The organism is Gaiella sp. (genome assembly GCF_039915195.1).
In the GTDB taxonomy this organism is placed as follows: domain Bacteria; phylum Actinomycetota; class Thermoleophilia; order Gaiellales; family Gaiellaceae; genus Gaiella.
The window spans coordinates 1-55,618 of record NZ_JBDSNT010000066.1 but is presented as its reverse complement, the minus strand read 5'-3'; the positions used below and the strand labels follow the sequence as shown (position 1 = coordinate 55,618).

Genomic DNA, 55,618 nt, shown 5'->3' with positions numbered 1-55,618 from the left:
AGGGGAACGTGCAAGACCTGACCCCGCTATGCTGAGACTCCGGCGCGAGGAGACCGCCCGGCGAACCGAGAACCGCGCCGATGAACCACCTCGTCTCCGAGATACTCGCCGCACCCCTCGACGACCTCATGGCAGAGGCGCGGGCGCTCCGTCGTTCGCCCCTCGTCACGTACTCGCCGAAGGTCTTCATCCCCTTGACGACCCTGTGCCGTGACGTCTGTGGCTACTGCACGTTTGCTCGGCCGCCCCGGCGTGGGGAGCGGGCGTACATGCCGGTCGACGAGGTGCTCGAGATCGCGCGATCTGGCGCGGCGGCAGGGTGCACCGAGGCGCTTTTCACGCTCGGCGACAAGCCCGAGCTGCGCTACCGGGCCGCAAGTGAGGAGCTTGCTGCACTTGGCTTTGGCAGCACGATCGAGTATCTCGCGTACTGCGCAGGTCGCGTCCTCGACGAGACGGGCCTCCTCCCTCACCTGAACCCGGGAGTGATGAGCAGGCAAGAACTGGAGCTTCTGAGGCCAGTGTCCGCGTCGATGGGGATCATGCTCGAGTCGGTTTCCGACCGTCTCTCGGAGAAGGGAGGCCCACACTGGGCGTCGCCCGACAAGGTCCCCGCCGTTCGCCTCGAGACCATGCGCCTCGCTGGCGAGCTCGCGATCCCGTTCACGAGCGGCATCCTGATCGGTATCGGGGAGACACGGCTCGAGCGGCTCGAGGCGATTTCCGCTCTCAGGGATCTCGGTGAGGAGTACGGGCACGTAGGCGAGGTAATCGTGCAGAACTTCCGCGCGAAGCCCGCCACGAGAATGGCCGATCATCCGGATGCGGCCCTTGGCGAGCAACTCTGGACGATCGCCGCTGCACGCGTTCTGCTCGGCTCCGGCTGCCACCTTCAGGCACCGCCGAATCTCGCCTATGACGACTTCCCGCTCCTGCTCGACGCGGGAATCGACGACTGGGGGGGCGTCTCGCCCGTCACGATCGATCACGTGAATCCGGAGGCACCGTGGCCCGCAGTGGAGCGACTGCGCGAAGCGGTCGCCTCGCGTGGCCTCGCACTTGCTCCGCGCCTGCCGCTCTATCCGGAATACGTCGCCGATCTCGATCGCTGGGTCGACCCGAAGGTTCGTCCTGGCGTTCGTCGAGCGTCAGATGCGCTCGGGCTCGCGCGCGAGGATCGTTGGGCTCCGGGTGAGCCTGTGACCGTGCCGTTTCTCGTCGGTCGGAATGCGCTTCCGCTCGAGCTGTCGGGTGAGGAGCTCGGCCCTGCGGAGCTCGAGCGGCTCTTCGCGGCGCGAGGAGCCGAGCGGGAGCGCGTGTTCGCTGCGGCCGACCGACTTCGGCGCGAGGTTTGCGGCGACGAGGTCACCTACGTCGTGACGCGAAACATCCAGTACACGAACGTCTGTTACTTCAAATGCGGCTTCTGCGCCTTCTCGAAGGGCAAGCTCGCCGAGAACCTGCGCGGCCCCGCCTTCCTCGTACCCCTGGACGAGATCGTGCGTCGCTCCGAGGAGGCGTGGGAGAGGGGCGCTACTGAGGTCTGCCTCCAGGGCGGGATCCATCCGGCGTTCACGGGCGAGTACTACGCGGAGGTCGTCACGGCGATCAGGGCTGCGTTGCCGGACATCCACATCCACGCCTTCTCTGCGCTCGAGGTTTGGCAAGGTGCTGCGACTCTCGGCCTCTCCCTCGACGAGTACCTCGCGCGCCTCCGCGACTGCGGGCTGGGCTCGTTGCCCGGCACCGCGGCCGAGATCCTTGATGACGACGTGCGCGCCCTCATCTGCCCGGACAAGGTCTCGACGGATCAGTGGCTCGAGGTGCATGACGCGGCCCATCGCGTCGGTTTGCGCTCGAACGTGACGATGATGATGGGCCACGTCGAGCGCCCGCGGCACTGGGCACGTCACATCATGCGAACGCGCGAGCAGCAGGTGCGCAGCCGCGGGTTCACGGAGTTCGTGCCCCTTCCCTTCGTGCCCATGGAGGCCCCGATGTACCTCAAGGGGCTCGCGCGCCGTGGGCCGACCTTTGGTGAGGCGCTGCTCGCCCACGCAGTCGCCCGACTCGCGTTGCATCCGCTGATCACGAACATCCAGGTCTCATGGGTCAAGATCGGCCCGGAGGGGGTCAGGCAGGCCCTCGCTGCCGGTGTGAACGACCTCGGTGGAACGCTGATGAACGAGTCGATCTCCCGCGCTGCCGGGTCGGAGTGGGGGCAGGAGCTCCCGCCCGAGCAGATGGAGGAGTTGATCCGGTCCGCGGGGAGGGTGCCGCGCCAACGGACAACGACCTACGGGGTGCCTCCGGCAGAGCAGGTGGCGAGGTCGTTCGGCGCTACTCCGCTCAGTGAGCCTCTCAACCCGCCCGTCCGTGAAGCCGGCCTCGAGCGTCCTACGCGTCTCGTTCGCCCCGGGCTCGTCACGACCGCGTAGGCGACAGTGTCCGGCGCGCGTGGCCGGTCTTCGAACGCTTCGCGGCTCGCGGGATCGCGTCTCGGCGCGCCGCACGTCCGTTCCATGCGTCATGCTTGCCCGATGCGGAGCCTCTTCCGACTCTTTCTTCTTCTCGTCTTTGTCGTCCTCGTCATCCAGTTCGTGCCCTCTGGTCGCGACCACCGGAATCCGAAGACGGTCCGGGAGATCAAGTGGAACGAGCCCGACACGCGGACGCTTGCAGGCGGTGGCTGCATGGATTGTCACTCGAATCTCACGAACTGGCCGTGGTACACGAGCATCGCTCCGATCTCCTGGCTGACGAGCCGTGACGTCGAGGAGGGACGCGCGAAGCTGAACTTCTCGGAATGGCAGCGGCCCCAGGAGGCCGACCTGCAGGACGTCATCGATGTGATCCGCGCGAAGGAGATGCCGCCTCTCTACTACCGCGCGCTTCATGCCGAGGCACGCCTCACGGACACGGAGCGGCAGCAACTCGAGGCCGGTGTCGTCGCGAGCTGGAAGGCCGACCCGCCTGGCCGGTAGCGAGAGAGCCTCCGGGGACGCTGATCGCGTTTCCGGCGGCGACCACGCTGAGCACCCTCCGTTCGTGCCCGGCGAGTCTGTGCTCAGACGCAGCGTCTTTCGCGGTCGCGTTCGTTGGGCCGTCCCGCACCGCTACGTCGACGCGCCGGACGGCCGAGTCGTCCTCTATCGCGCTCCTCGTGCCCGTGGCAAGGCCGAGGGATGTGCTGCTCCGAGTTGCGGGCACGAGGGCGCGTCCGAGGTGGCGCTGGTTCTGCTGCTGCGGGATCGGTAACTGCACAGGCATCAGCCACGGGATCGGGCTCTACCGAGGGCGTTCGTGCTCGTCGGACTGCGCGAGCCGTGCCCGCGCCTCGACGAGCGTGAAGCGCCCCGCGAGGAGGGCGCTCCCGGCGATTGCCGACTCGCAGCCGAGCCCGCGTACTGCGAGCAGATCCTCGAGCGAAGAGATGCCGCCCGCCGCGATCACGGGGAGTGACGCGGTGAGGACGTCGGCGAGCAGTTCGACATCGGGCCCTGCGAGCGAACCGTCGCGCGCCGTGCTCGTCACGAGGAGTCGCGCGACGCCGGCCCTTGCACAATCGCGTGCGAAGTCCGCCGGCGTTGCCTCGGCAGTGCGCGTCCACCCGTCTACCGCAACCTTGCCGTCACGGGAGTCGATCGCGACGACGAGGCGAGCGCCGAACCGGTCGGTGGCGTTCGCGAGGAAACAGGGGGAAAGCGCAGCCGTTCCGACCATGACGCGATCGGCGCCCGCATCGAGTGCGGAGGCGATTACTTCCGGTGTCCGATAGCCACCGCCGACCTGGAGGGGTAGGCCTCCTGCCCGCGCGACCCGTTCGACGAGATCGAGCGTCGGCGTGCCGCTGAACGCACCGTCGAGGTCGACGAGGTGGAGACGGCGGGCTCCCTCGTCGCGAAACCGGCGAGCGAGCTCGACCGGGTCTCCGCCCTCGATCGTGACGGCCTCGCGCCGCCCCTGCGCGAGCCGGACGACGCGCCCCTCGAGGACGTCGATCGCGGGAATCACGTCGAACTCTTGTGTTAGCACGTTATCATGCTACCATGTAGGAGATGGCCCGCACGAACACATCCTCGCAGACCCCTGCCGACCGCTCGCGGCCCGTGGATCCCGAGAAGATGGCCGATGGGATCTCCGAGCTCGCGGCGGCGCTTCGCACGCTTCGAACCGACGGCGAGGTGACGGCGTTCCTGCGCGATCTCTGTACGCGGTCCGAGCTCGAGGCCCTAGCGCATCGGTGGCAGACGGCCCGTCTCGTCGATAAGGGCGTTCCCTACGTGGAGATCGCAGAGCGGGTTCCGACGTCCACGGCAACGGTGACGCGTGTGGCTCAGTGGGTGCGTCACGGCGCTGGTGGCTACCGCATTGCGCTCGACCGGGTGAAGCGATGAGTGCCTTCACGCGCGCAGGCCAGAACGGGAGGCTCACTCTGGCCGTGCCGGCGAAGGGGCGCATGGCGGAGACGACCCTTCGGCTCTGCGCCGACGCCGGTCTTTCCTTCGAGGCGACGGAGCGCTCCCTGGTAGTCCCGTGCGCCAACGCGCCGGTCGACCTGCTGCTCGTCCGGCCGAGCGATATCCCGGAGTACGTCCAGGACGGCGTCGTGGATCTGGGCGTCACGGGTGCCAACCTCGTTGTCGAGGCCGAGGCAGACGTCGTCACGCTCGCAGAACTGGGATTCGCTCGGTGCACGCTTCAGGCTGCCGTTCCGAACGATGCGCCGCAGACCGCAATCGAGAGTCTCGGAGGACTCAGGATCGCCACTGCCTACCCCGTTTCGACGCGAATGCTCCTTGCAGAGCGTGGAGTGGAAGCGGAGATCATCACCGTCTCGGGCTCGGTCGAAGCGACTCCGAGGCTCGGCCTCGCCGATGCCATCGTCGATCTCGTCTCGACGGGTTCGACCGCAAGCGCGAATGGACTGCGTCTGATCGGAACGCTCCTCTCGTCGGAGGCCGTCCTGATCGGCGGTCGATTGGCGGTGCGCGAGCAGGCGGATCTCGTCGAACGGCTCGAGCTGATGCTCTCCGGCGTCGTCGCAGCCCGGCGGCGGCGCTACGTGATGATGAACGCGACGAGCGAGACGCTGCCTGCGATTCGCGCCGTGCTCCCGAGCATGGGCGCGCCCACGGTGCTCACCCTGGCGAGCGAGGGCGACATCGCGGTGCATGCTGCGGTGGCGGCAGACGACGTCTGGTCGTTACTGCCCGCGCTGCGCGATGCTGGGGCGACCTCGATCCTCGTACTGCCGATCGAGCGGCTCGTTCCGTGAGGGGGGCAGGACTCGATGACGCGATCGGCGTCGTCTCACCGATCGTCGCGGACGTTCGGGCGCGAGGCGACGAGGCCGTGCTCGAGTGGACAGAGCGCTTCGACGGCCCTCGCCCGGATGGGTTCAGGGTTTCGGCGGCTGCGATCGCAGAGGCTTCGGTCGACGACGATGTGCTCCGCGCGCTCAGGGCCATGATTCTCGCTGTTCGGACGTTCAGTGAGGCGCAGAGGCCGATCGATACATCCGTCGAGGCGGCACCGGGCATCGTATCGGAGAGACGCTGGCTTCCTCTCGATTCGGTCGGCATCTGCGTTCCGAGCGGTACGTTCCCGCTGCCCTCGTCGCTCGTCATGGCGGCCGTTCCGGCGCTCGTTGCCGGAGTGCGACGCATCGCAGTCGTCACGCCAACACCCGTCCCGGCCACGCTCGTCGTCGCACGCGAGCTCGGCCTCGACGAGGTGTATGCGATCGGCGGGGCGCAGGCTGTGGCAGCACTCGCCTACGGGACGGCCACGATCGAGGCGGTAGACCGGATCGTCGGCCCGGGCAACGCCTACGTCACGGCCGCGAAGCTTCTGGTCTCGACTCGTGTCGGCATCGACATCCCGGCAGGCCCGAGCGAGGTGATCGTGATCGCCGACGGGTCGGCCGACCCGCACGCGTGCGCCGCTGATCTCCTCGCCCAGGCCGAGCACGGCAGCGACAGTGAGGCGCTGCTGCTCAGCACGGATGCCATGCTGTCCGACAGGGTCTCTAAGCTTGTTGCTCAATATGACAACGTCAGCGTCGAGACGGTTGCTTCTCTGGCTCAGGCGCTGGCGCGGTCCGAGGCGTTCGCGCCCGAGCACCTCGAGCTTCACGTTGCCGATCCCGAGGCTCTCCTCACCGGTGTTCGGAATGCTGGCTCGGTGTTCATCGGTGGCTCGGCTGTCATCGGGGACTACGCAGCGGGAGCGACGCACGTGCTTCCCACGGGCGGGCTCGCGCGCTCCTCCGGTGGCCTCGGCCTCGAGACGTTCATGAAGCCCCTGCAGGTCGTTCGGACGACGGCTGCCGGCGCCGAGGCCGCTGCCCGAGTCGTCGGGCCGATCGCGCGGGCCGAGGGGCTGCCGCTCCATGCAGCTGCGGCCGAGCGGGTACTGGGGCGAGCATGAGCACGCGTGCCGATGCCCCGCGTGGTCCCGACGCGATCCCGCTTTCCGACGAGTTCGCCCCCTACAAGTGGGCGGCGACGGTGGATGAGGTCGCCGCGCGCTACGGTCTCGCGGTTGCCGAGGTGCTGAAGTTCGATCAGAACACGCCACCGTTTCCAGGCGTTGCCCAGATCCCTCTTGCCGAGAGCTTCGCGACGGTCGATCAGTACCCGAGCGGCCTCTACCGCGAGCTTCGCGAGGCAGCGGCCGGCTACGTGAACGACCGCTCGGGTACGCACGTGGGGTGGGAGCAGGTCGTGATCGGTGCAGGCGCAGACGACCTCATCATGCTTTGTGCCCGCACGTATCTCGGGCCGGGCCGCACCGCGGCCATGTTCCCGCAGACCTACTCGTTCTACCGCACCGTCACGTTGCTCAGCGGGGCGGATCCCGTGGCGGAGACGGAAGGGGCGAGCCTGATCTGGCGCTGCAACCCGGAGAACCCAACCGGGGAAGTGACGCCAGCATGCGAGCTCGTCGAGCTCGCCCGGCGCCACCCGAGCGCCGCGGTGATCGTCGACGAGGCGTACATCGAGTTCGGCGGCGAGTCCGTCGTTCCCTGGCTCGACCAGTGCCCGAATCTGATCGTCTTGCGCACGATGTCGAAGGCGTTCGGCTACGCGGGTCTTCGCGTCGGCTATGCCGTCGCCGCACCCGACACTGCCGCCGTGCTCGAGGCGCGCCGAGCCCCGGCGCCGATCTCGTCTCCTGTGGCGCGCATCGCAGCGGCCGCGCTCCTCGATCCGCGATACGACCTCGATTCGGAGGTCGAAGAGCGGGAGAGAGTCCGTGCTGCCCTCGTAGCTGGCGGCTTCGACGCCCCTCCTGTGGCCGGCAACTTCGTGTGGATTCGCTCCGACGCCGACCTGGGTGGCGCTCTCGAGGCGAAGGGCATCATCGTTCGCTCGTTTCCGAACGGCATCCGCGTGACCCTCCGACGACCGTCCGAGAACAACGTCTTCCTGACGGCGCTCGGGATCGCGTCAGGCGCTGCGCCGGGGCGAGAGGCGACGATTATCCGTACGAGCACCGAGACGGCACTCCGGATCACGCTCGGCCTCGACGGCAGCGGACGGTCGCACATCCGCACGGGCATCGGCTTCCTCGACCACCTGCTCACGCTGTTCGCGTTCCACTCCGGGTTCGATCTCGCCTGCGTTGCCGGTGGTGACCTCGACGTCGACGAGCACCACACCGTCGAGGACGTCCTTGCGGCGCTCGGAGACGCCCTCCAGCAGGCCCTCGGCACGCGCGAGGGCGTGACCCGCTACGGCTCGGCCGTCGTGCCGATGGATGAGGCGCGCGCGATGGCAGCGGTCGATCTCGTGCGGCGCGCCCATGCGGAGATCTCACTGGCGTTCACGGGCGACAGGGTTGGCGGACTCGCCGTCTCGTTACTTCCTCATGCCCTCGAGCGGTTCACCATGCAGGCAGGCTGCACCGTTCATGTCGAGTCGGCGGGAGCCGACGACCACCACATCGCCGAGGCGACTTTCAAGGCGCTCGGTCAGGCTCTTCGTCACGCTGTCGCCCCCGGTGACGGCGGAATCCGATCCACAAAGGGAATTGCGTGAGGGTCGTCTTCGCCGACTACGGTGCCGGCAACCTCGGTTCGGTGGCCGCCGCCTTCTCGCGTGCGGGCGCGGCGCCCTCGATCACGGTCGATCCCGCCGAGGTGCGCGAGGCGCCACTCGCGGTGATTGCGGGCGTTGGGCACGTGGAGAGCGCGGCGCGTGGCCTCGAGCTGAACGGTCTCGACGAAGCGATTCTCGATCGCGTCACGGCCGGCCGGCCCGTACTCGGCATCTGTGTCGGCATGCAACTCCTCTTCGGCGCGAGCGACGAGGGAGGAACGGGCATGGAGATCCTCGCCGGCCCGGTGCGACGCGTCCAGGCTACCCGGGTGCCCCATATGGGCTGGAACACCCTCGCGGTAACCCAGGCCGCCGATCTCGTCGACGGCCTCGAGGGCGAGGATGTCTACTTCGCTCACAGCTACGCCGTCGAGCCGGCGGACGACGACGTCGTCGTCGCGGTGGCAGACCATGGCGGCAGAATCGTCGCGGCAGTCCAGCGGGGAGCCGTGGCGGGCGTCCAGTTCCACCCCGAGCGAAGCGCTCGAGCGGGTGCCCGCATTCTCGAGAACGCGCTGGCATGGTCAAGAAGCGTGTAATCCCCTGTCTCGATGTCGCCGGCGGGCGCGTCGTGAAGGGTGTCAATTTCGTCGACTTGCGCGAGATGGGTGAGCCGATCGACCTTGCCACGCGGTACTCGGAACTGGGAGCCGACGAGCTCGTCTTTCTGGACATCACCGCGACGCTCGAGGGCCGTGGGCCGATCCTGGGGCTGATCGAGCGTGCCTCCGCCGAACTGACGATCCCGTTCACCGTGGGAGGCGGCGTCACCGGCCTCGACGATGCGCGGTCGCTTCTGCGGGCCGGGGCGGACAAGGTCGCGATCAACCGCGCCGCGTTCGATGAGCCTTCCATATTGACTGCCCTGGCGGATGAGTTCGGTTCACAGGCAGTCGTCTGCGCAATCGACGCGCGAGCAGGTGAGGTCGTCACCCATGCGGGCAAAACCCCCCGTGGACGCGATGCCGTCGACTGGGCCATCGAGGCGGTCGCGCGTGGTGCCGGCGAGCTGCTCGTCACGTCGATCGACGCCGACGGGACCCGCGAGGGGTACGACCTCCCGCTGACGCGCGCGGTTGCGGCAGCCGTCGAGGTCCCGGTGATCGCATCCGGCGGAGCCGGGGAGGCGAGACACCTTGCCGAGGCGTTCGACGTCGGCGCGGAGGCAGCAATCATTGCGTCGATCGTGCACGAGCGACCGGAGCGGCTCCCCGAGTTGAAGATCGAGCTGAAGGAGATGGGATGGAACGTCAGGATCTGAGCGCACGGGAGCTGAAGGCCGCGATTGTGCAGGACGCCGCGAGCGGCCGAGTGCTCATGCTTGCCTGGATGGACGAGGAGGCGCTCCGCCGCACCCGCGAGTCAGGCGAGGCGTGGTTTTGGAGCCGTTCCCGGGAGGAGTACTGGCACAAGGGCGCGACGTCGGGGAACACGATGGCGGTCGTCGAGATCCGCGACGACTGCGACGGCGACGCGATCCTCCTCCGCGTGAACCCGGCCGGCCCGGCCTGTCACACGGGTGCCGAGTCGTGCTTCGCCCCGTGGCTGTGGCGCGTGGTCGCAGAACGTGCAGCGACCCGGTCGGAAGGCTCGTACGTCGTCTCGCTCCTGGACAAGGGCGTTGCAGCCGTTGCGCAGAAGGTGGGAGAGGAGGGCGTCGAGGCCGCTCTTGCCGCCGTCGCGGACACCGACGAGCGCCTCGTCGAGGAGCTCGCGGACCTGTGGTTCCACAGCTACGTCCTGCTCGCTGCGCGCGGCCTCGATCCCGAGCGGGTCGAGGAGGAGCTTCGACGCAGGCACGGAGGCTCCGCGTAACCCGGTTCCTCTCCGCGCCGGCGGAACGCCCGGAGTAACCCGGCGACCGACGCCCCGTCGCTCGCGGCAGGCCAGTTGAGACGTGTTCCACAGGGAGGATGGGCGGCCCGCTCCGTGACGGGCCGAGCGCCACTGAGCCAGGACGGGGCGAGATGCAGTCCTGGCACGGCCACGCAGGTGAGAGGAAAGAGAGGCCGGTCGTTTGCATCTCGAAGTCGTATTTGATTGAATGAAGTATTCATTTAATTTGAAGGGTCGATGAATCCCAGGCAGTACGACATGAGCTCTCGGGAGGTTGCACGCGAGGCGACGCGGCGTCGCATCCTGGATGCGACGCTCGCGCTGCACACCGAGAAGGGGATCTTCGGAACGAGCTGGAAGGACATCGCGCAGCGAGCCGACGTGTCGATCGGAACCGTGTATCGACACTTTCCGACACTGGCAGAGCTCGTTCCGGCCTGCGGCGAGCTGCTCTTCGAGCGAACGGCACCGCCATCCCCCGAGGATGCCCGGGAGGTCATCGGGGACGGTGTCGATCCCATCGCTCGGCTCGAGCGCGCCGGCTCGGCGCTCTTCGCCTTCTACGAACGCGCCGGAGCGCACATCGACAGCGATGCTCGAGAGCGTGAGCTGCCGGATGTTCAGGAGTGGGAGGAGTACCTGCGCGCCACGGTGACGGCCTTCGTCCGCGAGGCAATCCGCGGTCGGCAGATCGACGCGCGGACACTGCAGCTCGTGAGCGTGTTCTACGACTTCCGCACGTACAGCGCGTTCCGGGCGCGGGGAATCTCCTCCAGCCGTGCTGCGAAGGAGGCGTCGCGGATCGTCGCGAGCCGGCTCGGCATCGAGCCTGGACGGAAGGCAACCGGTAGAGCGCCTTCACGCCAGCCAACAAACACCATCGAACGAGAGGAGAAGGAGACATGAGTGCTGTCACGAGTGCCTACGTCTATCGGCCGGGCGAGGCCGAGGTGCGCTGGATGGGAGAGACGTCCACGAGCTTTCTGGCGATGGGCGATCAGACCGATGACGCATTCGCTCTGGTCGACGAGCGAGCACACCGCGGAGAGACCGTTCCGCTCCATCGTCACCCGGATGACAGGGAGTCGTTCTACGTGATCGACGGCGAGATCAGCTTCTACGTCGGGGACGAGCCAGGCGCTCGGGTCGGGGCGGGTTCGTTCGTTCATGTCCCCGGCGGAACCGTTCACGGCTTTCGAATCGAATCGGAGACCGCCCGCTATCTCATCCTTACGACGCCGCGTCACGGGGAGTTCTACAAGGCAATCACGCTGCCGTCGGATACAGGTGGCCTGCCGCCGCGCACGCCGGTCGAGGGAGCCCTGATCGGAAAGGCGGTCGGCGAGTACGGCATCGAGTTCGTCGGGCCGTTACCGGAGGGCCCGTAGCCAATCGCAGAGTGATGACCCGTGGGTGACAGCTCAGCCGAGATCCCATTCGCCTGCGAGCAACCGGGGCACCAGGTCATCGAGCATGCGCAGGGTCATTCCCCAGAGCACATGACCCTCGACGTCGATTCCCTCGACCTCGAGTGGCGTGGAGAAGTACGTCGATCTGAACGGATGCCGCCCGCGGAGCAGGGGGTCTGCGAGCATTGCCACAGCCGGCGTGAGGAGGGCGGCGACCTCCGTCGGCTGTGGTTTCCAGTCGAACGCGGCGGGAACACGCCCGAGGAAAGGGTGCACGCGGAAGCCCGTCTCTCTCGTCTCGACCGGCTCCAGTGTGGCAAGGACATCGACGCTCTCGGGCGGGAGTCCGACCTCCTCCTCGGCTTCACGCAACGCGGTCGCCAGGAAGTCATGGTCGCCCGGCTCCGGCCGGCCACCGGGCAGCCCGATCTGGCCGCCGTGGATACCCCGGTCGGTGCGCACGAGGAGCAGGATTCGAAGGACACCGTCCTCATCCCGGAACACCGGCGCAAGAACAGCCGCATCCTCGAAGCTCGCCGTGATCAGACCTCGGCCCGGAGCAGATCGGCGATCGTCTCGCGGGTCCGGATGAGGCGCGCCGCTCCGTCGCCCACGAGGACGGCGGCGGGGCGCGTGACCCCGTTGTAGTTCGATGCCATCGCGAGCGTGTACGCGCCAGTGGCGGGCACCGCCAGGAGATCGCCCCGATGCGGGGTGGGGAGGGCGACATCGTCGATGAGGACGTCCCCCGACTCGCAATGCATGCCCGCGATGCTGACGTGCTCCCCCGCGCGCTCGTCTGCGCGCGTCGCGGAGACGGCTGTGTAGACAGCCTCGTACAGCTGTGGCCGCGGGTTGTCGGACATGCCGCCGTCGACGGCCACCCACGTGCGCTCCGGCAATCGCTTGACCGCGCCGACCCGGTAGAGCGTGACGCCCGCGGTGCCGACGAGAGAGCGGCCCGGCTCGAGCCAGATCTCCGGAGTCGGCAGGCCGGCCTCCCTAAAGGCGGTCTGGGCGGTCTCGACCGCTCCGGCCGCCAGGGTCGCCGCATCGGGGGCGTGCTCGTCGGTGTTGTGACGGATCCCGAACCCGCCACCGAGATCCGCGACCTTCGGTACCCAGCCGAGCGAGTCCCGACATCCCGCGGCGAACGAGGCGAGCCGGACGATCGTCTCGGCCTGTGCGTCGAAGTCAGCGAGCTGCGAGCCGATGTGGACGTGGAGTCCGAGAACGTCGAGGCCACACTCGAGCGCACCCTCGATCAGCGATCGCGCCTGGGTAACGGGCAGACCGAACTTCGATCCATGATGGCCGGTGCGGATTGCTTCGTGCGTGTCCGCGTCGACGCCGAGGGTCACCCGCACCAGAACCCGCTTCACGCCCGCGGCGGCGGCGAGCTCGGCCTCGTCCGGCGCGTCGAGCACGACCGTTGCGCCCTCGGCTCCCGCCTCGGCGAGGAGTGCCGCATCCTTGTTGTTGCCATGGACGATGATCTCGTCTCCCCGAAATCCCGCCGCCCGTGCGAACGCCAGCTCGCCCGTCGACGCGACGTCGACCCCGAGCCCTTCCTCACGGAACAGCTTCAGGACGGCCACGTTCGAGAACGCCTTCGCTCCGAAAGCGACGTGGCCGCCAGTGACGGCCGCCCTGAGGGATCGAGCGCGGGCGCGGAGCGTCTCCTCGCAGTAGACGACGAGTGGCGTGCCGAACTCGGCCGCGAGCTCATCGGCAGTCAGCCCGCCGAGGGTCAGCGTTGCGCCCTTGATCCGTGCCGAATCGGGAAAAAGGTCGAGCACGTCGTGGTCGACGCCTCCCACTAGACCGTCGCGGCTGCCGCTTCGTATCCGGCCCGCATCGCGTCGAGTGGGATCGCCGCGTAGTCCTCCGCGTGCCCTGCCTGCCCGAAGTCGTGCATCCGTCCGGCGATCAGCTCCTGCATCGCCGCACGGGCTGGCTTGAGATAATCGCGTGGGTCGAACTTTTCCGGTGACTCGGCGAAGACCTTGCGGATTGCGCCGGTCACGGCAAGACGGGAATCGGTGTCGACGTTGATCTTGCGAACTCCGTTCCTGATCCCGAGCTGGATCTCCCCGATGGGTACGCCCCACGCAGGATTGAGCGCACCGCCGTAGCGGTTGATCTGCTCGACGAGCTCGGGAGGCACGCTCGACGAGCCGTGCATCACGAGGTGTGTCTCGGGCAGTCGACGATGGATCTCCTCGATCAGGCTCATTTTCAGCACCTCGCCGTCGGGTGCCTGGGCGAACTTGTATGCGCCGTGGGAGGTTCCGATGGCGACGGCGAGCGCATCGATGCCCGTGGCGGCCACGAACTCGACCGCCTCGTCGGGATCGGTGAGATGTACTTCACCCGAACCGTGCCCATCCTCGATCCCACCGAGCGTGCCGAGCTCACCTTCGACCGTGACGCCGCGCGCGTGTGCGTACGCGACGACCTCCTTCGTGACGGCGACGTTGTACTCGAACGACGCCGGGGTCTTTCCGTCTGCCTCGAGCGATCCGTCCATCATCACGCTCGTGAAGCCGAGGTCGATGGCAGAGAAGCACGTCTGGGGCTCGTTCCCGTGGTCGAGATGTAGCGAAACGGGAATTTCCGGGTAGAGCTCGACCGCTGCCTGCATCAGATGCCAGAGGAAGAGGTCGTTCGTGTACGACCGTGCGCCCCGCGACGCCTGGATGATCACTGGCGAGGACGTCTCACGAGCGGCCTCCATGATCGCCTGGATCTGCTCCATGTTGTTGACGTTGAATGCTCCGACGCCGTAGCCGCCACGTGCGGCTTCGTCGAGGAGTTGGCGCATCGAGACGAGCGGCATCTTCCGGTCTCCCTGTGTGGTGGACGTCTTCGATTCCAGCGTACTCACCCGCAACGGCGTCGGCGGCGCGAAGCGGTTGGTCGCGTGTGACGGGCAGTGGTAGGATGAGAAAGATGGTGCTGCTTCTTCCATAGATCAGGAGACAAGTGCGGCGGGAGCCGCAGCGATCTCCCCTGAGCCTCTCTCGCGAGAGGCTTTTTTGTACCCGGATTCTGGGCCCCGACGACGAACATGACGGAGACGATGGAGCGCTACGAACCCCAATCGATCGAATTGAAGTGGCAGAAGATCTGGGCCGACGAGCAGGCCTCTCACGTTCCGAATCCGGATCCGGCGGAGATCGCCGCAGGAGAGGTCAGGAAGTCGTACGTGCTCGAGATGCTCCCGTACCCGTCGGGCAACCTGCACCTGGGTCACATGCTCGTCTACACGATCGGCGACGTGGTCACGCACTTCCGACGTCGTAACGGCTTCCGGGTGCTCCACCCGATGGGTTTCGACGCATTCGGGCTGCCGGCCGAGAACGCGGCCATCAAAGAAGGTGGGCACCCGCGCCCGATCACGGAGCGGAACATCGTCAATATCCGCGCTTCGATGCGCCGGATTGGCTGGTGGCACGATTGGCCCCGCGAGCTTTCCACCCACGATCCCGGCTACTACCGCTGGCAGCAGTGGCAGTTCCTCCGCTTCCTCGAGCGTGGTCTCGCGTACCGCAAGGGCGCGCCCGTGAAGTGGTGCCCGAACGACCAGACGGTCGTCGCAAACGAGCAGGTGCTCGCCGACGGCACCTGCGAACGGTGCGGCGCGCTCGTCGAGTCGCGGGTGATGGAGCAATGGTTCTTCCGCATCACCGACTACGCTCAGGCGCTTCTGGACGACCTCGAGACTGTTGATTGGCCGGAGTCGATCAAAGCGCGTCAGCGCAACTGGATCGGTCGCTCCGAGGGAGCAGAGGTCGCCTTCCGGATCGACGAGTGGGACGAGGACGTGACGGTGTTCACGACGCGTCCGGACACGCTTTACGGCGCGACGTTCTTCGTGCTGGCCCCCGAGCACGAGCTCGTCTCGCGAGTCGACTCGGAGGAGGTGCGGGCATACGTGCGCCGCGCCGCCGCGAAGAAGACGGAGGAGCGGGCCGCAGCGACCGAGAAGACAGGCGTCTTCACGGGACTGCACGTCGTCAACCCGGCGAACGACGAGCGGCTGCCGGTGTACGTCGCGGATTACGTCCTCTCCGACTACGGCACGGGCGCGATCATGGCCGTGCCCGCCCACGACACCCGCGACTTCGAGTTCGCGGAGACGTTCGGGCTCCCCGTGCGGCAGGTCATCCGTCCCGTCGACGGTGACGGCGACGTCGAGCTTCCCCATGCGTCGCACACCACGGGCGAGGTTCTGGTCAACTCGGGTGACGCCGACGGGCTGCCAGCCCCGGAGGGCGGGCGCAGGATCGTCGAGCGGCTCGAAACGGAAGGAAAGGGCCGCTTCACGATCAACTTCAGGTTGCGCGACTGGGGCTTCTCGCGGCAGCGCTACTGGGGCTGCCCGATCCCGATCGTCTACTGCGACACGTGCGGCATCGTCCCGGTCCCGGACGACCAACTTCCCGTCGTGCTGCCGGAGGTCGAGGACTACAAGCCGCAGGGCAAGCCGCCGCTCGCGCAGGCAGAGGACTGGGTGAACGTGCCATGTCCGCGCTGCGGCGAGCCCGGTCGGCGCGAGGTCGAGACGATGGACACGTTCGTCGATTCCTCGTGGTACTTCCTGCGCTACTGCGACGTGGACAACGACGAGGCTCCGTTCTCGCGCGACATCGTCGATTTCTGGAATCCGGTCGACCTCTACATCGGTGGCGTCGATCACGCGACGATGCACATGATCTACGCGCGGTTCTGGACAAAGGTGCTGAACGACCTCGGTTACCTCGGCTTCCGGGAGCCGTTTCGCAGCTTCTTCTCGAACGGGTGGGTGACGCTCGGGAACACCAAGATCTCGAAGCGCTCGGGCGCAGCAGTCGGGCCGGACACGTTCGTCGAGCGCTATGGCGCCGACTCCCTCAGGATGTGCATCCTCTTCCTCGGCCCCGCGAACGAGGACATGGAGTGGACGGAGGAGTCAGCCGAAGGCATGAGCCGGTTCATTCGGCGTCTGTGGCGGGTCGTGCACGAAGTTGCGGCGAGCGCGCCGCATGGCGAACCGGAGAACGGGTCGCTTGCCCGCAAGGCGCACGCGGTGATCGCAAAGGCGACCGACGACATCGGCCGCCGCTACGCCTTCAACACGGGCATCTCCGCGGTCATGGAGCTCGTCAACGACCTTTCGAAGGATCCGTCGGGCAAGGACGCGCGTTTCGCGGCCGAGACCGCTGTCTCGCTGATCCAGCCGTACGCCCCGCATGTCACCGAGGAGCTCTGGGGCGTGCTAGGCAGGGAGCGGCTGTGGGAACAGCCGTGGCCGGTGGCCGACCCCGCACTTCTCGTCCGGGATGAGGTCGAGATCGTGGTGCAGGTGAACGGCAAGGTTCGGGACAGGCTTACTGTCGCTGCGACGATCGAGGACGACGACCTACTCGCGCTTGTGCTCGCGTCCGAACGCGTGCAAGCGCACGTCGCCGGCAAGGAGCTCAGGAAGACGATCGTCGTGCCGGGCAAGCTCGTATCACTCGTCGTCTGAGGCCCGCCGGGCGCTTCGCGACGGTGTCTAGCGGGCCTGGCGTTCCCTCGTTTCCTCGCGGACGGTGACGGGCGGGCCTGCAGCCAGCAGGCCGGTGCGAGAAGTGGCCGAGATCCTGCGGCGAGGAAGAGACGCAAGCTCCCGTCTCGAAAAGGAGGCGCAGGCGGAACTCGGGTGAGCTGCAGGCGCCGGGTCAGACGTGCATGATCAACGCCTCGGTTGGCCCAGTGCAAACGTGATCTCACCCGAGCTCACCGCGCAGACGGGCGGGTACTTGGCCGCCTCGATCCTGATCGTGCCGCTCCGGGCACGGTCGAAGGTGTCCTCGAACGTCGACAACGGGGCGGTCGCGTAGCGGCGCACGCTCCTCGTTCGGCGATTGCTCGACAGGTGGGCGGCTCCAGACTCTAGCGAACAGGTGTTCGGAGACGCAAGCCCTCCTTCCGATCCGTGTGGAGAAACCGGCACGATCGCGGCGCACATCTGGCTCGAACACGCCACAGTTCAGTTGCCATTATTGACGACATGATTCTCGAGAGGCTTCCCCGGCGGCACACCGCCATCCTTCTCGTCGTCTGTCTGTGCGTGCTCGGCCTCGTTGGGAAGCGCCTCGCAGCAGCGGGGACGGCGCGGACTCCTGCGCCTCAGGCAGCGGCGTTCGACCAGGTGGAGGCGACCGACGGGACTGCCGCTGTTCCGAAGCTCGTCGTGTACGTCGTCGGTGCCGTACGTCGCGCTGGCCTCGTTCGACTCCCGGAAGGTGCGAGAGTTGCAGACGCGGTCGAGCAAGCAGGCGGCCCGACCCGGCGAGCGGATCTTGCTCTCGTGAACCTGGCGGCGCCGGTGGCGGATGGGCAACAGGTGATCGTTCCCGCCCGTGTCGTGGCGGGATCGTCCGCGGGCACGGGTGCTGCACCGAGCTCCGGGACGGTGAGCCTTGCGAGCGCGACGCTTGAGCAGCTCGACGAGCTGCCGGGCATCGGGCCGGTAACTGCGCAGAAGATTCTCGATTGGCGGCAGTCGCACGGAGCGTTTCGCTCGGTCGAGGATCTCGATGCGATCCCGGGAATCGGCCCTGCACGCGTCGAGCAGCTTCGGGGGCTCGTCACGCCGTGACTGGCCTCCGCAACGCGCTCGATCGTGGCTGGCCGGCTGTTCTGCTCGCCACGCTTGCTCTGGGCCTGTCAACGGCGAACTGGTTGTCGTTCCCGCGTCTCGCTGGTGTCGTCGCCGGGGTTACGGCAATCGCGGCCTCCTTCGCCCTCCCGGCATCGGTGCGGCTCGGCCTTGCTGCCCTCGCTCTGGGCTCCGCCGGGCTCTGGTGGGGAGGCCTCCGCCTCCACGAGCTCGATCGCAGCGTGCTCGTAGCGCGAATCGGTGAGCCATCGAGCGCCCGGGTGGTTGTCAGCGGGACACCATCCCGGTCGCCGTTTGCGATCAGAGTTCTTGCGGAGGTTCGGCGGTTCGACGGCGTTGCCGTCCGGGAACGCGTACTTCTGGAGCTGCCCGCCGGTCGCGCGCCTCCTCAGGGATCCGTGCTCGAGCTCCGAGCGCGCCCGGTCGCCCCGCGCGGGCCCGAGACCGGCTTCGACGAGCGAGGCTGGCTCGAACGGAAGGGAATTCACGTCGTTCTCCACGCGAGCGGCTCCTGGCAGATCGTCGGCCGGCGGGGCGGGATCGGAGGCGTCGGCGACCGGCTGCGCACGTCAATTGCCAGAGCGCTCGCGCTCGGAACATCGAGCGAGCGTCGATCGCTCGTGACCGGGGTCGTGCTCGGAGCGGACGAGGGGATCGACCCGGATCTTCGCGACGCATTCAAGACCTCTGGTCTCTATCACCTACTCGCCGTCTCGGGTCAGAACATCGTGTTCATCGGCTTCGGAGTTCTCGGCCTGGCGTACGTCCTCGGTCTCCCGAGGGCCGTGGGCCACTCACTTGCGATCGTCGCGATCCTCGCATACGCCCTCGCCGTCGGGTGGCAACCGTCGGTGGTGCGTGCCGCGGTGGCCGGCTGCCTCGCCTCGCTGGCCTGGCTCCTTTCACGCCCGAGCGATCGCTGGCACACAATGGCAGTCGGGGCGGTGGTGCTGCTGGCATGGACGCCACGATCGTTGCTCGAGCCCGGCTTCCAGCTCTCGTTCACAGCCGTCGCGGCGATCTTCCTCGTCATGCCCCGTCTGCGGCCGATCTACGAGGGATATCCGCTGCCGCGCTGGCTCGTTGAGGTCGTCGGCATCTCTACCGCCTGTGGGCTCGTGACGGCGCCCATCCTCTTCCTCCAGTTCGGCACCATTCCCCTGTGGACCGTGCCGGCGAATGCTCTCGCCGAACCGGCGATGCCGCTGCTGCTCGGCGCCGGTCTCGCGGCCGCGATCATCGCGCCCGTGATTCCGCCGGCAGCGGTCGCGCTCTCCTGGATCGCCGGGGGAGCTGCAGCGTGGATCGCGTTCTCGGCGCGCTTCATCGCGTCGCTCCCGTACGCACAGACATCATCGAGGACTCTCGTCCTCGCCCTCGCAGGCACGATCGGCGTCGCCGCTGCCCTCCGGGCCCTTCCGCGCTATCGGCGTCGGGCGGCCGTCGTCACCGCTCTAGCAGTCGTCCCCCTCTGTGCTGTGAGTTGGTGGGCGCTCCATCCGCCACCCATGTGGTCGCCGCCGGCGGGGCTACGGGTCACATTCCTCGATGTCGGGCAGGGAGACGGCATTCTCCTCGAGACGCCGCAGGGAGCAATGCTGGTCGACGCCGGGCCGCCCGAGGCCCGAGTGGATCTCCAGCTGGGGCGGATGGGGTTGACAACACTCACGGCACTCGTCACGACGCACGCGCACCGCGACCACGTCGGAGGCGGCCCGGCCGTGCTCCGTCGCTTGAGAGTCGGGCAGGTAGTCGATCCGATGCAGCCGGGTGTCGGATCCGACGAACGTGAGCTGCGCCGAACGGCACGCCTGCTCGGCGTTCCTCTGGTTCCGGCGCGGGTCGGGCGGACGTACTCGCTCGGGCTGCTGCACGTCCGCATCCTCTGGCCAGACCGCGCCGGCTCGAGCGGCGAGGATCCGCACCTGCATGGCGCTGTGCTCCTCGTGAGCTACGGGTCGATCGACCTGCTCCTCACGGGGGACTCCGAGTCGGACGTGACTCGATCGCTTCCACTCCGTCAGGTAGAGGTACTCAAGGTCGCGCATCATGGCTCGGCGGATGTGCGGCTCGACGACTTGCTGACCACACTTCGGCCGCGGGTCGCGGTGATCTCCGTCGGCGCCCACAACGACTACGAGCACCCGCGGCCCGAAACGCTCTCCACCTTGCGACGCAGGGCCGGGATTGCCGTGTATCGCACGGACGAGCACGGTCGGGTCGTGCTCGAGTCCGACGGGAGGTCGCTGACCGTCCGTACGGACCGTCCAGTACGGTAAGCGCATGAGCGAGAAGCCCACGCTGAAGTCCGCCTATCTCATCTCGGGCAGCGATCGCCCCAAGGTTGAACATGCGGTGCAACGCCTTCGCGCGAGGTTCCTCGACGAGGCGGTCGAGATCGTCTCCGCCCTCGAGGTCACGGGCGCGGACGTCGTCACGCTGTGCAACTCCGGCAGCCTCTTCGGTGACTCCCGACTCGTGCTCGTCACGGACGTCGACGGACGCAAGAAGGAGGATAATCGCTTTCCTACGGGCGGCTGGAAGGCAGCCGACATCGAGGCATGCGTGGCGTACCTCGCAGCGCCGGCACCTCACACGGTGCTCGCCGTGGTCGGCCTCGAGATCAAGAAGGACGCAGCGATCGCAAAGGCCTGCGTAAAGGTCGGAGATCTTCTGATCTTCGATGCCGCCAGGCGAGGCCGCGTGGCCTGGGTGGCTGAACGGTTCCGTCGGGCCGGGGTGAAGGCTGAGCCCGACGCGTGCGCACTGCTCATCCAGTACATCGGGGAAGAGGATCTCCACGGACTCGCGAACGAGATCACGAAAATCGCGACGTGGGCTCAGGGCGAGCCGATCGGGGTGGCTGAGGTCGAGCAGCTCGTCGCCCCGATCGCCGACGTCGCCCCGTTCGCGCTCACGGACGCGTGGGCCGAGCGGCGCCAGGGGCGGCTGCTCGATCTCTGCGAGACGATGTTCGAGCGATCCGACAAGTCGCGACGCGATACGGCCCCGAGGCTCGCAGCCACGCTGAACGGGCACCTCAACCGAATGCGCCAGCTCAAGCGGCTTGCTGACGACGGGGTTGCCGCGCGGGACGCTGCGCTCGCTCTCAAGATGCACCCGTTCGCCGGCGAGAAGGCGTATCGCCACGCGGAGGGATTCTCCGGCGAGGAGCTCGCGAGCGCGACGGTGCGGTTCGCGGAACTCGACCTCGCCTTGAAAGGCGGCAGTAGGCTCGCCGCCGATGTCGAGCTGCAGAGAGCGCTCATCGCGGTCAGCGCGGAGCCAGGGCAGACCTAGCGGAGCGCGCGGCCGCATCCGCTGACGACGCCGATGAGGCGTCGAGGACTAGGCGGCGGTCGTTGTCACAAGACGAGCTGCCTGGGCCTTCTTGCGCCCGGCGGTGTTCTTGTGGATCGAACCGTTCGACGCGGACTTGTCGATCAGGCGGACGAGCGCGAGATGCTCGGCCGCGATGAGATCGGCATCGCCTGCTACAACGGCTGCTTCGAGCCGCTTGGTCAGCGTTTTGATCGTCGAGCGGTAGCGGAGGTTCTCGTCCCGCTGGCGGACGGCGACCAGGACGCGCTTTTTCTGTTGCTGAATGTTCGGCATCTACCCTCGAGCGTAGGAATGCCCGCAGCTTGCGGGCGAAACGATGGTAGCAGAGCGCTGAGGCGGCCTGAGCGCTGACGCGAGCCTGCGGTTCATGCGAAGGTGAGGGGCGTGTCCGCGCCGAATTCGACCGGCATGACCGACGCTGCCGACCCCGGGGGAGTGCCTTCGCCCGATCCTGCCGCCGGGCTTCACCGCAAGCTCGCCCGCTCGACACTCGTCTTTTCGGTGGCGACAGGGGTCTCTCGCGTGCTCGGCCTCGTGCGCGAAATGGTCGCGGCGTACTACTTCGGGGTCACCGGCGCGATCAATGCGTTCACGGTTGCGTTTCAAATCCCTAATCTCGTGCGCGCGTTGCTCGCTGACGCTGCTCTCTCTGGGGCGTTCGTCCCCGTCTTCAGCGACCTGCTCGAGAAGGGCGAGCGCAAGCGAGCCTGGCGTGTCGCCTCGACGATCTTCTGGCTTGTCCTCCTCGTACTCGGTGCACTCACGGCGCTCTTCATTCTCGTCGCGCCACTGTTGATCAGACCATTCGGCGTTCCCGACGGCGACTTCGACCTCGCCGTTGGTCTCTCGCGGATTCTGTTCCCGATCGTCGTCTTGCTCGGATTGAGCGGCGTCATCGTCGGGATCCTCAATACGTACGACCACTTCACGGTTCCGGCGCTGACGCCGATCGCCTGGAACCTCGCGATCATCGTCGGTCTCTGGCTCGGCGTGCCGCGCGTCTCCGGCGAGAATGCCCAGCTCTACGTCTATGCGGGGGCGATCCTCGTGGGCACGGTAATCCAGCTCCTCCTGCCGGTTCCGTGGCTCCGGGGTCTCGACGGGCGACTCCAGGTCGTGATCGACTGGCGCGATCCGGCAGTCCGGCGGTTCTTCAAGCTGATGCTGCCCGTCACGCTGACGCTCGGGCTGATCAACATGAACGCCGTCATCGACACGCTGTTCGCATCGCGCCTACTCGATCCCAACCTCGCGCCCGCAGCGATCAACGCGGCATTCCGCCTCTACATGCTTCCGCAAGGCATGTTCTCGGTTGCGGTGGCGACGGTGCTGTTCCCTGCGCTTGCCCGCTACGCCGCTCAAAACGACCTCGACGCGTTCCGTTCGACTATCAGCACGGGGCTGCGCCAGATCGCGTTCTTGCTGATCCCGGCTTCGATCGTGTCGGCCGTCCTCGCGCAGCCGATCGTGCGGCTCGTCTACGAGCGGGGTGAGTTCACGGCGACCGATGTCACCGTCGTTGCCGCATGCCTCGCGGCGTTCTCGCTCGGCCTCGCCTTCAACGGGTGGATGCTGATGCTGAGCCGCGGGTTCTACGGGTTGCAGTCGAACTGGATTCCGACCGTGGTCGGAGTCGGCACGCTCGTCCTGAACGCCGCGCTCGATGTGGCGCTCTACCGCGTCGGCATCTGGGGCATCCCGCTTGCGACGTCGCTCGTGAACATCGCCGGTGTGGCATGTCTCGTCTTCTTCCTCCGGCGCCGCGTCGGTGGCGTCGACCTGGCGCGGATCATCGATGCCGTGGTTCGGGTGACCCTCGCGTCGATCGTCCTCGGTGCGGCTGCGTTCGGCGTCTGGTACGGCCTCGACCAGGCTCTCGGGCGTTCGACGGTCGCCCAGATCATCTCGCTCGGCTCCGCTCTCGCGCTCGGAGCGATCGTGTATCTGGCGGCATGTCGTGCACTCCGGGTCCGGGAGACCGATGTCCTTCGCCAGGCGATCTCGCGGCGCGCCGGCTGACGCAGCCACCGCTCGCTTTTCGGTCTCTACGGAGTACTCTCGGGACGATGATCACCCCGGCAACGCCAGACGACAGCCCACGCGTCGCGGCTCTTCTCAGCGCCGTCTTCGATGATCGTGTGATCACGGCCGCGGGGATGCGCTACCGCCGGGAGAGCGCACCGACCGAGGATAGGGTCGGCTACTGGCTCGCAGAGCACGCCGGCGAGGTAGTCGGCTGGGCTGTCGGTGGGATCGATGCCTTCGCCTCTGTCCGGACGACAGCCTTTGCGGGAATCGCTGTCCACCCGGAGCATCGCGCCAGGGGGATCGGCTCCGCGCTCTGGGATGTCCTCTCGGCACACCTCGATGAGATCGGAGCCCGTCGCATCGTCGCCCACAGTCGAGCCGACGCCGACGCAAAGGCGTTCGTCGGCAGATGTGGATTCGGCCTCGCGGGAACCATCACCGGATTGGCTGTCGACCCTAGGAGTGTTGCTTCACTTGCTCGAGTACCGCCGGGGATCGAGATCGCGACTCTGGGGGCATTCGCCGACGACCCGGAACGTGTCTTCGTGGCGGACTATGAGAGCTTCCTCGACGAGCCCGGGCCGGGCGACGCGTCCGGCATGACGTACGAGAGCTGGCGCCGCCTCACCTGGGACAACCCCGAGTGTGACCGCGAGTTGAGCTCCGTTGCTGTCGCAGCCGGCGTTCCGGTGGGCGTTTCGTTCCTGGACTCCGACCGCGCGACCGGACGGGCTGTGAACGTCGGCACAGGAGTGACTCCCGCGTTCCGAGGGCAGAGGCTTGGCCTGCTGATGAAGCAGCGTTCGCTTGCGGCTGCCGCCGAGGCCGGGATCGTCAGAGTCATCACCCAGAACGACGAGACGAACGCGCCAATGATGGCAATCAACGAGCGGCTCGGCTACCGGCCTTTCTCCTCCGGGTGCAGCTGGGTGCTCGAGCGCTGAGGTGATGGGCTCGCGTACCGTTGCCTCGTCCGGATGGGAGCGGCCGGCGGCATTCGGCGATCCCGTGTCCAGGGGTCGGCTGCGGTGAGTCCACTGGAACGACGCAATCGTGCCAGTTCGCTCGTCCACCGGAGCCGTAGGGGCTGGCACGACGTTGCTGGATACGGTGAGCGTGATCGATGCTCGCGAGTGCTCCACAGGCTCCGAGTCCTGCGGGCGGCTCTCTAGCCCACCGTGCTCGCGATGAGGCCAACCAGAGCACACGACGCAACGATGTCGATGACGCCCACGTTGAAGCGTACGACAGAGACGAAGGCGGCCACAGCGAGGGCGACGACGAGCCAGTCCGGCTGCCCGTCAACGACGGCGGCGTGGCGTGCGACGAAGACTCCCAGCGCCGCAATCACGCCGACGACGGCGATCGTTATGCCATTGAGCGAAGAAGCGAATGCCCCCGTCGCGCGGACCCGATCGATCAGCGGTGCACCGCTAATGATGAAGACGAACGAGGGGGCGAAGGTGCACAGCGTTGCGATCGTGGCACCTGCGAGCCCCCAGGCGAGTCCGCCCTCGACGTTGTAGCCGGCGAGGAACCCGACGAAGGTGTTGACCATGATGAGAGGCCCTGGAGTGGATTCGCCCAAGGCGAGGCCGGCGACCATGTCGTCGGCTGTAAGCCACCCGAACCGATCCACCGCCGCGTCAGCCACGAACGGGAGCACCGCGTAGGCGCCGCCGAAGGTGACGAGCGCAGCGAGCGTGAAGAATCCAGCGAGTTCCGCGACGAGGCCCCCGATGAGGAGCAGGATGGTGAGGGGGATCAGCCAGACGAGGATCGTCCTGATGAACCGGCGCCGTAACCCGCTTTCCAGACGGACGGGGTCGAAGTCGTCGTCTGTGTGGCTCGACGGCGTACGCAAGAGGGTCGGCCGGTAGCGCGCCACCACATAACCGGTCAGTGCGGCCGTCGCAATGATCGCCAGGAACGGGACTCCCACGATCAAGAGCGCAAACGCGATCAAGGCCATCGCGAGCGCGGTCGGCGTCCGGATCACCCGCTGGCCGACTCGGATCACCGCCGCCGCGACAAGAGCGATTACAGCGGCGCCGAGGCCACGCACGACGCCCTCCACGGCTGCGACCTCGCCGTACTCGACGTAGACGGCGCTCATCAGGCACAGAAGGACGAACGAGGGCAGTACGAACAGTCCTCCGGCCGTCATCGCTCCGCGGACTCCGTACATCGAGTAGCCGATGTACGAGGCAAGCTGTTGCGCCTCCGGCCCCGGCAGCGCCATGCAGAAGTTGAGCGCGTGGATGAAGCGGCGTTCCGAGATCCAGCCGCGCTTCTCGACAAGCTCGTCGTGCATGATCGCGACCTGCCCTGCAGGACCACCGAAGCTGATCATTCCGAGCCTCAGCCAGAACCGAAGTGCTTCGCTCTCCGTCGGCAGCGTCGTCGACCCGATCTCGTCGGGAGGGTCGTTTGCTGCCACGGTCGCGAACTCTACGGCGTTGATCACCTTCGCGCTCGGTCTCCGCAATCGCTTCTCCCGCCATGATCGAGCCAGTTTCCACATGGCAACCGGATCGCCATCCACCCGACAGCCGACAGTCGACACGCGCCCTGTGCACGCGGCCCCGTGAACGCGGGCGCGCCCGTCGCCGGGAAGCTCCTTCACTTCCGGCAGAGTGACTCACGAGGACGAGAAATCGTGACTCCTACTGCACGAGGGGTGGATCGGCGGCTCGCGAGAACGGGCCGAGATCCAGGCAAAACCGCATGACAGCTAGCATCCGGGCCTGATTCCCATGGACCAGAGCCGCATCCGCAACTTCTCCATCATCGCCCACATCGACCACGGGAAGTCGACCCTGGCCGATCGTATTCTCCAGCTCACCGACACCGTTGCCGACCGCGACATGCGGGAACAGCTGCTCGATTCGATGGATCTCGAGCGCGAGCGGGGAATCACGATCAAGGCGCAGGCGGTGCGGGTCGCCTGGAAGGGCCACCAGCTCAATCTCATCGATACGCCGGGACACGTGGACTTCACCTACGAGGTCTCGCGGTCGCTCCAGGCATGTGAAGGGGCCGTACTCGTCGTCGATGCCGCGCAGGGCATCGAGGCGCAGACGCTCGCGAACGCCTACCTCGCAATCGAGAACAACCTCGAGATCGTCCCCGTCGTGAACAAGATCGACTTACCGTCGGCCGATCCCGACGGCGCAGCGAACGAGGTCACGCAGCTCCTCGGCGGCGATGCTGCCGACGTCGTTCGCATCTCGGCCAAGACCGGCATCAACGTCGACCAGGTTCTCGACGCAATCGTGGAGCGGATCGCGGCGCCCGCCGGTGACCCCGACGCGCCCGCCCGCGCTCTCATCTTCGACTCGTCGTATGACCAGTATCGCGGCGTGATCGCGTTCATCCGCGTCGTCGACGGCACCTTCGAGACCGGAGCGCCGCTTCGGGCGATGGCGCTCGGCACTCAGTTCGACGCGGAGGAGCTCGGGTTCATGTCGCCGTCGCGCGTCCCGGTCAAGGCACTCGTCGCGGGCGAGGTGGGCTACGTGATCACGGGCTTGAAGGACGTCTCCGCGTTGCGCGTCGGCGACACGCTGACGACGCGCCGGGGAGCGGCGGCCGAGGAGCCACTGCCCGGCTACAAGGAAGTCAAGCCGATGGTCTTCGCAGGCCTCTTCCCGAGTGATTCCGACGAGTACCCCGAGCTGCGCGACGCGCTCGAGCGCCTCAAGCTGAACGACGCTGCTCTCTTCTACGAGCCCGAGACGTCGCAGGCACTCGGGTTCGGCTTCCGATGCGGGTTCCTCGGGCTCCTGCACATGGAGATCGTGCGGGAGCGCCTCGAGCGCGAGTTCGATCTCGACCTGATCGTGACCGCACCGAACGTCGCATACCGTGTGCTCGAACGTAACGGCGAGTGGCGCGAGGTGCACAACCCGTCCGAGATGCCGGCTGAGCTGGAGGAGGTCGAGGAGCCCTATATCCGGGCGTCGATCATCGTCCCGAAGGAGTACGTCGGGACGATCATGGAGCTCAACAACGAGCGCCGAGGCACCTTTGATCACCTCGAGTACCTCTCGCCGGAGCGGGTGCACCTCATCTACGAGCTGCCACTTGCGGAGGTCGTGCTCGACTACTACGACCAGCTGAAGTCGCGGACGCGTGGCTACGCGAGCTTCGACTACGACCTCTCAGGTTTCCAGAGTGGCAAGCTCGTGCGAGTCGACGTGCTCGTCGGTGGTGAGCCTGTCGATGCGCTCTCACTGATCATTCATCGCGAGTTCGCCTACGACCGTGGCCGGCTCCTCGTCGAGAAGCTGCGTGAGGAGATCCCGCGGCAGATGTTCGACGTCCCGATCCAGGCTGCAATCGGGTCTCGCGTAATTGCCCGCGAGACCGTCAAGGCGCGCCGCAAGGACGTGCTCGCGAAGTGCTACGGCGGCGATATCTCGCGCAAGCGCAAGCTCCTCGAGAAGCAGAAGAAGGGCAAGAAGCGGATGAAGCAGGTCGGCGGGGTGGAGGTCCCACAGGAGGCATTCCTCGCCGTGCTCAACCTCGACGGGGACAAGAAGAAGTAACACGTGGTTGTCGGCCCGAGCCGCTCGTCGTCTGGATCAAACGGCGCTTTCGGGGTCGGAAAGGCAGCGGTGGCCGAGGCGCTCGCGCCGCTGCTGCCCGATGCGGGCCTCGTGAAAGTGGCGAAATGACCTGGAGCGACGTTGTCACGATTGCCGAGGCGCTGCCCGAGGTGGAGGTCGGAACCGGATACGGGACGCCCCCGCTACGGGTGCAGGGGAAGTGCATGGGCCGCTTGCGGGAGGACGGCAAGACGCTCGCGATCCGCTGTGATCCCGATGAACGGCCGCTCCTGCTCGAAACGCAGCCCGACTGTCTCTTCCTGGCGCCGCACTACGGCAACTGGCCGATGGGGCTCGTCGCGCTCCCGCACGCGTCGCTCGACCTCGTTCGAGGGCTCGTCGAGGACGCATGGGCCGAGTGCGCGCCACGGAAGCTGGTCAGGGCCTATCGCACCGCCCGAGGTGGGGCCCAGTGACGAACAACCCGAGAGCGCGACATCTGTACGTGCACCTCCCGTTCTGTGTTCACCGATGTGGCTACTGCGATTTCGTCACGGTCGTCGGCCGGATCGATCAGCACGAGGCTTACGCCGATGCGCTACTTGCCGAACTCGCAAGCGAGAGCGGTTCGTTGGCCGACGCGGTCGACACCGTCTTCGTCGGCGGTGGAACCCCGACGTTCACCGAGCCCGACACGTTGCGCAGGATCCTCGCAGCGCTGCCGCCGGCGACGGAGGTGACCGTGGAGGCGAACCCCGAGACCGTGACGCCGGAGCTTGCCGCGATCCTTCGTGAGGGCGGCGTGAACAGGATCTCGCTCGGCGCCCAGACCTTTGCCCCACGACTCCTCGGGGTGCTCGAGCGCGTTGCCGGTCCGGACGACATCCGACGTGCGATGCATACTCTTCGTGATGCCTCGTTCGACAACATTTCACTCGACCTCATCTACGGCATCCCGGGGCAGGAGCCCCCCGATCTCGACAATGACCTCGCGGAGGCTCTGGCCCTCGCGCCGGAGCACCTTTCACTCTACGAGCTCGAAGCAAAGCCAGGGACGCGGTTCACCCGTGCCTGGGGCACCGAGCTCGTGCGGCAGTCAGAGGCGATGGAGGGATACTTCGAGCGCGTCGTCGAGACGCTGAGGGGCGCGGGCTATCGCTGGTACGAAACGGCGAACTTCTGCGTCTCGGGCGACCGCGCGGGCGGGCGTGATCTCCGCGCACAACACAACCTGGGCTACTGGCAGGGGCGCGATTACCTCGGTGTCGGGATCGGGGCGGTCTCGACCCTCGGTGAGCAGCGGCGACGGAACGGCGCTTCGATTGGCCGCTATCTCGGCGCCCTCGGGAAGGACGGGGACGGCGGCGCGCCCCCGCGCGAGCTCGAGCAGCTCGAGCCGCTGACGAAGGCGCAGGAACGGCTCATGCTGGGGCTCCGCCTCGACGAACCGCTCCCGCTCACCGGGGTCGAGCACGCAATCGACCGCCTCGGCCTCGAACGGATGGTGGCCGGCGGCCTCGCAGTCGTCCACGGCGAGTCGGATGTCAATGATCGACGGTCGCTGTCGCTGACGGATCGCGGCCGCTTCCTGGGCGGAGGCGTCACCGCCGAGCTGCTTGCCTGAGCAATGGCCTCTCGTAGCCGCGAGCACCGGTAGCGTCCCGCCATGGAATCCGCCCGACCGTTCGTTCCCGCAGGCTTCGAGCCGCCGTTACGACTCGAGACGCCGGCGTTCGTCCTCGAGCCACTCGGCCCGCAGCACAACGAGGCCGACTACCGAGCGTGGACGGGGTCGTTGGAACACATCCGCGCGACACCGGGGTTTGCGGGTCGATCGTGGCCGCACGCGATGACGCTCGCCGAGAACCTGGCCGACCTCGAGATGCACGCTCGTCACTTCGTGGAACGGTGCGGGTTCACGTACACGGTGCTCGAACGGTCGGCGGGCGACGTGGTCGGGTGCGTCTATATCTATCCCCTGGGAACAGCGGATGCGGATCGATCGTCGAACCGGACGCACGACGATGCGCTCGTTCGCTCGTGGGTCACGGAAGCCCACGCGGGCCTCGACCGTTCGGTGTGGGTTGCCGTCACGGAGTGGCTCAGCAGGGAATGGCCGTTCGAGCGGGTCGCGTACGCGTCTCGGGATTGAACGAGCGGATCGGAGGATCGAAGCCGCCCTCGGAGACGGAGGCCTTCCCCGATAGGATCCACTGACCATGGAACCGCTCTCCTCCCGCAGGCGCGAGATCCTGCGACGGGTGGTCGAAGAGCATGTCGCGACCGGCCAGCCCGTCGGGTCGAAATCGCTCGTCGAGCGAGCGGGCATGGACGTCTCCTCGTCGACCGTCCGCAGCGAGCTCGCCGAGCTAGAGGCGCTCGGCCTCCTGACGCATCCCCACACCTCTGCCGGACGCGTTCCCACCGAGAACGGGTATCGGGTCTACGCGGAGGAGCTCGTCGACTCGCTGCACGAGCGGCCCGATCCGCCCGTCGTCGATGTCGCTGCGGTCAGAAGTGAGCTCGAGGAGGCGCTTCGATCGACGACCGAGACGCTCTCCCAGGCCACGCGGCTTCTTGCGCTCGTCTCGGCGCCCGCGCTCGAGTCTGCTTCGGTGCGCCACGTCGACGTGCTCCAGCTGCAACCACGGGCAGTGATCGTCGTCGTCATCACATCCACGGGAGGGGTCACGAAGAGGGTCCTCGAGCTCGAGCAACCGGTCGATCCCGGGCTCGTCGAGTGGGCGCGGAGCTACCTCGACGAGCAGATCGTGGGACTCCGGCTCGGTTCTGCGACGCTCCGTCGGCGACTCGAGGATCCAGCCCTGCCGTATCATGAGCGCTCGTTCCTGCTCAGACTCCGCGCTGCCTTCGTCGACGCCGTTGCGTCCGACGGGCCGCAACTCTACGTCGGCGGTGCGGCCGGACTGCTCGGTGAGGCGCGGGGGGCCGAGCTCGAGGCCTGCCAGCACCTCCTCGACGTCCTCGAGCGGCGAGCCGCCGTGCTCGAGCTCCTCTCCGACGCGCTCGATCCGCGGCGCACCGTCGTCCGCATCGGCCCGGAGGTCGACGGCGGCCAGTTGCACGACGTCTCCTACGTCGGCGCGACGTACGGGATCGCAAGTCGCTCGCTCGGCTCGGTTGCGCTGCTCGGGCCGCTGCGGATGGACTACGACAAGGCGATTCGTGCCGTTCGTGCCGCTGCGTTGGAGCTCTCGCGTCTCGTCGAGGACGTCTACGAGGACGAATAGGTGGTCAACCAGGCTCGGTTCGAGGGAAGCCGAGCCGTCGTCGCGATGTGCTGGACTGTCGGTACCCAGCAGCTCACATGGGGATTGTGATCCATCGAAGGTCTTTCGGATTGTTGGTTGGCTCACCGTGCCCGTGGCGTTCACTGTCGGGGCGGCAGGGTCGTCATCACACGTTGCAGATCGGTCGATCGGCGCACGCTGCCCGGTCGTCACGGTTCCGGCACGACCAGTGGCAGCGAATGCAGGCCCCGGCCCGGACGGCTTCAACTACGGGAATGGCCGCCTGCGCGTGCACCTGTGGTCAAACGGTGTCCTTCGAGCCGGAACCCTCCCCGGCGGCGGCTCGATTGCGACCATCAGCCGCGATGGCTCGATTCACGCGAAGGTGGGCTGGTGGGTTCGCGATGTCGCAAAGCTTTCGATCATGGGGCGGCGTCTCGACCGGGCAGCCCCACCCCTCCGGTCTCACGTGCCGTCCGGGTACGGTCCGGCCGACGACATCGGCGCGTCACTCGGCTTCCAGCCAACAGGTCTCACTTTCCCGACGGCCGGCTGCTGGCACGTCGTCGGAAACGCCGGAAACGCCCGGGTGACGTTCGTCGTCGAGGTCACGGCGCTGCAGTAGACGACGCACTCCGAGTCCTGGCGGGGCTATCCGTCGGCGACTGCCGGTACCCTCGACTCTCTGATGGCGACGGCTGAACGCGACTACTACGAGATCCTCGGCGTCGACCGGGAGGCGCCGGACGCCGACATCAAGCGCGCTTTCCGGAAGCTAGCGCGCGAGCTCCATCCGGACGTATCGGAGGCCCCGGACGCCGAGGAGCGATTCCGTGAAGCGGCCGAGGCGTACGAGGTCCTTTCAGATCCGGAGCGGCGCGCCACCTATAACCGGTACGGGCGCGAGGGGCTGCGCGGTGGCGGATTCGCCCCGGCCGACTTCGACCTCGGCAACCTCTCGGACATCTTCGGCGCCTTCTTCGGTGAGTCGCTCTTCGGCCAGGCCGCCCACCCCGGTGGCCCGAGCCGCGGCGGGGACGTCACGGCGAGCGCCGAGATCACGCTCACTGAAGCCTTCACCGGCGTCACCGAGAACGTCTCGACCCGCGTCGCGAGCACCTGTGAAACGTGTGACGGAAACGGGGCTGCGCCCGGGACGTCGCCGCGCATCTGCGACGTGTGCGGCGGTGCCGGCCGCGTCCAGCAAGTGTCACAGAGCGTCTTCGGCCAGTTCGTTCGAACCGGTGCCTGCCCCAGCTGCGAGGGAATCGGAAGCGTCGTCGAGACGCCCTGCGAAACGTGCGACGGCGTCGGCCGCACGCTTCACGACCGCGAGATCGACATCGACGTTCCGGCCGGAATCGAGGATGGGCAGAGAATCCGCGTGCGGAACGAAGGGCACGCCGGTGCTCTCGGCGGGCCAAACGGCGATCTCTTCCTCCAGGTGCGCGTCACCCCGCTGCCGGGGCTCGAACGAGACGGAGCCGACCTTCACACGGCCGTCGAGCTCACCATGACCGAGGCGGCTCTCGGTACCGCGTTAATGGTGCCCGGGCCTGTGGGTGAGATCGAGGTCGAGGTCCCCGCGGGCACGCAGCCCGGCCACGTCATCGTTCTCCGGGGCCAGGGGATGCCGTCCCTCGAGGGACGCCGTCGCGGTGCGTTCCACGCGCACGTCCGTGTTCACATCCCCCGGCGACTCGACGATGAGCAACGCACGCTCGTCGACCAGCTCGGCGAGGCGCTCGGCGAGGAGGCCTATCAGGACGACGGGGACAATGGGGAAGACGGCGGATTCTTCGGGCGGATCAAGAACGCCTTCCGCTGACCATGCCAGGCCTTGCTCCGCACGAGCGCCGAAGCGGGCTGCTGATCCCGGTGGACGCCGACTCCCTGGTCGGTGATTTCCGCAACCGCTACAACGCGGCCACCGTCGCTCGGGGATTGCCGCCGCACGTAACGATCCTCTTCCCGTTCGCACGGGGTGCGAACGTCTCGGAGACGTACGACGCCGTTCTCACTGCTCACTTCGCCACCTTCGGGCCGTTCGAAGCCGAGTTGACGGGCGTGGGGCAGTTCGACCGATTCGTCTGGCTCGCTCCGGAGCCCCGCGAGCGCTTCGTCGACCTAATCGGGTCGACGTGTAGCCGCTTCCCCGAGTTCCCACCCTATGAGGGCGAAGGTGGCGAGCCGGAGCCTCATCTCACGATCGCGGCTGTCGATGCTTCGGCAGCGACGGAGCCCATCACCGGCATCGCCCGCTGCGAGCTGCAACCACTGCTGCCGTTCCGCTTTACCGTCGACAGCGTCTCGTTGTTCGAGGAGCGGGAAGATGCAACCTGGCGCGCTACGGCGCGGTACGGGCTCGGATGACCGACGGCGTCGTTCGCGTCTCCGTGCAGGTGCCGCTCGAGCGTTCCGAAGAGGCCTGGGCCCTTGCGCTCGATCTCTCGCCCGGCGGCTTCGAGGAGTCCGAGGATGGCCAGACGCGCACACTGTCGCTCTACGTCGACGAAGGAGCGGTAGCCTCGATCGAGGCTACCTTCCCCGTCGTCGAGGTGACCCGGGTCGAGCCGGGATGGGAGGACGCGTGGCGGGCCTTCCACAAGCCCGCACGCGTTGGCGGCCTTTGGATCGGTTCGCCGTGGGAGCAGCCAGAGCCAGGCGAACGGGCGGTCGTTATCGACCCGGGTCGCGCGTTCGGAACGGGCGCTCATCCAACGACACGCGCCTGCGTCGAGCTCCTCGCGCGGTCGGCGAGAGGTTCGCTCCTCGACATCGGCTGCGGCTCGGGTGTGCTGTCGATCGCTGCCGCGCGCCTCGGGTTCGGCCCGATTCGGGCCGTCGACAACGATCCGGTCGCGGTCGAGACGACGATCGCGAATGCAGCAGCGAACCACGTCACGATCGAGGCGTCGCTCCTCGACGGCGAGATCGACGTACTTCCGGTGCTGGAGACGACCGTCGCGAACGTTCTCCTCGCCCCGGTCGAAACGATCCTCTCGCGGCTCGAAAGCGGCATCGTGATCACGTCCGGCTACCTCGACACCGATCATCCCCTCGCGCCGGGCTGGCGCTCGGCCGAACGTGTCACGCTCGACGGCTGGGCGGCCGATCGCTTCGAGCGAGAGGTCTAGCCGCTCGCCTTTCCCGGCGCATCGTCGAGCGGCACGACCGGATCGCCGATCCGCATCGTCCCGCCGCCGAGAATGTCTGCACGCAGACCCGCTCGGCGCACGAGCGCCCGCAATGAACCCGCGGGAGAGAGTGATTGCAGGTGCGAGCACGGTTCCGCAAGACGGCGTCCTACGCACTCGACCTCGCCGATCCGGAACCGGCGGTCGACGAGGGCGTTGAGGTGGATCCCCTTGGTGACCACGTTTCTCCGTGCCTGTTCCCACGTGATCTCGATGCCGTCGGTGCGCACTCCCTCGAGCGCCTCGGATTCGACGAGCGTCAACTGATAGCCCCGTCCCGTTCCCGAGAAGGTTCCCACGGAGTCCGCGTACCGGTCTCCCAGGATCCCCCGACCGGCGACAGCACGCGCCTCGTCGACGCAAACCAGCGCGGCGGTCGCGGCGGGTGCGATCAGCAGGGCGGCGACGATGCCGTTCGCTTCGGGAGCTGCACCATAGGGTGACGACGGCGCGAGGCCCAGATCCAACGGAGCGAGGACGACAGCCTCGACGATCGAATCATTGGTCCGAAAGGCTCCGGACGGATCGAGGACGGGGCCTGAGGGCGCACCGAACATCAGCACGGCGTCCCGCAGACCGCCGTCCCGCGCCGTCGTCGCGATCCAGTACCCGGGCCACTCGAATCCGGTGGGATCGGCGATCGGCACGAGGCCGAGGTTCCGTGCGGCGAGCCAGTGACGCCAGAAGATCTCCGGGTCGAACTCGGGTCGCGGGAGTTCATCCTCAGCGACGTCGAGCGCGCCCGCGAGGCACGCGCGAAACGATGGTTCCGATCCGACCATCCCGCCAGGATAATGAGCGACGCGCGCTCGATCCAGTTCCCGTCTGGAACGTCTACGCTCTCTGATCGATGGCGACCTTCACGACTCGGTTCCTCGGCTGCAAGGTGTCGTTCGCCGACGAGCAGGCGATCCGGGAACGGCTGCTTGCCGACGGGCACACCGAGTCGCGCGGCGCTGCCGACGTTGCCGTCATCAACACCTGTTGCGTGACGAACGAAGCCGTCGCGAAGTCGCGGCAGGCGGCGGCGCAGGCCGCTCGAACGCACTCGCGCGTCTATGTCACTGGCTGCGCTGCCAACCTCTCGAGTAACGCCTTCGCAGGTATGCCCGGCAACGTCGAGGTCGTCGCGCGCCGCAGTGAGGACATCGTCGAGACCATCGCAGGCGACGTCGGAGCGATCGCGTGCGTTCAGGCCGATCATCGGCTCGAGCGCGTTCGAGCCTTCGTGAAGATCCAGGACGGCTGCTCTTTCTCCTGCGCGTTCTGCGTCATCCCACTGGTCCGGGGCGGAACGCGGAGCCGGACCGCGGACGCAGTCCTGGCCGAGATCCGCCGCCGGGTCGCCCAGGGGCACCACGAGGTCGTGCTCACCGGCGTGAACCTCGGGTGCTTCCGAGATCGCGTCGCCGGGCTCACGCTTGGCGGCCTGATCAGGGAGGCAGGCGCTATTGACGGTCTCGCGCGTCTCCGGCTCTCGTCGATCGAAATCAACCACGTAACGCTGGAACTGGTCGACGCGATGCGCGACACTCCGATCGTGGCTCGGCACCTCCATATACCGCTCCAGTCGGGCGACGACGGTGTCCTGCGGGCAATGGGCCGCCGCTACTCCATTGGCCAGTATCGCGCACGCCTCGAGGGCTGTGACCAATTCAACCTCACGACCGACGTGATCGTCGGCTTCCCGACCGAAGACGACCGTGCCTTCGAGAACACGCTGGAGGCGATCGCGGAGATCGGGATCACCAAGGTTCACGCTTTCCCGTACTCGCCACGGCCCGGGACACGCACCGCCGGGGAAGATCCCGTCGCGCCGCAGGTCAAGCGGGAGCGAAGCGCACGTCTTCGCGCCGCTTCTGACACCGCGTGTCGAGCCCGCTGGGCGAGTCGGGTGGGCAGCGAGGACATCGTCCTCGTCGATCGACCGGGCCTCGGTTACGCGGACGACTACACGCCGTGGTTCGTCGAGGCGCCCGTCGGTTCGCTCGTCCGGGCTCGTGCCACCGGCGTGACGAACGACGGAGTGCTGGCGGAGGCTCTGTGACCGACTGCCTGTTCTGTCGACTCGTCGAAAGCGGTGACCATGTTCTCTCAACCGACGAGTTCGTCGCGATCCGCGACATCGCACCTGCGGCGGAGACGCACCTGCTCGTCCTGCCCCGCCGCCATATCGACACGTTCCGTGACATTGCCGCGTTTCCGGACGACGAGGCCGCCCGGATGCTGCGGTTCGTGGCCGACGCGGCGGCGTCCGAGGAGCTCGACGACTACCGCCTGATCGTCAACGTCGGGCCTGGCGCGGGTCAGACCGTGTTCCATCTCCACTGGCACGTTCTCGGCGGAAAACTGCTCCCCGGGTTCCATTGAGCGGAAATTGCGGGCAGACTGTCACCGTGCAACTCATTTCGACGATCGAGGACGAGATCAAGCAGGCGCGACTCGCGCGGGACAACGACCGTCGCGACGCGTTGACCCTGATCCTTTCCAGCCTCCGTTCCGCCGAGAAGGACCTCCAGCGGCCGCTGTCGGAGGACGAGGAGCTGCAGGTCCTGCAGCGGGAGCGCAAGAAGCGCGTCGAGGCGTTCGCCGCGTTCGAGGCCGCCGGACGTGAGGAGCAGGCCGACAAGGAAGACTTCGAACTGGAAGTGCTCGAGGAGTTCATGCCCGAGCCGCTCTCCGACGACGAGATCGACGAGATCGTGGACGACGTTATCGCCGAGGTCGGCGCCACGTCGCTGCGTGACATCGGCCGCGTGATGGCTGATGTGATGCCGCAGATCTCCGGTCGCGCGGACGGCTCGGCCGTCAGCCAGATCGTCCGCGAGAAGCTCGCGTAGGGGACGGGCGCATGCCCGTTCCGGAAGCGTCGGTCTGGACCGATTCCGCCTGGCGCGCCACCGCTGACCGCTGGGTCGACGATCAGCTCGCGCGCCTCGAGCTCGAGCCAACCGGGGAGGGCGAGCGGATCCACGACCGGCCGTGGTCGACGGTAATCCGCGTTCCGACGCGCGGCGGGGCCGTCTTCTTCAAGGCAGTGATACCGGTGCTCCGTCACGAGGCAGGGCTGACGGAGCTCCTCGGCCGGCGGCGACCCGACTGCGTTCCGCCGCCGCTCGCGGTGAACCGAGACGAGGGATGGCTGCTCCTCGAGGATGGCGGCCAGACGCTGCGTTCGATCGTCGAGGCAGATCGGGGGATCGGGCGCTGGCGCGACGTCCTCGCACTCTATGCGAGCCTGCAGATCGACCTCGCCCCCGACCTGCCGGAACTGCTCGAGCTCGGCGTCCCCGACCTCCGGCTCGCCGAGTTGCCTGCCCGGTTCGAGGCGCTGCTCGCCGCGATCGGCGACCGCCTCCCCGACAACGAGCGCCGGCGTCTCGAGGCTTCTCTGCCCTGGGCGAACGCCGCCTGCGAGGAGCTTGCCTCGGCAGGCATCCCGGAGACGATCCAGCACGACGACCTACACGACGCGCAGGTATTCGTCCGCGACGGCTGCTACCGCCTTCTCGACTGGGGTGACGCATGTGTCTCGCACCCTTTCTTCACCCTCGCGGTAACGCTCGACGGCGTGATCCAGTGGGGCGCCGACGACGTGGAGGCATCTGAGCCGACAGAGGTGTACCGCGACGCCTACCTGGCGCCGTTCCGCAGCCTCTCGGCTGCAGACCTGGTTGACCTGTCCGCGACGGCGCGTAAGCTCGGGTGGCTTTGCCGAGCGGTCAACAGCCGTCTTTCTCAGCCGAGCGTCGAGAGCACGCGCCTGCGCCTGCGCATGTATCTCGACGGTCGCGCGTAGGATAGGCGGCATGGCTCTCGAACGCCCACAGATCGACATGCCGGAAGGCGACATCCCATTCGACCTCGTGATCGAGGACATCGTCGTTGGCGACGGTGAGGAGGCCACGAGCGGCCACAAGGTCTCCGTGCACTACGTCGGCGCCGCCTTCTCCACGGGCGAGGAGTTCGATGCGTCGTGGAGCCGCGATCAGGTGTTCGAGTTCAAGCTCGGCAAGGGCCAGGTGATCCCGGGGTGGGACGCGGGCGTACAGGGCATGAGGGTCGGCGGTCGGCGAAAGCTTACGATCCCATCCGCCATGGCCTACGGCGCCCGCGGCGCCGGCGGCGTGATCGCCCCGCACGAGCCGCTCGTGTTTGTGGTCGACCTGCTCGCGGTTGGCTGAGCCGAGCTCCGAGACTCCTGCGTCCGGGGTAGGCGGCTCCGTTCGCGCCGACACCTACACTTCGAGCCATGCAAGACGTCATCGTCGTCCCGAATGAAGTAGCCGCGGAGCTCGCAGGAGTCACCGACGGCGTGCTCGATTCGCTGCGCGAGCGACTCGGCTGCTCGATCTCGCTGCGCGGGAACAAGCTCACGCTCGACGGTGACGACGTTCACGTGGTGGCCGCTCGCGCGGTGGTCGACGAGCTCGTCGAGCTCGTCGAGAGTGGGCACGCGATCGGCCCGGACACGGTGAGCGCCGTCGCCGCAGCACTCGATCAGTCGGCCGACATCCGCGACATCTTCGAGGACGTCGTCTGGCGCCACCGGGGCAAGAAGATCGCCCCGAAGACCGTGACGCAGAAGAAGTACGTCGACTCGATCCGTTCGAGCACGGTCACCTTTGGGATCGGCCCTGCGGGGACGGGGAAGACGTACCTCGCAATCGCCCTCGCCGTCGCGGCCCTGAGCGAGAAGCAGGTCGGGCGCCTCATTCTCACGCGTCCTGCGGTCGAGGCCGGGGAGCGTCTCGGGTTTCTCCCGGGCGACATGCTCGCCAAGGTCGACCCGTACATGCGGCCCCTCTTCGACGCGCTCTACGACACCATGGATCCCGACCGCCTGACGGCCTACATGGAGCGAGGCACGATCGAGGTCGCGCCGCTCGCCTTCATGCGCGGCCGTACCCTCAATGACTCGTTCATCATCCTCGACGAGGCCCAGAACACGACGCCGGAGCAGATGCAGATGTTCCTGACGCGGCTCGGCTTCGGCTCGAAGATGGTGATCACGGGCGACATCACCCAGGTCGACCTGCCTCGAGAGCAGGCGTCGGGGCTGATCCAGGTGCGCGACATCCTGCGTGACGTCGACGGGATCGGGGTGGTCGAGTTCGGGCATGCGGATGTCGTCCGCCACAAGCTCGTGCAGCGGATCGTCGAGGCGTACAAGCTGCACGCCGAAGAGACCGGCACCGCCCGCAAGAAGTGATCGAGGTCGAGCTAGAGAATCGGAGTGGCGTTGACGTCGACGAGTCCGGCGCAGTGGCGCTCGCCTGCCACGCCCTTGCCGAGGAGGGCCTCCATGCCGCCGAGCTCGGGCTCGCGTTTGTCCCTCCCGACGAGATCCGCGCCCTGAAGTCGGAACATCTCGGGATCGACGAGCCAACCGACGTTCTTTCGTTCCCGATCGACGGTCTGGACGATCTACCCGAGGGAGTTCCGCGAGCCCTTGGCGACGTTGTGATCTGCCCGCAGGTGGTGGGTGACGACTGGCGATGGCCCCTCGTGCACGGGATCCTCCACCTGCTCGGGTACGAGCACGGCGACCAGATGGAGCGCCGCGAGCAGGAGATCCTGGAGCGAGCAGCGTGAGTCCGATCCCCGGCCGCCGCCCACCCTCGATTCTCGAGAGCTTCAACGTCGCCTTCGAGGGGATCATCCACGTCCTCCGCACGCAGCGAAACATGCGGATCCACTTTCTCATCGCCGGAGCTGTGCTGATCGCCGCTCTCGCGGTCGACGTCTCCAAGATCGAGCTGATCGTGTTGCTTCTGTCGATCTCGTTCGTGTTGATCGCCGAGATGGTCAATACGGCAATCGAGGCGGCTGTTGACATCGCGTCGACGTCATTCGACCCCATGGCGAAGCTCGCGAAGGACATCGCGGCGGGCGCAGTGCTGATCGCTTCCGTCAACGCGCTGGCGGTCGGGTACCTCGTCTTCTCCGGCCAGGTTGCCGATCGCTCGAACGACTTCCTCGACCGGCTCTCCAAGACGCCGGCGGAGCTGACGCTCGTCGCGCTAGTCCTCGTTGTCGCTCTCGTGATCGCGATGAAGGCGCTCTCGGGACGCGGCACTCCGCTCCGCGGGGGTTGGCCCTCGGGCCACGCCGCCGTCGCGTTCGCAGGGTGGATGGCCGTGACGCTGACCCTCGACGGGTCGGAGCACCGCTTCCTCGTCTCCTCGCTCGCCTTTATCATGGCCCTGTTGGTGGCGCAGACCCGCGTCGAGGCGGGTGTCCACTCCACCCTCGAGGTCGTCACCGGCGGTACTCTCGGCGCCATCGTGACGTTCGCAATCTTCCAGGTGTTCGCGGCATGACCGACGAGGAGCTCCTCGCGCGCGCGGACGCTATTGCGGCGCGTGCTTACGCGCCGTACTCGAACTTCAACGTCGGTTGCGCCGTGCTCACCCGCGACGGAGTAGTCATCGAGGGCGTCAACGTCGAGAACGCCGCCTATCCGCTCGGAGTCTGCGCCGAGAGAACGACCTTCTCGCGCGCGATCGTTCAGGGGTACTTGCCCGGTGATTTCACGGTGGCTGCGATAACAGCCTCTCCCTGCGGGGGGTGCCGCCAGTGGCTCGCCGAGATGCAGGTCGAGCGCGTCGTCTTTCGCAACGGCGGTCGGCTCGTGCACATGACCGTGGACGAGCTGCTGCCCGAGCAGTTCGACGCCGGCGAGCTCGCGTGAGATCAGGCTTCGTCGCCGTCGCCGGGCGGCCGAACGTTGGCAAGTCGACCCTCGTCAATGCCCTCTGTGGCGACAAGGTCGCGATCACCTCGAACGTCCCGAACACGACCCGACGCCGCATCTTCGGCGTCGCGAACGGCCCCGACTGGCAGCTCGTACTCGCCGACCTTCCTGGCTTTCAGCGGCCCATGGATGCACTCACCGAGCGAATGCAGCACACCGTCGACTCGTCCTTCGAGGACATCGATGTCGTCTTGCTCGTCCTTTCGGCGCGCGACCGGATCGGCGCCGGAGACCGCTACGTCGCGCGCCGCGTCTTCGGTCTCGGGATTCCGGTGATCATCGCGCTGAACAAGATCGACAACCTCAAGCTCGGCCATGTCGCGTCGCAGATGAAGACCGCGGCCACGCTGGGTGATTTCCACGCGCTCCACCCGGTGAGCGCTGTGACGAAGGATGGGGTAGACGAGCTCCGCGGGGATCTCGTCCATCTCCTGCCAGAGGGGCCGATGTATTTCCCGGTCGACCAGACAACCGATCTCACGATCGAGAATCGCGTCGCCGAAGTGATTCGCGAGAAAGCACTCCACCTCACGCGCGACGAGGTTCCGCACGCCATCACGGTCGTCGTCGAGGAGATCGGCGACAAGGTCGTGCAGGCGTTCCTGCTCGTCGAGACTGAGTCGCAGAAGGGCATCCTGGTGGGGAAGAAAGGCGCAATGGTGCGAGAGATCGGTCAGCGTGCGAGGCCGGAGGTCGAGCATCTCGTCGGGCATCCGGTGTTCCTGGAGCTGATCGTGCGTGTGCGCTCGAAGTGGCGCCGTGACGCAAAGATGATCGAGCGCCTCGGGATGTAGGGTCGGGTCTTGCAATCACGCATTCGCGATGTTGCAATGCAAGACCTGACCCCGCACTCCGCCGTCAGTGGCACCGCTGCAGGTCGGGTGCGATCTTGAGGATCACTCGCTCCGAGGTGATGTTGCCGGGGTCGAAGTCGCGGCCGCGGTACTTCTGCGATAGCGCGTCGATGTGCGCGCGCGCCTTCGGGCCACGGGTCGTTTCCACGACGCGCCCCCGCACCTCGCCGTACGTGTAGGGATCGTCCTTCACCCAGATCATCACCGTCACGCGCGGGTCGCGCTCGACCGCCTTGAACTTCGCGCGGTGCACCTCGGTGTTGATCAGGACTTGGTCGTCGTCGGCGTCGACCCACATGACGTGCGTCATCGCGTCCCCCGATAGGAGCCGCACCGTGAACGCGGCGAAGTTTGCGGCTTGCGCAAGGTCGCGAATCGTCGGATCGAGTGCGCCGGCGATTACTTCTGGTCGTTCATCTCGTTGGCGCCGACGCGCTCGGCGAGCGCGCGTGCCACTTTGAGCCAGAGGTCGGGCATCCGGTTCAGCAACTCGAGGAAGGCGCGATCGGTGATCACCAGCACGTCGAGGTCGGTCAGCGCCGTCACCGTCGCAGTCCGCGGCACTTTGGAGAGAAGCGCCATCTCACCGACGAAGTTCCCCGGGCCGAGCGTGGCGACCTTGCGACCCTTGCGCCGAACCTCGACTTCGCCCTCGACGATCATGAAGAACTCGCGGCCCCGCTCGCCCTCCTCGATCAGCACCTTGCCGGCGCGGAGATCGAGCTCATCGGCGATCTGCGCGATGTTCTGGAGATCCTTCTTCGAGCACTGCTCGAAGAGCGGCACCCGCTGGAGGAGATCGGTCTTGCCGGAAGCGCCGAGGCCCATGGCGGGCACTCTATAGCGGCAGAAGCCACGAGCGCAACTGCCTCGAATTCGCTCCGAGCTAGACTTGCCGACGATGGCTGAGGCCCAGCTCCTCCCGCGTGACCTCGAGCTTCCGCTCGATCTGCGGCTGCCGCGCGTTGGAGCCGTCGACGCGGTTGCTCTGGAGGCGCGTGCGGGTGAGCTTGCGAAGCGCTCGATCAAGAAGGGCTCGAAGCTCGCGGCGCTCGACCTCGCGATCCGGATGATGGACCTGACGACGCTCGAAGGAGCCGATACGCCGGGCAAGGTCGCGGCGCTCTGTGCCAAGGCGATGCACCCGGATCCTGCCGATCCGACGATTCCGTCCGTTGCGGCCGTGTGCGTGTATCCGAACCTCGTTGCCGTGGCAAAGCGCCGGCTTGCCGGCTCGGGTGTTCGCGTCGCCTCGGTTGCTACCGCGTTTCCGTCCGGCCAGTCGCCGATCGAGGTGAAGCTCTCGGACGTTCGCGAGGCCGTCGCGCTCGGCGCCGACGAGATCGACATGGTGATCGACCGCGGTGCCTTCCTCTCCGGACGCTACGCGAAGGTCGTCGACGAGATCGTTCGCGTCAAGGAGGCGTGTGGCGACACCCACCTCAAGGTCATCCTCGAGACGGGGGAGCTCGGCACCTACGACAACGTTCGTCGCGCCTCGCTTCTCGCGATCGCCGCAGGCGCCGACTTCATCAAGACCTCGACCGGGAAGGTCAGTCCCGCAGCAACGCTTCCGGTGACGCTCTGCATGCTCGAGGTGATTCGCGACGTCCACGACGAGACCGGGCGCATCATCGGGATGAAGCCCGCCGGTGGAATCCGCACAGCGAAGCAGGCGATCCAGTACCTCTGCGTCCTCAACGAGACTCTGGGTACGTCCTGGATGACGCCCGAGCTCTTCCGCTTTGGCGCGTCCTCGCTGCTCAACGATGTGCTGATGCAGATCCGTAAGCAGCGCACAGGCTCTTATCAATCCGGCGACTACTTCACGATCGACTGAGATGGCAGCGAAGCCCCCAGCCACGCGTGCCGTTCCCTCACCGCTCGAGTGGGAGTACGCCCCGGCGCCCGAGGCTCGCGACATCCTTGCGCTCGAGGAGCGCTACGGCCTCTACATCGGCGGCGAGCAAGTCACCCCCCGCTCGCGCAAGTGGTTCCCGACGATCTCGCCCGCGACTGAAGAGCACCTTGCCGAGGTTGCGCTCGCCGGCCCTCGCGATGTCGACCTTGCCGTGCAGGCTGCCCGTGGGGCCTTCGAGGGAGAGTGGACGGCGCTGCGGCCGTCGGAGCGTGCCAAGTACCTGTTCCGGATCGCCCGTCTCATCCAGGAGCGCTCGCGCGAGCTCGCCGTCGCCGAGTCGCTGAACGGCGGCAAGCCGATCAAGGAGTCGCGCGATGTCGACATCCCGCTCGCGGCCGCGCACTTCTTCTACTACGCCGGCTGGGCCGACAAGCTCGAGTACGCCTTCCCGAACCGCAAGCCGCGCGCGCTCGGCGTGGCCGGGCAGATCATCCCGTGGAACTTCCCGCTGCTCATGCTCTCGTGGAAGATCGCGCCGGCGCTCGCCTGCGGAAACACCGTGGTGCTCAAGCCCGCCGAGACGACGCCGTTGACGGCGCTCATCTTCACGGATATCTGCCGCCAGGCGGGCCTGCCTGCGGGGGTCGTCAACATCATCACCGGCGACGGCTCGACCGGAGCACATCTCGTCAGGCATCCCGACCTCGACAAGGTCGCCTTTACGGGTTCGACCGAGGTCGGCAAGGCGATCCGGCGCGAGCTCGCAGGGACGGGAGTCAAGCTCACACTCGAGCTCGGCGGCAAGGCGGCGAACATCGTCTTCGACGACTGCGCCCTCGACCAGGCGGTGGAGGGCATCGTCAACGGGATCTACTTCAACCAGGGCCATGTCTGCTGCGCCGGCTCGCGCCTGCTCGTGCAGGAGTCGATCTACGAGCCGCTCGTCGCGAAGCTGAAGCGGCGGTTGCGAACGATTCGTGTCGGCGACCCGCTCGACAAGAACACCGACCTCGGAGCGATCAACTCTCGCATGCAGCTCGACCGCATCCGCGAGCTCGTGGCGAGTGGGGAGGACGACGGCGCCGAGATGTACCAGCCGCCCTGCCGCCTGCCCGAGAAGGGGTACTGGTTCGCGCCGACCGTGTTCACGAACGTTGGGCAGAGCTCACGGATCGCGCAGGAGGAGATCTTCGGGCCGGTTCTCTCGGTGCTCACGTTCCGCACGCCGGAGGAGGCGGTCGAGAAGGCCAACAACACGCCTTACGGTCTTTCGGCGGGCGTCTGGACCGAAAAGGGCTCGCGCATCCTCTGGATGGCCGAGCGGCTGCGAGCCGGCGTCGTCTGGGCGAACACCTTCAACCGCTTCGACCCGACCTCCCCGTTCGGAGGCTACAAGGAGTCCGGCTTCGGGCGCGAGGGCGGTTTGCACGGGCTCGAGCCGTACTTGAGGTTCGACCGATGAGCGCGACAGTGACCAACAACGTCACGATCCGCTGGGCCGAGAACGCGGATGAGGAGCGGCTCGTCGAGATCGACGGAAAGACGCGGTCGCCGCTCGTCACGCCTGCGCCGCCTCCCGCCGAGCCGGCCTTCTTCCGGCCCCACGTGGAACCCGCGGACACGCTCGTCGCCGAGATCGACGGTCGGATCGTCGGTTACGCGCTGATCGGCACACCCACGCCCCTACCGGCGAGCGCCGGCGTCCAGATGATCCGTGGACTCGCCGTCGATCCCGAGTTCCAGGGGAGAGGAATCGGCGGGACACTGATCGACGCCTCGATCGCCGAGGCGACCGCGCGCGGCGCGGTGAAGCTGTCCCTGCGCGTGCTCTCGACGAACGAGCGAGCGCGGCGGCTGTACGAGGGTGCCGGATTCGAGACCGAGGGCGTCCTCGCCGACGAGTTCTTCCTCGAGGGCCGGTCGGTCGACGATCACCTCCTGGCCCGGAGGCTCGATCGATGAGCCGGATCGCGGTTCGCAAGACGTACAAGCTCTACATCGGCGGGAAGTTCCCGCGGTCGGAGTCGGGCCGCACCTACGAGGCAGAGGGGCAGAACGTCGCCCGCGCCTCGCGCAAGGACGCGCGTGATGCCGTCCGGGCCGCCCGCTCCGCCTTTCCGACGTGGGCCGACGCGACGCCGTACAACCGCGGGCAGGTGCTCTATCGGCTCGCCGAGATGATGGAGACACGCGCCACCGATCTGGCCCGTGCGTGTTCGGGTCGGCGCGAGGTCGAACGTGCCGTCGATCGCGTCGTCTGGTACGCGGGCTGGGCCGACAAGCTCCCGCAGGTCCTCGGCGGCTCGAATCCCGTGGCCGGGCCGTACTTCAATTTCACCGTGCCGGAACCGACGGGGGTCGTCGCGGTGCTCGCTCCCGAGGCGCCTGCGCTCGACGGGCTCGTTTCGCGGATCGCTCCGGTGATCGCAGGCGGGAACACGGCCGTCGTGGTCACATCCGAGACGTCACCGCTCGCGGCACTCGAGCTGGCCGAGGCGATCGCGACGTCCGATCTGCCAGGCGGAGTGGTCAACCTGCTCACGGGATACCGTTCCGAGCTGGGGCCGATCCTCGCTGCGCACATGGATGTGAACACCATCGACGTTACGGGCGCGGGCGACGAGACCGCGGAGCTCGAGATCCTCGCCGCCGACAACGTCAAGCGTGTCGTCAGGGCCGGCAGCGAGCAAAGCCCGTGGGAAATCTCCGCGTTCCTCGAGATGAAAACCGTGTGGCATCCGGTAGGCACCTAGTGAGGGCATTTCGCGCGTCAGGCTGAAGCCTGACGCGAAATTGTTGTCTCGGTGGAGGCTCCCCCGTACCCGACCGAGGTCGCCGAGGCCCCGCTCGGGCTCGACCCGCGGATCCGGCGGTTTCGCTGCGACGACGAGGTCGACACGTTCGTCGTCGTGACGGAGCGATGGCTCGTGATCGTCGATACGCACAGCACGCCGGGGCTTGCGCTCCAGCTCGCGGAGCAGTGCATCGGGCCGGGTGACGCGGGGCGGCTTCTCGTTATCAACACGCACGCCGACTACGACCACGCCTGGGGGAACCAGATCTTCAGCGGCCCGGAGGCGCGCTACCCCGCACCCGTCATCGGGCACGCGCTGTGCTTCGAGCGACTCGGTGGCGGCGACGCGGTCACGTCGCGCGCGAAGATGGAGAAGGAGCAGTCGGGCCGGTTCGACGACCTGGTGCTCACTCCACCGAACATCATCGTCGGCGACGAGGGGCTGACGATCCACGGCGGCGACCTGACGCTCACGCTCGTTCACACGCCGGGCCACACCGAGGATCACTTCTCGATCTGGATCCCCGAGCTCCGAATCGTCCTCGCGGGCGACGCCGCGGAGCAGCCCTGGCCGCACGTCGACACGCCCGAGGGAATCGCCCAGGCGCGCGCATCACTCGTGCGCCTGCAGGAGCTCGATCCCCTGCGCGTCTTGCCGTGCCACGGTGACACGACCGAGCCGGCGCTCCTCGATCGCAACATCGCCTACCTCGATGCCGTCGCGACCGATCCGGCGTTGCCGATCGAGGACGCCGCGAGGATCGCCGGCGTCACGGTCACGGACCTCGACCCGATCTACCACGAGTTTCATGCCGACGCGCTCGCTGCGAGTGCGAGCCTGTCGCACGGTAGGTGACCGGCTTCAGCCGGCTGCCAGGGTTCCGCCGGTCTGATCGACTGCGTCACGGAGCGCCACAACCCCCGACGCCCCGACACCGCAGCAACCACCGATGTATCGGGCGCCGAGCGTGACCCAGAGCGCGATCTCCTCTTTCGAGAACCCCGACCCTGCGCCGACCCAGACCTTCCCGTGCGCATCCCAGCTCTGCCCGCCGTTCGGGTAGGCGACGAGCGGCAGGTTCGTGACTCGACCGATGTGCTCGAGCAGAGGCGTGACGTAGTTGGGCGCAGTGCAGTTCACGCCCACGGCGATCACGGACGGGACGGCGGCCGCAGCGGCCACGAGCTCCTCGATCGGTTCGCCACCCCACGTCGTCGCTCCGTCGCGGCAGGTGAAGCTCATCCACGCTGGTACCGATGGCAGCCCCTCGAGCGCCCGGCCGATCGCCCGGGCCTCCTGCGTGGACGCGAGCGTCTCGATCGCGAGCAGGTCGGGCTGTGTGTCGACGAGGACGTGCAGCCGAGCGCGGTGGAAATCGACCAGCGTGTCCTCGTCCACTGCGGGCGCGCGGTACTCGGACCCGTCGTAAAGCGTCGCGCCGTACGGTCCGACCGAGGCAGCGACAAGCACATCTGCGGCACCTGCCGGATCCTCGAGCGTGAATCGAATCCGCGCCTCGACGGCGAGTGCCGTCGTCGACCGAAGCGCCGCGACCGCCTCCTGGGGTGCAAGGCCTGCAGCGACGAACCCGGTCTCGCTCGCCTGGTAGCTCGATGTGATCAGCACGCGAGCGCCCGCACGGAGGAACGCGAGGTGGGCCGCCACGATCGCCTCGGGATCGTCGATCAGAAATCGGGCCGTCCAGAGCGGGTCGTCGAGCCGGTGCCCCGCCTCCTCGAGCGCGGTCGAGAGGCCGCCGTCGACGATGCGGACGGTCATCTACGGCGCAAGGAGTCGATCGACCGCGTGCCGACTCTCCTCGAGTCGGCTCTCGTGTGAGCCTTCGAGATGCAGCCACGGCGAACCGCTCTCGGCTGCCCGCTCGAGGTAGCGGGCGTGCATCCACTCCCGCTGGGCGTCGAACTCCCTGATCCCGTCGTGCCGCCACGGGACGTCGAGCCCGCAGACGAGAAAGAGGTCGTAGTTCCGCGCAACGAGATCCTCGAACGCCTCCGTCGGCTCGCCCAGGTAGACCTCATGGAACAACTTCGTCGTGAACGCGTCCGTGTCGCAGAAGAGCACCGCGTGCGCCGATCCGGCAAGGCAGTCCTCGTACCAGCACTGCAGCCGGGCAATCGTCGTGAACTCGGCACTCGTCCAGGGCGCATCCGGATCGCGCCCGATCTCGGTGTAGGGGCGCCCGAACTCCGGGTTCCACACGGTGTCGTAGGCGGCGCCGAGCGCGCGCGCCAGCGTCGTCTTCCCGGTGGACTCGCCCCCGAGCAGGCAGACGCGTTTGATCGGCTCGGACACCGCCGCAGCCTAGAGGATCGCCACTCGTCTCGCGTGTCGACTCCTGCGCGGAGTAGGATCACGCTCCGTGGACGGATCGAGAAGGCTGAGTCAGGCGATAGCCGAGGGCGACGGAATCTCCGTGCTCGTCGAAGTGGCCGACGCCGTGGCGGCCCAGGCGGCGCAGGATCAGGGTGCCGAGGGGCTTGTCGTGCGCGGGTCGGCGGGAACGATTCGTGAGAGCTGCGAGCTCCCCGTGCTCGGCTACGGTAGGGCCGACGAGCTCGGAGGCATCGACGCCGTCGTGGTCGACGGGTCCGAGCCGGAGGATTCTCTCGAAGCGGTGATCGCCGGCGTTCACGATCGTGGACTCGAATGCGTCCTGCGCGTGAGCGCCGAGGACGACCTCGAGGACGTGCTCGAGCTCGTTGATCCGGAGATCTTCCTCCTTACCGCTGATGAGGTCGAGGACGGGCAGTCGCCGCTAGAACGCCTGCTCGAGCTTCTTGCGGATGTCCCCGCGGGCAAGCTCGCAATCGCCGAGTTCGCGGGTGCAAGCCACGACGACGTCGTCGAGCTCGAGCGCGCCGGGGTCGACGCGGTGATCGTCTCGAGCAGCGACATCGGGTCGCTCGTGGGTGACACGCTTCCCGATCACTGACAGGAGGGTCGCCCTCGTGGCGATTCTCGGCCTTGCCGCTCTCCTTCGGCTCGTCGGGATCGGTTACGGGCTGCCGCTCGCCGTCCTCAACCCCGATGAGGCGAGCATCGTCCCGCGCGCGTGGCGGATGGGGCAGGGTCACCTGGACCCTGGCTGGTACGACTATCCGTCGCTCCTGATGGGCCTGCTTGCGCCCGTTCAGGCGTTCGCGGGCTCGCCCTCGTATGAAGCAGCGCGTCTTGTTGCCGTGCTGATCGGGCTCGGCGGTGTGGCGGCGACGTGGTGGCTCGGACGGCGCGCGTACGGCACTGGCGCTGCGATCGTTGGTGCCGCCGCGGTCGCCGTTGCCACAACACATGTCGCGTACTCGCGAGTCGCCGTGACCGACGTGTTGCTCACGCTCGTCCTCACGTGCGTGCTCGTACTCGCCGTCGAAGGGCGAATCGAGTGGGCGGGTCTCGCCGTCGGCCTCGCGGCGTCGGCGAAGTATCCTGGAGCACTCGCAGCGGTTCCCGTTGTCGTCGCGGGGTGGGGGAGATGGCGAGCGGTCGGCAAGGCGGCAGCTCTCGCAGCCGCCGGCTTCATTCTCACAAGCCCGTTCGTCCTCCTCCACGCCCGTGCCGCATGGGACGATGTGTCGCGCGTCCAACGGCTCGCCCGGGCCGGGTGGCTTGGGTTCGAGAACGATCCGATCGCGCCGCTCGCCTATCTCGACCGTCTGTGGGAGGCGATCGGGCCGTTACTCGTCCTGGCGGTCGTCGGGGTCGTTGCGGCCTTCGTCCGCCGCAGCCGCACCGATCTGATTCTGCTCTCGTTCGCTCTTGTCTACTGGCTGACGCTGATGCCACAGGCCGCGCACTTCGACCGCTACGCGCTGCCCCTCGTGCCGGTGCTCGCCGTTCTTGCAGGAAGCATCCGAGTTCTCGTTCCGGTTGCGCTCGTCGTACTCGTCGTACCGCTCGCCTGGAGTATCGGCGACGCGCGCGAGCTGACGAACACCGACACGCGCCTCCGGGCAGACGCGTGGGTCGCGACCAACATTCCTCAGGCGGACGCGATCGCGGCAGACCCATCGACCCTGCCGCTCGCCGGTCGGATTGTGGTGCGACTCGAGCTTCCGGGGCCCGGCCGACCGTCCGATCCGGCCCGTGACCTGAAGCGGCTTCGGGCGCAGGGAGTGAAGTGGGTGATCCTTGCAGGGTCGGTAACAGATCGCGTACTCGCGGCGCCCGACCGTTATCCGCAAGAAGCACTCTTCTACGAGCAGCTCGGCCACGGCTCCGAGCCGGCGTTCGCCGTCTCTCCGGACGAGCCTGGACTCGCCGGCCCGTGGGTGCGCGTCTACCGTATCTCCCGATGAACAGCGAGCGCCGCACTGCCATCGCGATCGGAATCGCGGTCTTCCTTTCGGGTGCTGTTCTACTCGGCGTGGAGATCGCCGCCAGCCGCGTGCTCGCACCGACCTTCGGCAGCTCGCTCTTCGTCTGGGGCTCGCTGATCGGGATCGTCCTGACAGGGCTTGCTATCGGTTACTGGTTCGGTGGCATCGTCGCCGACCGCCTGCCGAGTCCGTATCTCCTCATCTCGGTGCTCGCACTCGGCGCAGGGCTTGTCGCACTCGTGCCCGTCGTCGACGAACGCGTGCTCACGTGGATCGTCGGCTGGGATCCCGGGCCGCGCCTCGATCCGTTGCTTGCATCGGTGATTCTTTTCGGCCTCGTCGCCGTCGTTCTCGCCTCGGCGTCACCGATCGCGGTCAGGCTCGCCGCAAGCTCGCTGGAGCGCCTCGGCCGCACTGCGGGGCGTCTGTTCTCTATCTCGACGGCGGGTAGTATCTTCGGAACGTTCGTCACCGCCTTCTGGCTCGTTCCCGAGTTCGGGACGGATCAGGTGTTCGCGGTCGGTGCGGCGACGCTCGTCGCGGGAGCTCTTGTCGTCGCGCTCGCGGTGCGCCTCTTTCCTGCCTCGCTCGCTCTCTCCGCCTTCCTCGTCGGAGCGATCGCCCTGACTCTCGTGGTCGCGCCCGAGCAACGGCAGTTCGGCGGTGTTGCGGCCCAGAACTGGTCGCCGCTGTACCGACAGCGCGAGGCGCGATCACCGGGGCCTCTCGATCCTGCGTCGATCGGTGCGCTCGGCGAGCAGTTCACGGTGCGGGCTGCACGCGATACCCGTTATCACCGGATGATCGTCGCCGACGATTCCGAGTCGCGGTACCTCCGCTTCGACAGCTCGTTCCAGAGCGGAATGTGGCTCGACGATCCCTACCGGACCAGGTTCCGCTACACCGACTACCTCAACCTGGGTCTCGTCCATCGCCCGGCTGCGAAGGATGTTCTCTTCATCGGCCTTGGTGGCGGTTCGGCGCCGAAGCGGATGTGGCGCGACTTCCCGGGTATCCGGATGAAGGCTGTCGAACTCGATCCCGACGTCGTCGACGCCGCCTACCGATGGTTCGAGCTGCCGCGCGATCCTCGCCTCGACATCCATGTCGACGACGGGCGCCGCTGGCTGACGCGGAACGAGCGGCGTTGGGACGTGATCGTGATCGATGCGTTCTATGGCGACTCGATCCCCTTCCACCTGGCGACCAGCGAGTTCCTGCAGCTCGTCCGCGCGCGACTCGCACCGGGCGGCGTCGTCGTCGTGAACGTGATCGGTGCGTTGCAGGGCGACGAGTCGAAGCTCTTACGCTCGCTGACGAAGACGTACCGATCGGCGTTCCCGACCGTGCTCCTCTACCCGGTATTCGAGACGGTTGCGGAGACGAATCCGACGTTCACGCGCAACGTGATTCTCGTCGCCACCGACTCCGCGGCACCGTCCACGGTATTTCTGCGGAAACGGTGGCAGGCGGTCAGGAAGGCTGCGCCGAAGGCTCCCGACCTCGATCGGGCGATCGCCGACAGGTGGGTTGGACCAATGCCTTTCGATGACGTGCCGGTGTTGACGGACGACTACGCCCCGACCGACGCGTTGCTCCTCGACGGGACCGGGTAGCGTCGGTCCGCTACCAGAAGAACGCACGCGCGACGTCGTACCACTCGTCCGGAACCGTCTTCAGCTCCGCGGTTCCCTCGTCGAGCGAGATGTCGACAATCGAGTCTCCGTGCAACGCAACCATCCGCCCGAACGTTCCCTCGTGAACGAGGTCGGCTGCCTTGAGCCCGTAGCGGGTTGCGAGCACCCGGTCACGCGGGGTGGGGGTGCCGCCTCGCTGGACGTGACCGAGGACCGTGACCCGGGTCTCGAAACCGGTGCGGTGCTCGATCTCCCGCGCGAGCGCATCGCCGACGCCGCCGAGGACGACGTGTCCGAACTGATCGGTGGCGCGCGCCTCACCCGCGACGAGTTTGGTGTCGCCGGACGCGTAGGTCAGCTCGTATCCCTCGCTGACGACGACGATCGAGAAGTCCTTGCCACCCGCGTGCCGCTTCATGAGCTGCGCGCAGGCGTCCTCGACGGTGATCGGGTGCTCGGGGATCAAGATCGCGTCGGCACCGCCCGCGATCCCGCTCATCACGGCGATCCAGCCCGTGTGTCGGCCCATCACCTCGACAACCATGACGCGGTTGTGTGACTCGGCCGTCGTGTGGAGGCGGTCGATCGCTTCCGTCGCGATTGTCACGGCCGTGTCGAAGCCGAACGTGTAGTCGGTGCCGGAGAGGTCGTTATCGATCGTCTTCGGGACGCCCACGACGGGGAAGTTGTGCTCGCGATACAGGCGGGCCGCCACACCGAGCGTGTCCTCGCCGCCAATCGCGACAAGTGCGTCGAGATGTTCGGACGCAAAGTGCGCGAGCGCCGCGTCGACCCCACCGTCGACCTTGAACGGATTCGTGCGACTCGTGCCCAGAATCGTGCCACCGCGCGGAAGGAGCCCCGAGATCTCGCGCCTCCCGAGCGGCGCAAAGATGCCATCGACGAACCCGCGCCATCCTTCGCGAACGGCGACCATCTCGTGTCCGTTGTCGAACGATCGCTTGCCCACCGCTCTGATCACTGCGTTCAGGCCAGGGCAGTCACCGCCTCCTGTCAGGATCCCGATCCGCACATCCGCCTCCGTCCGTCGTAGTCGCCACGTCTTTGTTCGATGGCAATACTATTGCTGGAGGGTGAGGGCGCACGGCTATCCCGGCAAGGCGAGTGGTTTGGGGCCAGGGGTTCGACAGCGTTCTGACGACGACCCACGGCAGACCTTCCTCGTCCCGCCTCGTCCGCACCGCTCCTTCCCGCTCGCCGAGATCGCGGCCTGAGCGAACGCCGCGGGACGTCGTGCGGGGGTACGATCCGCGGCACGGCCGAAGTGGCGGAATTGGTAGACGCACCGGACTCAAAATCCGGCGCCTGAAAGGGCGTGGGGGTTCGATTCCCCCCTTCGGCATCGGAGGCTTGGATGCTTATGAGCTGAGCTTGCTGGCCTGGCTTATCAGCGTGTCGCACTCCTGGAGGCGAGGTCGTGCGCCCATCTGCTCGAACAGGTCGCGGGCGCGGCGCAACGGTTGGTCGGCTGCGGGGTCGCCGGTGCGGGTGAGGCAGCGGCCTTGGGCGAGGAGGGCATGGGCTCGTTCGAGCACCGCGGTGAATTGTTCCCATCGGCTTGCGGCGTCCGCGTGGAGGACGGCAGCCTGGGCGTGGTCGCCTGCTTGTTCGGTCTGGATGGCGTGGACGGTGGCGAGTGCGTGCTGCTGGACGGGGAGGGTGTCGGGCACGTCAGCAGCGAGGCGGGCGAGCAGGTCGGGGTCGTCGAGGGTATGGGCGGCGCGCGCGAGCGCTGTCAGGGCGCGCGCGTAGAACTCGGGGTCGTCGTGGGTGGGTGCGTTGGCGACCTCGTCGAGCAGTGTTCTCGCGGCGGCCGTGTCGCCGGTGGCGAGGAGCGCGGGCACACGGCCCCAGACTGCGTTTGCGAGGTGGATGGGTTCGCCGGTGTCGCGGGCGATTTGGAGCGCTTGTTCGGCTGGTTCGCTTGCGTCCTGGCCCCGCTCGACCAGCACGACCGCGTGGTAGACGAGCAGTTCGGCCTCGGCGAGCCGGTTGCTGCTTGCATGCAGCATTGGCAGCAGCAGGTCGGTCTGGGTGAGCGCCTCGTCGAACCGGCCCGCCTGGACGAGGGCGCCGACGCTGATCGCGCTTGCGACCTGCGCCATTTCGGTGAGGCCGCGCGCCTGGGCGAACAGGCAGGCCTCCTCGAACGCGGCAACGGCGGCTGCTGGTCCCTCCAGGTACCCGCGCGTGATCGCGAGGTTGTGCATCAGCACGGCGGCGTCCCGTCCCTTGCCGTCGGCGACGAGTAAGCGGAGCGCTTGTTCGGTGTCGGTGAGGCCGTCGAGGTCACCGAGAGTGCAGCGGTTGAGGCCGCGGATGCCGAGCGCCCGACCGGGCACCGACAACCCCAGCTGGTCGGACAGTGTGAGTGCCCTTTCGGCTGCCGCGACCGCCTCCCTGGGAGCGCCGCTCACCATGCGGTTGTTGGCGACCTGGGCGATGGCGGCGACAAGTCCTGGCCCGGGGCTTGGTTCGAGCAGTGCCACCGCCTGCTCGACGAGCGCCAGCGAGTCCGATTCACCCAGGTACCAATGGACCGTGGAGAGGAGGCTGAGTGTCTCACCGGCGTGGAGCAGGTCACCCTGTGCCTGGAACAGGCCGACTGCCTGGGCGAGCGCGGCGGCCGCGTCGCGCTGCTGCCGTCCGGCCTGCATGTCCGCGTCGGCCCACCGCAACAACACAAGCGGGAAGCTCGGGTCGGTGTCGGGCGTGAGCGCCCTGGCGCTGTCGAGGAGACCAAGGGCCTTGTCGGTGTCGAGGCCCAACGCTCGCTCCCCTGCCAGCAGCGCATAGCGGGCCGCCCGCGGCGTCACCGTGGCTTGCAGGGTGGTGTCACCGGTTGCTTCGGCCAACGTGAGTGCTTCGCCGGTGTGGTAGGCGAGCACCTCCGCCAGATCCTCCACCCGCTCGCCCGCTTTCGCTTCCAACCAGTCCGCAGCGGCGAGGTGCCTGCTCGCACGCTGGGCGCGCGGGATCTGGGCATATGCCA

Annotated in this window: 58 protein-coding genes and 1 tRNA gene; 45 read left to right on the top strand and 14 right to left on the bottom strand. The window is 67.4% G+C overall.

What is annotated here, in order from left to right; genetic code table 11:
* The first annotated feature begins 80 nt into the window (after positions 1–80).
* Positions 81–2,438 (top strand): 5-amino-6-(D-ribitylamino)uracil--L-tyrosine 4-hydroxyphenyl transferase CofH, encoded by a 2,358-nt coding sequence (gene cofH, locus ABIR74_RS07035; RefSeq protein WP_348176415.1) that lies wholly within the window; start codon positions 81–83, stop codon positions 2,436–2,438.
* 102 nt (positions 2,439–2,540) lie between these two features.
* Complete coding sequence (locus tag ABIR74_RS07030) at positions 2,541–2,984, top strand: heme-binding domain-containing protein (RefSeq protein ID WP_348176411.1); 444 nt, start codon at positions 2,541–2,543, stop codon at positions 2,982–2,984.
* A gap of 304 nt (positions 2,985–3,288) precedes the next feature.
* On the opposite strand, the gene ABIR74_RS07025 is transcribed toward ABIR74_RS07030, so the two are convergent.
* Complete coding sequence (locus tag ABIR74_RS07025; protein WP_348176409.1) at positions 3,289–4,035, bottom strand: 1-(5-phosphoribosyl)-5-[(5-phosphoribosylamino)methylideneamino] imidazole-4-carboxamide isomerase; 747 nt, start codon at positions 4,033–4,035, stop codon at positions 3,289–3,291.
* Positions 4,036–4,124: 89 nt separating this feature from the next.
* Between ABIR74_RS07025 and ABIR74_RS07020 the strand changes: the two genes are divergently transcribed.
* From ABIR74_RS07020 to ABIR74_RS06980, 9 genes are all read left to right on the top strand, one after another.
* Positions 4,125–4,397: a YerC/YecD family TrpR-related protein gene (locus ABIR74_RS07020; RefSeq protein WP_348176461.1), complete on the top strand. Its 273-nt coding sequence runs from the start codon at positions 4,125–4,127 to the stop codon at positions 4,395–4,397.
* Positions 4,394–5,278 carry an ATP phosphoribosyltransferase gene (gene hisG, locus ABIR74_RS07015; RefSeq protein WP_348176406.1) on the top strand — a complete coding sequence of 295 codons (885 nt, stop codon included), beginning with the start codon at positions 4,394–4,396 and terminating at the stop codon, positions 5,276–5,278. Before ABIR74_RS07020 ends, hisG begins: the two co-directional genes overlap by 4 nt.
* Complete coding sequence (gene hisD / locus ABIR74_RS07010) at positions 5,275–6,432, top strand: histidinol dehydrogenase (RefSeq protein ID WP_348176403.1); 1,158 nt, start codon at positions 5,275–5,277, stop codon at positions 6,430–6,432. Before hisG ends, hisD begins: the two co-directional genes overlap by 4 nt.
* Positions 6,429–8,045 carry an aminotransferase class I/II-fold pyridoxal phosphate-dependent enzyme gene (locus ABIR74_RS07005; RefSeq protein ID WP_348176400.1) on the top strand — a complete coding sequence of 539 codons (1,617 nt, stop codon included), beginning with the start codon at positions 6,429–6,431 and terminating at the stop codon, positions 8,043–8,045. The genes hisD and ABIR74_RS07005 overlap by 4 nt, the downstream gene beginning before the upstream one ends.
* On the top strand, positions 8,042–8,644 hold the full coding sequence (hisH, locus tag ABIR74_RS07000) for an imidazole glycerol phosphate synthase subunit HisH (protein WP_348176398.1): 603 nt from the start codon (positions 8,042–8,044) through the stop codon (positions 8,642–8,644). The genes ABIR74_RS07005 and hisH overlap by 4 nt, the downstream gene beginning before the upstream one ends.
* Positions 8,626–9,366 (top strand): HisA/HisF-related TIM barrel protein, encoded by a 741-nt coding sequence (locus ABIR74_RS06995; RefSeq protein WP_348176395.1) that lies wholly within the window; start codon positions 8,626–8,628, stop codon positions 9,364–9,366. The genes hisH and ABIR74_RS06995 overlap by 19 nt, the downstream gene beginning before the upstream one ends.
* Positions 9,348–9,920, top strand: coding sequence for a bifunctional phosphoribosyl-AMP cyclohydrolase/phosphoribosyl-ATP diphosphatase HisIE (hisIE, locus tag ABIR74_RS06990; protein WP_348176392.1), 573 nt, complete (start codon positions 9,348–9,350; stop codon positions 9,918–9,920). The genes ABIR74_RS06995 and hisIE overlap by 19 nt, the downstream gene beginning before the upstream one ends.
* A gap of 279 nt (positions 9,921–10,199) precedes the next feature.
* Positions 10,200–10,847 carry a TetR/AcrR family transcriptional regulator gene (locus ABIR74_RS06985; RefSeq protein WP_348176389.1) on the top strand — a complete coding sequence of 216 codons (648 nt, stop codon included), beginning with the start codon at positions 10,200–10,202 and terminating at the stop codon, positions 10,845–10,847.
* Positions 10,844–11,329, top strand: coding sequence for a cupin domain-containing protein (locus ABIR74_RS06980; RefSeq protein WP_348176387.1), 486 nt, complete (start codon positions 10,844–10,846; stop codon positions 11,327–11,329). Before ABIR74_RS06985 ends, ABIR74_RS06980 begins: the two co-directional genes overlap by 4 nt.
* Before the next feature lie 33 nt (positions 11,330–11,362).
* Here the strand turns inward: ABIR74_RS06980 and ABIR74_RS06975 are convergent, their stop codons facing one another.
* From ABIR74_RS06975 to ABIR74_RS06965, 3 genes are read right to left on the bottom strand one after another with little or no spacing between them, the layout of a single operon-like run.
* A complete protein-coding gene (locus tag ABIR74_RS06975) occupies positions 11,363–11,893 on the bottom strand; it encodes a CoA pyrophosphatase (protein WP_348176458.1) in 531 nt (176 codons plus the stop codon).
* Positions 11,893–13,170, bottom strand: a complete 1,278-nt coding sequence (gene lysA, locus ABIR74_RS06970) for a diaminopimelate decarboxylase (protein ID WP_348176384.1) — start codon at positions 13,168–13,170, stop codon at positions 11,893–11,895. The genes ABIR74_RS06975 and lysA overlap by 1 nt, the downstream gene beginning before the upstream one ends.
* The gene (locus ABIR74_RS06965) at positions 13,170–14,189 is read right to left on the bottom strand and encodes a ketose-bisphosphate aldolase (RefSeq protein WP_348176455.1); all 1,020 of its coding nucleotides are present in this window, start codon (positions 14,187–14,189) and stop codon (positions 13,170–13,172) included. The genes lysA and ABIR74_RS06965 overlap by 1 nt, the downstream gene beginning before the upstream one ends.
* Positions 14,190–14,420: 231 nt before the next feature.
* Here ABIR74_RS06965 and leuS point away from each other — a divergent pair, with 231 nt between their 5' ends.
* Complete coding sequence (gene leuS / locus ABIR74_RS06960; protein ID WP_348176381.1) at positions 14,421–16,862, top strand: leucine--tRNA ligase; 2,442 nt, start codon at positions 14,421–14,423, stop codon at positions 16,860–16,862.
* Between the two features lie 207 nt (positions 16,863–17,069).
* On the opposite strand, the gene ABIR74_RS06955 is transcribed toward leuS, so the two are convergent.
* The gene (locus tag ABIR74_RS06955; RefSeq protein WP_348176379.1) at positions 17,070–17,225 is read right to left on the bottom strand and encodes a hypothetical protein; all 156 of its coding nucleotides are present in this window, start codon (positions 17,223–17,225) and stop codon (positions 17,070–17,072) included.
* Between the two features lie 162 nt (positions 17,226–17,387).
* Here ABIR74_RS06955 and ABIR74_RS06950 point away from each other — a divergent pair, with 162 nt between their 5' ends.
* The 3 genes from ABIR74_RS06950 to holA are packed head-to-tail and all read left to right on the top strand — an operon-like array spanning position 17,388 to position 21,299.
* Entirely contained in the window at positions 17,388–17,978 is a 591-nt protein-coding gene (locus ABIR74_RS06950; protein ID WP_348176377.1) for a ComEA family DNA-binding protein, read from the top strand.
* Positions 17,975–20,278: a ComEC/Rec2 family competence protein gene (locus ABIR74_RS06945; RefSeq protein ID WP_348176374.1), complete on the top strand. Its 2,304-nt coding sequence runs from the start codon at positions 17,975–17,977 to the stop codon at positions 20,276–20,278. The genes ABIR74_RS06950 and ABIR74_RS06945 overlap by 4 nt, the downstream gene beginning before the upstream one ends.
* 4 nt (positions 20,279–20,282) lie before the next feature.
* The gene (holA, locus tag ABIR74_RS06940) at positions 20,283–21,299 is read left to right on the top strand and encodes a DNA polymerase III subunit delta (RefSeq protein WP_348176371.1); all 1,017 of its coding nucleotides are present in this window, start codon (positions 20,283–20,285) and stop codon (positions 21,297–21,299) included.
* 48 nt (positions 21,300–21,347) lie between these two features.
* Here holA and rpsT read toward each other — a convergent pair whose 3' ends face one another.
* Positions 21,348–21,614 (bottom strand): 30S ribosomal protein S20, encoded by a 267-nt coding sequence (gene rpsT, locus ABIR74_RS06935; protein ID WP_348176368.1) that lies wholly within the window; start codon positions 21,612–21,614, stop codon positions 21,348–21,350.
* 111 nt (positions 21,615–21,725) lie between these two features.
* Between rpsT and murJ the strand changes: the two genes are divergently transcribed.
* Both murJ and ABIR74_RS06925 read left to right on the top strand, forming a co-directional pair.
* Positions 21,726–23,360 (top strand): murein biosynthesis integral membrane protein MurJ, encoded by a 1,635-nt coding sequence (murJ, locus tag ABIR74_RS06930; protein ID WP_348176365.1) that lies wholly within the window; start codon positions 21,726–21,728, stop codon positions 23,358–23,360.
* 47 nt (positions 23,361–23,407) lie between these two features.
* Positions 23,408–24,313, top strand: a complete 906-nt coding sequence (locus ABIR74_RS06925) for a GNAT family N-acetyltransferase (protein WP_348176362.1) — start codon at positions 23,408–23,410, stop codon at positions 24,311–24,313.
* 224 nt (positions 24,314–24,537) lie between these two features.
* Here the strand turns inward: ABIR74_RS06925 and chrA are convergent, their stop codons facing one another.
* Positions 24,538–25,809, bottom strand: a complete 1,272-nt coding sequence (chrA, locus tag ABIR74_RS06920) for a chromate efflux transporter (RefSeq protein ID WP_348176359.1) — start codon at positions 25,807–25,809, stop codon at positions 24,538–24,540.
* Between the two features lie 316 nt (positions 25,810–26,125).
* Here chrA and lepA point away from each other — a divergent pair, with 316 nt between their 5' ends.
* The 9 genes from lepA (at position 26,126) to ABIR74_RS06875 (ending at position 34,307) form a co-directional block, all read left to right on the top strand.
* Positions 26,126–27,919, top strand: a complete 1,794-nt coding sequence (gene lepA, locus ABIR74_RS06915) for a translation elongation factor 4 (protein WP_348176356.1) — start codon at positions 26,126–26,128, stop codon at positions 27,917–27,919.
* A 125-nt stretch (positions 27,920–28,044) separates the two neighbouring features.
* Positions 28,045–28,395 carry an MmcQ/YjbR family DNA-binding protein gene (locus ABIR74_RS06910; RefSeq protein WP_348176354.1) on the top strand — a complete coding sequence of 117 codons (351 nt, stop codon included), beginning with the start codon at positions 28,045–28,047 and terminating at the stop codon, positions 28,393–28,395.
* Positions 28,392–29,543 carry a radical SAM family heme chaperone HemW gene (gene hemW, locus ABIR74_RS06905; RefSeq protein WP_348176352.1) on the top strand — a complete coding sequence of 384 codons (1,152 nt, stop codon included), beginning with the start codon at positions 28,392–28,394 and terminating at the stop codon, positions 29,541–29,543. Before ABIR74_RS06910 ends, hemW begins: the two co-directional genes overlap by 4 nt.
* Before the next feature lie 42 nt (positions 29,544–29,585).
* On the top strand, positions 29,586–30,071 hold the full coding sequence (locus ABIR74_RS06900; protein WP_348176349.1) for an N-acetyltransferase: 486 nt from the start codon (positions 29,586–29,588) through the stop codon (positions 30,069–30,071).
* Between the two features lie 67 nt (positions 30,072–30,138).
* Positions 30,139–31,170, top strand: coding sequence for a heat-inducible transcriptional repressor HrcA (gene hrcA, locus ABIR74_RS06895; RefSeq protein WP_348176347.1), 1,032 nt, complete (start codon positions 30,139–30,141; stop codon positions 31,168–31,170).
* A gap of 133 nt (positions 31,171–31,303) precedes the next feature.
* Positions 31,304–31,795 (top strand): hypothetical protein, encoded by a 492-nt coding sequence (locus ABIR74_RS06890; protein WP_348176344.1) that lies wholly within the window; start codon positions 31,304–31,306, stop codon positions 31,793–31,795.
* Between the two features lie 63 nt (positions 31,796–31,858).
* The gene (locus ABIR74_RS06885) at positions 31,859–32,998 is read left to right on the top strand and encodes a J domain-containing protein (RefSeq protein ID WP_348176342.1); all 1,140 of its coding nucleotides are present in this window, start codon (positions 31,859–31,861) and stop codon (positions 32,996–32,998) included.
* Positions 32,999–33,000: 2 nt separating this feature from the next.
* Complete coding sequence (locus ABIR74_RS06880; protein WP_348176339.1) at positions 33,001–33,543, top strand: 2'-5' RNA ligase family protein; 543 nt, start codon at positions 33,001–33,003, stop codon at positions 33,541–33,543.
* Complete coding sequence (locus ABIR74_RS06875; RefSeq protein WP_348176336.1) at positions 33,540–34,307, top strand: 50S ribosomal protein L11 methyltransferase; 768 nt, start codon at positions 33,540–33,542, stop codon at positions 34,305–34,307. The genes ABIR74_RS06880 and ABIR74_RS06875 overlap by 4 nt, the downstream gene beginning before the upstream one ends.
* Here the strand turns inward: ABIR74_RS06875 and ABIR74_RS06870 are convergent.
* Complete coding sequence (locus ABIR74_RS06870) at positions 34,304–35,149, bottom strand: MOSC domain-containing protein (RefSeq protein ID WP_348176334.1); 846 nt, start codon at positions 35,147–35,149, stop codon at positions 34,304–34,306. The genes ABIR74_RS06875 and ABIR74_RS06870 overlap by 4 nt on opposite strands.
* 68 nt (positions 35,150–35,217) lie before the next feature.
* Between ABIR74_RS06870 and ABIR74_RS06865 the strand changes: the two genes are divergently transcribed.
* From ABIR74_RS06865 to era, 10 genes are all read left to right on the top strand, one after another.
* A complete protein-coding gene (locus tag ABIR74_RS06865; protein WP_348176332.1) occupies positions 35,218–36,414 on the top strand; it encodes a MiaB/RimO family radical SAM methylthiotransferase in 1,197 nt (398 codons plus the stop codon).
* Complete coding sequence (locus ABIR74_RS06860; RefSeq protein WP_348176329.1) at positions 36,411–36,737, top strand: HIT domain-containing protein; 327 nt, start codon at positions 36,411–36,413, stop codon at positions 36,735–36,737. The genes ABIR74_RS06865 and ABIR74_RS06860 overlap by 4 nt, the downstream gene beginning before the upstream one ends.
* A gap of 26 nt (positions 36,738–36,763) precedes the next feature.
* The gene (locus tag ABIR74_RS06855) at positions 36,764–37,207 is read left to right on the top strand and encodes a GatB/YqeY domain-containing protein (RefSeq protein ID WP_348176326.1); all 444 of its coding nucleotides are present in this window, start codon (positions 36,764–36,766) and stop codon (positions 37,205–37,207) included.
* Positions 37,208–37,218: 11 nt separating this feature from the next.
* Positions 37,219–38,166, top strand: a complete 948-nt coding sequence (locus ABIR74_RS06850; RefSeq protein ID WP_348176323.1) for a phosphotransferase — start codon at positions 37,219–37,221, stop codon at positions 38,164–38,166.
* 10 nt (positions 38,167–38,176) lie between these two features.
* Positions 38,177–38,551, top strand: coding sequence for an FKBP-type peptidyl-prolyl cis-trans isomerase (locus ABIR74_RS06845; RefSeq protein WP_348176321.1), 375 nt, complete (start codon positions 38,177–38,179; stop codon positions 38,549–38,551).
* 68 nt (positions 38,552–38,619) lie between these two features.
* On the top strand, positions 38,620–39,579 hold the full coding sequence (locus ABIR74_RS06840; RefSeq protein WP_348176318.1) for a PhoH family protein: 960 nt from the start codon (positions 38,620–38,622) through the stop codon (positions 39,577–39,579).
* On the top strand, positions 39,576–39,962 hold the full coding sequence (gene ybeY, locus ABIR74_RS06835) for an rRNA maturation RNase YbeY (RefSeq protein WP_348176315.1): 387 nt from the start codon (positions 39,576–39,578) through the stop codon (positions 39,960–39,962). Before ABIR74_RS06840 ends, ybeY begins: the two co-directional genes overlap by 4 nt.
* Positions 39,959–40,690: a diacylglycerol kinase gene (locus ABIR74_RS06830; protein WP_348176313.1), complete on the top strand. Its 732-nt coding sequence runs from the start codon at positions 39,959–39,961 to the stop codon at positions 40,688–40,690. Before ybeY ends, ABIR74_RS06830 begins: the two co-directional genes overlap by 4 nt.
* Positions 40,687–41,061: a cytidine deaminase gene (gene cdd, locus ABIR74_RS06825; protein WP_348176310.1), complete on the top strand. Its 375-nt coding sequence runs from the start codon at positions 40,687–40,689 to the stop codon at positions 41,059–41,061. Before ABIR74_RS06830 ends, cdd begins: the two co-directional genes overlap by 4 nt.
* Positions 41,058–41,918: a GTPase Era gene (gene era, locus ABIR74_RS06820; RefSeq protein ID WP_348176308.1), complete on the top strand. Its 861-nt coding sequence runs from the start codon at positions 41,058–41,060 to the stop codon at positions 41,916–41,918. The genes cdd and era overlap by 4 nt, the downstream gene beginning before the upstream one ends.
* 64 nt (positions 41,919–41,982) lie before the next feature.
* On the opposite strand, the gene ABIR74_RS06815 is transcribed toward era, so the two are convergent.
* Entirely contained in the window at positions 41,983–42,354 is a 372-nt protein-coding gene (locus ABIR74_RS06815) for a pyridoxamine 5'-phosphate oxidase family protein (RefSeq protein ID WP_348176453.1), read from the bottom strand.
* A 23-nt stretch (positions 42,355–42,377) separates the two neighbouring features.
* Complete coding sequence (locus ABIR74_RS06810) at positions 42,378–42,806, bottom strand: cyclic nucleotide-binding domain-containing protein (RefSeq protein WP_348176305.1); 429 nt, start codon at positions 42,804–42,806, stop codon at positions 42,378–42,380.
* A gap of 73 nt (positions 42,807–42,879) precedes the next feature.
* On the opposite strand from ABIR74_RS06810, the gene deoC reads away from it, so the two are divergent.
* The 5 genes from deoC to ABIR74_RS06785 are packed head-to-tail and all read left to right on the top strand — an operon-like array spanning position 42,880 to position 47,489.
* Complete coding sequence (gene deoC / locus ABIR74_RS06805) at positions 42,880–43,818, top strand: deoxyribose-phosphate aldolase (RefSeq protein ID WP_348176303.1); 939 nt, start codon at positions 42,880–42,882, stop codon at positions 43,816–43,818.
* Position 43,819: 1 nt separating this feature from the next.
* Positions 43,820–45,301 (top strand): aldehyde dehydrogenase family protein, encoded by a 1,482-nt coding sequence (locus tag ABIR74_RS06800; RefSeq protein WP_348176300.1) that lies wholly within the window; start codon positions 43,820–43,822, stop codon positions 45,299–45,301.
* Positions 45,298–45,801 (top strand): GNAT family N-acetyltransferase, encoded by a 504-nt coding sequence (locus ABIR74_RS06795; protein ID WP_348176297.1) that lies wholly within the window; start codon positions 45,298–45,300, stop codon positions 45,799–45,801. The genes ABIR74_RS06800 and ABIR74_RS06795 overlap by 4 nt, the downstream gene beginning before the upstream one ends.
* Positions 45,798–46,592, top strand: coding sequence for an aldehyde dehydrogenase family protein (locus tag ABIR74_RS06790; RefSeq protein WP_348176294.1), 795 nt, complete (start codon positions 45,798–45,800; stop codon positions 46,590–46,592). The genes ABIR74_RS06795 and ABIR74_RS06790 overlap by 4 nt, the downstream gene beginning before the upstream one ends.
* 51 nt (positions 46,593–46,643) lie before the next feature.
* Entirely contained in the window at positions 46,644–47,489 is an 846-nt protein-coding gene (locus ABIR74_RS06785; RefSeq protein WP_348176291.1) for an MBL fold metallo-hydrolase, read from the top strand.
* A 6-nt stretch (positions 47,490–47,495) separates the two neighbouring features.
* Here the strand turns inward: ABIR74_RS06785 and mmuM are convergent, their stop codons facing one another.
* Entirely contained in the window at positions 47,496–48,413 is a 918-nt protein-coding gene (gene mmuM, locus ABIR74_RS06780) for a homocysteine S-methyltransferase (RefSeq protein WP_348176289.1), read from the bottom strand.
* On the bottom strand, positions 48,414–48,947 hold the full coding sequence (locus ABIR74_RS06775; RefSeq protein WP_348176286.1) for an AAA family ATPase: 534 nt from the start codon (positions 48,945–48,947) through the stop codon (positions 48,414–48,416).
* Between the two features lie 67 nt (positions 48,948–49,014).
* On the opposite strand from ABIR74_RS06775, the gene ABIR74_RS06770 reads away from it, so the two are divergent.
* From ABIR74_RS06770 to ABIR74_RS06760, 3 genes are read left to right on the top strand one after another with little or no spacing between them, the layout of a single operon-like run.
* Positions 49,015–49,587 carry a hypothetical protein gene (locus ABIR74_RS06770; protein WP_348176284.1) on the top strand — a complete coding sequence of 191 codons (573 nt, stop codon included), beginning with the start codon at positions 49,015–49,017 and terminating at the stop codon, positions 49,585–49,587.
* A 16-nt stretch (positions 49,588–49,603) separates the two neighbouring features.
* Positions 49,604–50,947, top strand: a complete 1,344-nt coding sequence (locus tag ABIR74_RS06765) for a hypothetical protein (protein WP_348176281.1) — start codon at positions 49,604–49,606, stop codon at positions 50,945–50,947.
* Positions 50,944–52,584: a fused MFS/spermidine synthase gene (locus tag ABIR74_RS06760; protein WP_348176278.1), complete on the top strand. Its 1,641-nt coding sequence runs from the start codon at positions 50,944–50,946 to the stop codon at positions 52,582–52,584. Before ABIR74_RS06765 ends, ABIR74_RS06760 begins: the two co-directional genes overlap by 4 nt.
* Before the next feature lie 10 nt (positions 52,585–52,594).
* Here ABIR74_RS06760 and ABIR74_RS06755 read toward each other — a convergent pair whose 3' ends face one another.
* Positions 52,595–53,638, bottom strand: a complete 1,044-nt coding sequence (locus tag ABIR74_RS06755) for an ATP-dependent 6-phosphofructokinase (protein WP_348176276.1) — start codon at positions 53,636–53,638, stop codon at positions 52,595–52,597.
* Between the two features lie 246 nt (positions 53,639–53,884).
* Here ABIR74_RS06755 and ABIR74_RS06750 point away from each other — a divergent pair.
* Positions 53,885–53,968 (top strand) — tRNA-Leu (locus ABIR74_RS06750).
* Positions 53,969–53,984: 16 nt separating this feature from the next.
* On the opposite strand, the gene ABIR74_RS06745 is transcribed toward ABIR74_RS06750, so the two are convergent.
* A complete protein-coding gene (locus ABIR74_RS06745) occupies positions 53,985–55,556 on the bottom strand; it encodes a hypothetical protein (RefSeq protein WP_348176273.1) in 1,572 nt (523 codons plus the stop codon).
* Positions 55,557–55,618: the final 62 nt, after the last annotated feature.

Bases quoted from the DNA above. Each gene is read 5' to 3' on its own strand.
- cofH (WP_348176415.1), top strand. From the start codon at position 81: ATGAACCACCTCGTCTCCGAGATACTCGCCGCACCCCTCGACGACCTC.
- ABIR74_RS07030 (WP_348176411.1), top strand. From the start codon at position 2,541: ATGCGGAGCCTCTTCCGACTCTTTCTTCTTCTCGTCTTTGTCGTCCTC.
- ABIR74_RS07020 (WP_348176461.1), top strand. From the start codon at position 4,125: ATGGCCGATGGGATCTCCGAGCTCGCGGCGGCGCTTCGCACGCTTCGA.
- hisG (WP_348176406.1), top strand. From the start codon at position 4,394: ATGAGTGCCTTCACGCGCGCAGGCCAGAACGGGAGGCTCACTCTGGCC.
- ABIR74_RS07005 (WP_348176400.1), top strand. From the start codon at position 6,429: ATGAGCACGCGTGCCGATGCCCCGCGTGGTCCCGACGCGATCCCGCTT.
- ABIR74_RS06995 (WP_348176395.1), top strand. From the start codon at position 8,626: ATGGTCAAGAAGCGTGTAATCCCCTGTCTCGATGTCGCCGGCGGGCGC.
- hisIE (WP_348176392.1), top strand. From the start codon at position 9,348: ATGGAACGTCAGGATCTGAGCGCACGGGAGCTGAAGGCCGCGATTGTG.
- ABIR74_RS06985 (WP_348176389.1), top strand. From the start codon at position 10,200: ATGAGCTCTCGGGAGGTTGCACGCGAGGCGACGCGGCGTCGCATCCTG.
- ABIR74_RS06980 (WP_348176387.1), top strand. From the start codon at position 10,844: ATGAGTGCTGTCACGAGTGCCTACGTCTATCGGCCGGGCGAGGCCGAG.
- ABIR74_RS06965 (WP_348176455.1), bottom strand. From the start codon at position 14,189: ATGCCGCTCGTCTCGATGCGCCAACTCCTCGACGAAGCCGCACGTGGC.
- leuS (WP_348176381.1), top strand. From the start codon at position 14,421: ATGACGGAGACGATGGAGCGCTACGAACCCCAATCGATCGAATTGAAG.
- ABIR74_RS06950 (WP_348176377.1), top strand. From the start codon at position 17,388: ATGATTCTCGAGAGGCTTCCCCGGCGGCACACCGCCATCCTTCTCGTC.
- holA (WP_348176371.1), top strand. From the start codon at position 20,283: ATGAGCGAGAAGCCCACGCTGAAGTCCGCCTATCTCATCTCGGGCAGC.
- rpsT (WP_348176368.1), bottom strand. From the start codon at position 21,614: ATGCCGAACATTCAGCAACAGAAAAAGCGCGTCCTGGTCGCCGTCCGC.
- ABIR74_RS06925 (WP_348176362.1), top strand. From the start codon at position 23,408: ATGATCACCCCGGCAACGCCAGACGACAGCCCACGCGTCGCGGCTCTT.
- lepA (WP_348176356.1), top strand. From the start codon at position 26,126: ATGGACCAGAGCCGCATCCGCAACTTCTCCATCATCGCCCACATCGAC.
- ABIR74_RS06910 (WP_348176354.1), top strand. From the start codon at position 28,045: ATGACCTGGAGCGACGTTGTCACGATTGCCGAGGCGCTGCCCGAGGTG.
- ABIR74_RS06900 (WP_348176349.1), top strand. From the start codon at position 29,586: ATGGAATCCGCCCGACCGTTCGTTCCCGCAGGCTTCGAGCCGCCGTTA.
- hrcA (WP_348176347.1), top strand. From the start codon at position 30,139: ATGGAACCGCTCTCCTCCCGCAGGCGCGAGATCCTGCGACGGGTGGTC.
- ABIR74_RS06885 (WP_348176342.1), top strand. From the start codon at position 31,859: ATGGCGACGGCTGAACGCGACTACTACGAGATCCTCGGCGTCGACCGG.
- ABIR74_RS06880 (WP_348176339.1), top strand. From the start codon at position 33,001: ATGCCAGGCCTTGCTCCGCACGAGCGCCGAAGCGGGCTGCTGATCCCG.
- ABIR74_RS06875 (WP_348176336.1), top strand. From the start codon at position 33,540: ATGACCGACGGCGTCGTTCGCGTCTCCGTGCAGGTGCCGCTCGAGCGT.
- ABIR74_RS06870 (WP_348176334.1), bottom strand. From the start codon at position 35,149: ATGGTCGGATCGGAACCATCGTTTCGCGCGTGCCTCGCGGGCGCGCTC.
- ABIR74_RS06865 (WP_348176332.1), top strand. From the start codon at position 35,218: ATGGCGACCTTCACGACTCGGTTCCTCGGCTGCAAGGTGTCGTTCGCC.
- ABIR74_RS06850 (WP_348176323.1), top strand. From the start codon at position 37,219: ATGCCCGTTCCGGAAGCGTCGGTCTGGACCGATTCCGCCTGGCGCGCC.
- ABIR74_RS06845 (WP_348176321.1), top strand. From the start codon at position 38,177: ATGGCTCTCGAACGCCCACAGATCGACATGCCGGAAGGCGACATCCCA.
- ABIR74_RS06840 (WP_348176318.1), top strand. From the start codon at position 38,620: ATGCAAGACGTCATCGTCGTCCCGAATGAAGTAGCCGCGGAGCTCGCA.
- cdd (WP_348176310.1), top strand. From the start codon at position 40,687: ATGACCGACGAGGAGCTCCTCGCGCGCGCGGACGCTATTGCGGCGCGT.
- ABIR74_RS06810 (WP_348176305.1), bottom strand. From the start codon at position 42,806: ATGGGCCTCGGCGCTTCCGGCAAGACCGATCTCCTCCAGCGGGTGCCG.
- deoC (WP_348176303.1), top strand. From the start codon at position 42,880: ATGGCTGAGGCCCAGCTCCTCCCGCGTGACCTCGAGCTTCCGCTCGAT.
- ABIR74_RS06800 (WP_348176300.1), top strand. From the start codon at position 43,820: ATGGCAGCGAAGCCCCCAGCCACGCGTGCCGTTCCCTCACCGCTCGAG.
- ABIR74_RS06795 (WP_348176297.1), top strand. From the start codon at position 45,298: ATGAGCGCGACAGTGACCAACAACGTCACGATCCGCTGGGCCGAGAAC.
- ABIR74_RS06790 (WP_348176294.1), top strand. From the start codon at position 45,798: ATGAGCCGGATCGCGGTTCGCAAGACGTACAAGCTCTACATCGGCGGG.
- mmuM (WP_348176289.1), bottom strand. From the start codon at position 48,413: ATGACCGTCCGCATCGTCGACGGCGGCCTCTCGACCGCGCTCGAGGAG.
- ABIR74_RS06760 (WP_348176278.1), top strand. From the start codon at position 50,944: ATGAACAGCGAGCGCCGCACTGCCATCGCGATCGGAATCGCGGTCTTC.